Raw genomic sequence first — 57671 nt, 5'->3', positions numbered from 1 at the left:
CAGGGGCTGGGCGTAGTAGAGGTTGGCGACCGTCATGCCGGAGGCGGCGGCCAGGAGCACGACGAGCCACCCCGGCACGCCGAGCGTGGTCGTGCTGGTGGACCGGCCCGAGGCCTGGACGTCACGCGAGGTCTTGAGGACATTCATGCTTCCCTCAGCGCCCGGCGCGCTTCGGTGCTTCCCTCGCTGTGGCGATGGTTCGAGATGTTGGTCATCTCTGAAGGAGATGGCTCGGGGGAGCTGTGCGCGGTCCGGGTCCTGTCAGGTCATGTGGTGCAGCAGCGCGGCGACCGCGGGAGGCGCCTCGCCGCGGGGCCGTACCACCATGACCTTCCAGTTCGGCGCGTGGCGGTCGAAGCGGTGGGTGGTCAGGTCGGGGAACCGGTCGGCGATCGAGGTGGGCATCACGCAGACGCCCAGGTCGTTGCGGACGAGTTCGGAGGCCGCGACGATGTCGTTGACCTCGAAGGTCGGCTCGCGATCGACGGAGGCCGCCCGGAACGCCTTGTCCACGGCGAGCCGGATCGCCCAGCCCGGCGTGAAGTCCACCAGCGGCAAGCGGGCGACGTCGGCGAGCGAGACCTTCCCGTCCGTCACGGGCACCGTCCGCTCCGGAGCGCTCACCAGCACCATCTCCTCGCGGGACAGCAGCCGGGTGACCAGTCCCCGCTGCTGCTGGCGGTCGAGGGCGACCACGGCCAGATCCACTGTGCCCTCGCGCAGCGCCTGACGGATGTCGACCACGGCCGCCTGTCGCAGCCGTACCACCACGCCCGGATGCTCGGCCCGCAGGGCGGCCAGCGGACGGTGCAGGTCGGCCCAGACCCCCTGCATCGTGCCGACCGTGATCCGCCCCCGCAGTTGTCCCTGTACGACGTCGACGGCCGCCCGGGCCTGTTCCGCGGCGCGTAACGCCACGCGCGCGGCCGGTACGAACGCCTCGCCTGCCGGGGTCAGGGAGACCCGGTGCGTGGTGCGGTCGAACAGCGGGGTGCCCAGCTCGCGTTCGAGCGCGCGCACCGTGCTCGACACGGCGGACTGGACGACGTGCAACCGCTGCGCCGCCGCGGTGAAGCCGCCCTCCTCGGCCACCGCGATGACGACCTCCATCTGCCGCAGATCCACTTGCCTCTCCCGGGGCGCGGTCCATCTCCTTGAGAGATGGGTCTCTTCGCTGGCCATCACACCATGAGGCTTCCCTCGAAAGGGAGGCCGAGGGAAGAACGGCCACTGGCGCGCCTCTGCGCCCGCCGTACGGAACGGCGGGCGCAAAGGCGCGTGACAGGGGCGAGTGCCCGACGCCTACTGCTGGTCGGTCACGTCGGTGACCTTCCACAGCTGGTTGGAGCCGGAGTTGGGCGTCCACAGCGTGACAGCGGCTCCGTCCTGCGTGGCCTGGCCGCCGACCTCGAGGAGCCGTCCGGTGGCCGCGTTGACCAGGGTCCAGTTTCCGTTGCCGGTCGTCGACATGATCCACTGGGCGGCCTTGTCACGGGGACTGGTGTCGGCCTCAAGGACCGGGGCGCCGTCGCGGACGGCCAGGCGCTTGCCCTCCACCGGGTTGGTGAACACGTACCGCTGCCGGTTGCCGGTGTCACCGGAGATCTGCCGCAGCTTCCACTGCTGGCCCGCCGAGTCGGCCGCCGCGGTCTTGATGACCAGGCTCGTGCCGTTGTCGGCGACGGTGAGCGCCTTGCCGCTCTGGACGCCGGTCAGCTCGTAGGAGTGGCCCTTCCGCAGCTCGGCGGCGTCCTTCGCGACACCCGAGACGCCCTTGACGACGAAGGAGGTCACCGACTGCGCGGGCACCGTGAAGGTGGCCTTCCGGTCACTGACCCTGACGGCCTTGTGGCGCTCGAGCTTGCCGTCGGCGCTGGTCACGACGGGCGTGACCGTGGCGCTGCGGCTGACGTGGCCGAACTTCGACAGATCGACCGTCACCGTACGGGCGTCCGCGGTGCTGTTGACGTGGACGACGGTCGCCCCGTTGCCCTTCCTGGAGACTGCGGCAGCGCTGGAAGTGTCGTCCGTCTTGATCAGCCGGTCACCGGGCTTGATGTAGTGCGTGAAGTTGCGGGCCGTGTCGAACTTCGTGTTCGTGTAGATCGGGCAGGACTCGAGGGTGTCCTTCGACGTGCAGCTGAACGGGAGCTGGATGCTGCCCCAGTTGCCGCCCTTGGCGGACTCCCCGCCCGGCTTCATGTTGTCGTAGTCCTCGACGGGCTGCCAGAACACCCAGGCCTTGGGCTCCAGTTCACGCAGGTCGTCGACGATGCGCTGGGCGAGGCCCAGGCCCGGCCGCATGTCCGTGAAGCTCTGGCCGTCGCCCCAGTCGCCCTCGACCTCGCTCTGCCACAGCGGCTTGTCGGCCGCCTTGGCCAGGTCGCGCACGGTGGTGCGCTGGCCGGTGCCATAGGTGTGGACGTTCATCTGGTCGACGAGGTCCCGCACTTCCTGCGGGTAGGTGTTCCAGTTCTGCGAGAAGATGGACGGGTTGGTCTCGTCCATCGCGGAGATGTCCGCCTTGGTCTTCGCCTTCTTCAGCGCGGGGGCCAGGGCCTTGAGCACCTTCTGCTGGAGCTCGGGGCCGATGTGCGCCCCTTCCTGACGGCCGCCGACGGGCTCACCGTCGGCGCCCAGGCGGGTGCTCCAGTAGTCGGTGTTGGGCTCGTTGAAGGGGTCGACGGTGTCGACCTTGATGCCCTCGGCCTTCTCCAGCCGCTTGGTCGCGCCCGCCATGTAGGCGGCGAAGTCGTCGACGGACTCGGTCTTGAGCTGGTCGTCGGTGGCCTTGAACCCGCCGGAGACATAGCCGCTCTTCGTCATGAACCACGGCGGGGAGTTGCTGAAGGTCTCCCAGTGGTCGATGTCGTCCTTGATGCGGTCGACCCACCAGCGCTGGGTGGCGTCCGCGTCCTTGTTCCAGTCGGCCGGGTCGTCGGCACTCCACCAGTCGGTGTCCTCGCGCGTGGTGCCTGCCGGGGCCTTCCACCAGCCCTCGACGGCACCGCCGGCGCGCAGGTAGTCCTTGACGTCCGGGGCGTTGCCGCCGCCGATGTTGTAACGGGCGATGTTCAGCGCCAGGCCGTCGTCGCCGAACAGGAGCTTGGCGAGCTTCTCACGTATCGGCTTGGGGTAGTCGCCGGTGGCGTTCGCGAACCAGACCAGGCTGGTGCCCCAGCCCTCGAACTTCTCATGCTTGTACGAGGGGTCGGGCCGGACGGTGACGGAGGGGGTGTCCGCCGCCGAGACCTGCGCGGTGGACGACGGGGCGGAGACCAGGGCGGCCCCGGTGGCCAGTGCGGTGAGGCCGGCGGCTCCGAGGAGCCGTCTGTTGCGGGTGCGGCGTGCCATCTGTGCTCCCAACTGCGGTGGTGGTAGCTGCGGTTGACCTCCCGCCCGTCGGGCAGGAGGGATGGCCCTCGAACGAGTGCGGTGCCGTTCGAGGAGTCGGCGGTAGAGCGTGGCGCGAGGGGTCAGGTAGCGGGCTGGCGCAGTACGGCGACGTCCCTGGGCCCCAGGACGAGACCGCCTTCGGCGTCGGCGGTGCCGAGCAGGACCTCTCCCGCGAGGCCGGTCAGCGGCACGGTCTCGTCGGTCCGGTTGACCAGGAACAGGAAGCGGCCGCCGGGTCCGCGGCGGACGGTCTGCTCGACCGATCCCCGTGCGCCGTCGGGCAGTTCGCTGTGGACGCCGGCCGGGCCGAGCAGCCGCGGCAGCAGACCGGCCAGCCCGTCGGCGCCCAGCCGGGTGGAGACGTACGCGGCCGAACCCCCGCCCACCGCGCGCCGCGTGACGGCCGGGAGACCGGCGTACGCCCCGGTGCGGTAGCCGGCCAGGACCTCCACCGTGGGGTCGGTGACGGTGATCCGGTCGGTCCACAGGGTGCCCGTACCGCCGCCGTCCAGGTCGACGGAGTCACCGTCGAGCAGCGGACCGAACTCCTCGATACGGATGCCGAGGAGATCGCGCAGGGCCCCGGGGTGGCCGCCGAGCCAGACGTGGTCGTTCTCGTCGACGACACCGGAGAAGTACGTGGTGACCAGGTGCCCTCCGCTCTCGACGTACCGGGTGAGCTCCTTGGCCAGCGGCGCGGGGATCACATGCAGCACGGGCGCGATCAGCACGTCGTACCGGTCGAGGTCGGCCGTGGTGGTGACGACGTCGGCCCGGACGCCGAGGGAGAGGAGCGCGGAGTACCAGTCCAGCGCTTCCTGGCGGTAGTCGAGCAGGGCGGTCGGGTGGGAGTCCTGCTCGCTCGCCCACCACGACTCCCAGTCGTAGACGATGCCCACCCGGGCCGGCTCGCGCTCGGAGCCCGCGACCGGCGCCAGCGCCTGAAGGGACCGGCCGAGGCCGGCGACCGCGCGGAAGACCTCGCTGTCGGCACCGGCGTGCGGCACCATCGCGGAGTGGTACTTCTCGGCGCCGGCCGCCGACTGGCGCCACTGGAAGAAGCACACGGCGTCGGCGCCGTGGGCGACATGCAGCAGTGAGTCGCGGGCCAGGTCGCCCGGCCGCTTGGCCACGTTGACGGGCTGCCAGTTGACGGCGCTGGTGGAGTGCTCCATCAGGAACCACGGGCGGCCGTCGGCGATACCGCTGGTGAGGTTGGCGGAGAAGGACAGCTCGTCCCGGTCCTGCGGGCCCGGGTGGACGTAGTGGTCGTTGGAGACGAAGTCGATCTCGCCCGCCCAGTCGGGGTAGTTCATGCCCTTGGTGCCGCCCATCACCATGAAGTTGGTGGTGACCGGCACGTCCGGCGTGACCTCACGCAGGACGTCCCGCTCCGCGCGCAGGTACTCCTTCAGCGCGTCCGAGGAGAAGCGCTTGAAGTCCAGCTGCTGCGTCGGGTTCGGGTGGGAGGCGGTCAGCCGGGGCGGCAGGATCTGCTCCCAGTCGCTGTAGCGCTGGGACCAGAACGCCGTGCCCCAGGCGTGGTTGAGGGCGTCGAGCGTGGTGTAGCGGTCGCGCAGCCAGTCGCGGAAGGCGCGGGCCGCGTCGTCGGAGAAGTCGTAGATGTTGTGGCAGCCCAGCTCGTTGGAGACGTGCCAGGCCACCAGCGCGGGATGGTCCGCGTACCGCTCGGCCATCGTCCGCACCAGACGCAGTGCGTGGGTGCGGAAGACGGGTGAGGTGGGCCGCCAGTGCTGCCGCGCCCCCGGCCACACCGTCTCACCGGAGGCGGTCACCGGAAGGATCTCCGGATGTGCCGTGGTGAGCCAGGGCGGCGGGGACGCGGTGGCGGTGGCCAGGTCGACCCCGATGCCGCCCGCGTGCAGCAGGTCCATGACCTCGTCGAGCCAGCCGAAGTCCCACTCGTCCTGGGCCGGCTGGATGCGGGCCCAGGAGAAGATCCCCACGGAGACCAGGTTGACGCCGGCCTCACGCATCAGCCGTACGTCCTCCTCCCACACCTCACGAGGCCACTGCTCGGGGTTGTAGTCGGCGCCGTAAGCGAGGCGTGGGGTGGAGTCACCGTCCGGCCCGTTCAGCTGGGACAGGAGGGTGGAGATCATCGTGGTCCTTCCGGAGTGGTGCGCGGGGGCGGCGGCGGTGTGTGCGTCGATTACTCGACGGTGAAGCCCTGTTCCTTGCCGTACTTGATGGAGGCGTCCTGCCAGGACTTCAGGCCGGCGGAGAGCTTGGTGTTCGAGATGTACGCCTTGCCCACGGTGTCGTTGAAGATCGAGTTGGCGTACTGCTGGAAGGGCAGGTACGACCAGTCGGAGGCGACGTTGGCCGCGGACTCGGCGAAGATCTCGTTGGCCTTCTGGCCGCCGAAGTACTCGAACTCCTTGTTCAGGAACGCGTTGTCCTGGAGCTCCGCGGTGGTCGCCGGGAAGGCGCCCTCCTTGATGCGGGTCGCGACGCCGTCACCGGAGTTCGCGTACTCGACGAAGGCGTAGGCGAGTTCCTTGTTCTTGCCCAGCGCGGGCAGGGTCAGCGCGCTGCCGCCGTTCTCCGTGCTCGCCTTGTCGCCCTTGGTCCAGGCCGGCATCGGGGCCGCTCGCCAGTCACCGGAGGCGTTCTTCACGCCGGTCTCGAAGTTGGCCGGCATCCAGGCACCGCTGGGCAGCGTGGCGAGGGTGCCGTCGCCCAGGCCCTTGTACCAGTCGTCGGTCCAGCCGTTGATGGGGGCGACGAGCTTCTCGTCGATGAGCTTCTGCCAGGTGTCGGTGTACTTCTTGGCGTTCGCGTCAGCGAAGTCGATCTTCACCTTGGTGCCGTCGACCTTGTAGGGACGCGAACCGGCCTGCCACAGCAGGCTGGTGGTGAGACCCGCGTCGCCGGCGTCGGCGGCGATGAAGACCTTGGGGTCGGCCTTGTGCAGCTTGCGGGCCGCGTCGACGTACTCGTCCCAGGTGGTCGGGACCGCGACCTTGTACTTGTCGAAGACCTTCTTGTTGTAGAACAGCGCCATGGGGCCGGAGTCCATCGGCAGGCCGTAGACCGCCTTGTCCTCGCTCACGGCGTTCCACGGGCCCGGGGTGTACTTGGCCTTGAGCTTGTCCGCGCCGAAGGGGGCCACGTCGCTGAGGCCCTTGGTGAGGGCGTACTGGCTCATCGCGAAGTACTCGACCTGCGCGACGTCGGGGACGCCCTTCTCGGCCGAGATGGCGTTCGACAGCGCGGTGTAGTGCTTGTCACCGGACCGCTCGCCGACGAGGTTGATCTTGACCTTGGGGTACTTCTTCTGGAAGTCCGCGGCGACGGTCTTCAGGGTGGGCTCCCAGGCCCAGACCGTGACCGAGCCGCCCTTCTCCAGGGCCGCCTGGATGTCTCCGGCGGAGACATCCTTCTGGCCGGAACTGTCGTCGTCGGAGCCGCCGCAGGCGGTCGCCCCCATGGCGAGGGCGGAGAGGAGAGCGATGCCGCGCAGCAGGCGGCTTGTGGTTCTGCGCATGGAGGTGCTTCCACTTCTTCGTGGGTGGGACAGGGTGAGGGTGAAACGTGTGGGGCCGAGGGGGGTGGTGGCCTGAGGGCGGGTCATTCCTTGACGCTTCCGGCGGCGAGCCCGGACTGCCAGAACCTCTGGAGCAGCAGGAACGCGGCGATCAGCGGGATGATGGTGAGGAGCGAGCCGGTGATCACCAGGTTGAAGATCACGTCGCCGCCGATCGTCTGGGCCTGGTTGTTCCAGGCGTCCAGGCCCAGGGTCAGGGGGTACCAGTCCGGGTCCTTGAGCATGATCAGCGGCAGGAAGTAGTTGTTCCAGGTCGCGACCGTGGTGAACAGCAGCACGGTCACGGTGCCCGGGGCGAGCAGCGGCAGGGCGACCTGGAAGAAGGTGCGTATCTCGCCCGCTCCGTCGATACGGGCGGCCTCCATCAGCTCGGTGGGGATGGCCTCGGTGGCGAAGACCCACATCAGATACAGGCCGAAGGGCGACACGAGCGAGGGGATGATCACCGCCCACGGGGTGTCGGTCAGTCCCATCTTGCTGAACATCAGGAAGGTGGGCACCGCCAAGGCGGTGCCGGGGACGGCCACGGCACCGATGACCACGGCGAAGACGGCGCGCTTGCCGGGGAAGGTGAACTTCGCCAGCGCGTAGCCGCCGAGGATCGCGAGGAGGGTGGCGCCGCCGGCGCCGAGCACGACGTACAGCAGAGTGTTCAGCAGCCAGCGGACGAAGATGCCGTCGTTGTACGAGAACGTCTCGCTGATGTTGTCCCAGAGGGCGAAGTCGCTGCTGAACCACAGTCCGGACGAGTTGGCCAGCCCTTCCTGGGACTTGGTGGCGCTGATGACCAGCCACAACAAGGGCACGACGGTGTAGACCAGGATCAGCCCGGTGAGCACGGTCAGCAGCACGCTGCGCTTGGGGCGCCCGGGAACATGCGTCTTGCGGGGCGTGCGCAGTCGGGGCGCGCCCTTGGAACCGCCGGTGGCCTGAGCGGATGCGGACTGGGAGGCGGTGGTGACGGGACTGCTCGTGCTGCTCATCGGGTCACGCTCCCTTGCGCATGCCGCGGAGCTGCACGACATAGGCGATGACCATGGTGATCAGCCCCATGATGATGGCGACCGCCGCGGAGTAGTTGTGCTGCTGGCCGTTGAAGGACAGCGAGTACGTGTAGAAGTTCGGGGTGAAGTCGGTCGTGATGGCGTTGCGCGCCAGCGGCCGCAGGATGGCCGGCTCGTTGAAGAGCTGGAAGCTGCCGATGATCGAGAAGATCGTCGCGATGACGAGGGCGCCGCGGATGGCGGGGAGCTTGATGGCGGTGATGACGCGGAACTGCCCGGCGCCGTCGATCTCCGCGGCCTCGTAGAGCGAGTTCGGGATGACCCGCAGCGCGGAGTAGAAGATCAGCATGTTGTAGCCGATGAACTCCCAGGTGACGATGTTGCCGATCGACGCCAGGACCAGGTCGGACGAGAGCGGGTCGGGCAGGGTGACATCGAAGGCCGAGTTGATGTCACCCACCAGTCCGTACTTCGTGCCGTACATGAAGCCCCACATCAGGGTGGCCACCACGGCGGGCACGGCGTACGGCAGGAAGATCGCGATGCGGAAGAAGTCCTTGCCGTACAGGCGTCCGCTGTCCAGCGCGAGGGCGATCAGCAGGGCGATGCCGAGCATGATCGGCACCTGGATGGCCAGGAAGAGCGAGACCCGTGCGAGCGAGTCCCAGAACCGTTCGTCCTTGAGCGCCTGTGTGTAGTTGTCCAGCCCGACGAACGTGGTGCCGCCGATCAGCTGGTCCCGGAACAGGCTGAGGTAGATCGAGTACACGATCGGGGCCAGGAAGACAAGGGCGAACACGGCCACGAAGGGACCGATGAACCCCCACCCCGTCCAGGAGCGCCGGTCCCGTTTCGGTGGCCGGGCCGGGCGCCCTTCCACGGCCGCGGGGGCTTGTAGCGTCGTCATGTCGTTCCTCGCTCGTCCATCTCGGAACCGGTGTCACACGAATGTGAGACCGCGCGACCGGCGAATGTGTGACACACCCCGGTCGCCGATGTTTGCGTAAACATCACCGCCCCGGAGCGAGCCGTGGGCTGTTATGTTTACGTAAACATCTGATGGCGGCATGTCTACACTGCCCCGGTTACGGTGGTCAAGGGTCGCTTGGGGCAAACTGCGATTCAGGTAGCGAGGGAGACGGGTGGACACAACGGACAGCACCTCGGCCAGCAGGCCGCAGGCGCCGGAACGTACCAGGAAACGGGCCTCCCGCCGCGCGCAGAGCGCGTCCATGGCGGACGTGGCCCGACTCGCGGGCGTCTCCTCGCAGACCGTCTCGCGTGTCTCCAACGGTTACGCGGGCGTGAACGAAGAGACCCGGCAGCAGGTGCTGACGGCCATGCAGCAGTTGGGCTACCGGCCCAACAGTGCCGCCCGGGCCCTCAAACGCGGTGAGTTCCGCACCATCGGCGTCATCACCTTCGGTCTCTCCACCACGGGCAACGTCCGCACGCTGGAGGCGATCGCCACCTCCGCGGCGCACGAGGGCTACGCCGTCACGCTGCTGCCCGTCGCCGTCCCCACGCAGGACGAGGTGCGCGGTGCCTTCTCCCGGCTGGGGGAGCTGGCCGTCGACGCCGTCATCGTCATCCTGGAGGTCCATCTGCTCGACGCGGTGAACCTCTCCCTGCCGCCCCACATCCAGGTCGTCGTGGCCGATTCGGACGCCGGCGACCGCTACACCGTGGTCGACTCCGACCAGGCTGGCGGCAGCCGCGCCGCCGTGCGCTATCTGCTCGACCTCGGACACCGCACGGTCTGGCACCTGGCCGGTCCCGAGGAGTCCTTCGCGGCGCAGCGGCGCGCCGACGCCTGGCGCGCCGAACTCACCGAGGCGGGCCGCAGCACGCCGCCGCTGGTACGCGGCGACTGGTCGGCGGAGTCCGGCTACCGGGCCGGCCTGGAAATCGCCGAACAGCGGGACTGCACGGCGGTGTTCGTGGCCAACGACCAGATGGCGCTGGGCCTGCTGCGGGCGCTGCACGAGCGCGGCCGGTACGTGCCCGAAGACGTCAGTGTCGTCGGCTTCGACGACATCCCCGAGGCCGGATCCTTCCTGCCTCCCCTGACCACCGTCCACCAGGACTTCGCCGAGGTGGGACGACGCTGCGTCGAGGGCGTGCTGCGGCAGATGCGCCAGGACGCGTCGGAGCACGGGACCACGCTCGTGCCGACACGGCTGGTGGTGCGCGACAGCACGGCGGCGCCGCGGTCGCGCTGAGCGCTCCGCCGGAAGTGCGGTGCTTCGTCCCCGGGTCCGTCGTGGCTGGTGGCTCCCCCCACTCTCGGCTTCGCTCGAGCGGGGGCCCCATCGCGGCGGAGCCGCACATGTCACAGCCCCGCGCCCCTTCGGGTCGCTGCCGAACCGCACCGGCCTTCGCAGGACCCGCTCGGGGCATCCGGGCCCCGCGGGGCTGTGGGGTGGCCGTCGGTGCCCGGTGGCCGGGGGAGGTTTCCGGCAGCGGCTCACCGACCGCGTGTCGCGCAGCCGTGCGATCCGAGCGCGGGCTTTGTGGCACCCGCCGTGCGATCCGACCGGGCGCTTTGTGCCGCCCGGGCACGCGGCCTGCCCGCGAGCGAGTGCTTCCGGCGTGCGCCGCCACGGCAGGCACCGCGAGCGGGCGGGACGTCGTCGGCTCGGATCAGCCGTCCACCTGCTCCATGGCCTCCACGACCGCGTCCCAGAGCCGGGACCTGGCCTCCAGTGCGAGGGCCGCGGTCTCCGTGGCCTCTTGCCAGCGTGTGTCGTCGTCGCGGCAGAGGTCGGCCACCATGGCCATGGCCATGGGCGTGTGCTCCTCGCCGTCCACCTCGATGTGGCGGGCCAGGTAGTCGCAGAACATCGGGAACCGGTCGGCGCCCTCCTTCTTGATGACCTGGTCGAACATGTCCGGGATGAGGTCTTCCCGGGAGAAGGCGAAGGCCGCCGCCCGGCAGTGGAGCGGCTTGTCGTTGATGATCCCGAACGTGGTGGTGACGAACTCGGCCGCCGGACCGGGCACTTGGGCGACACGCAGCGCCGCCGGCACGCCATGGCCCTCGGTGAGCAGCGCCAGGAAAGTGTCCAGCCGTGAGGTGTCCGCCCCCGCCTCCGCCATGCCGGCCCGGTAGAGCTCGAAGTGGCTGGTGAAGCCGCCGTCCAGTTCGTCGCTCTCCTCCACCAGCACGATGTCGTTGATCAGCCGCCGGCTCACCTGCGAGCCACGGGGCACCCAGGGGACGTCCACACACGTCAGGTCGCGCTGGAGGGACTTCAGCAGCGACATGAAGTCCCATACGGCGAAGACATGGTGTTCCATGAACGTCGCCATGTGTTCCCGGGTGTTTATCCGCTGGTAAATCGGATGGGCGGTGACTTCTTTTCGGGCCGGTTCCATCTCGGCGCGCGCCCGGTCGATTCCCTCGTGGGTCATGCTCCAGTCGTACCTGGACATGGATCTCCTTCTTGCTCTTTCAGATCCGGCTGATCGTCCGGCTGATCGGACTCTTCACGTCGCCGGCGAACGGTGCCCCCGAGGCCGATGGTGCCGCTTTTTTCGAGGGCCCGGCAAGCGATTCCAGGAATTCGAGGACGTTACCCGAAGTACTGTGTGACAAAAGATGTCAAGGCGGGCAGAAGGGTGACAAAGAGCCGCTTTCCCGGCTGCACGCAAAAACTCCGTTGAGAGTTGAACAGCAGGCCTTCTCTTTCCGTATTCAGAGGCGTGACCAGGAATCCCGTTACCGTCACCGTCGCGTATCGAGTGGTACCGGGCCGCGAGGCCGAGTTCCACTCCTGGGGGTGGGGTGTGCTGCGTGCTACCGCGCAGCAGCCGGGCTTTCTCGGCGGTGGCGTGCTCGTCGACGGAGAGGCGGAGTGGCATGTGGTCTACCGCTTCAACAGCGAAGGCTCCGCCCTGGCCTGGGACGGCTCGGAGGAGCGGGCCGAGTGGCAGGCCCGTGGGGAGATGCTCGCCCGGGAGACGGGCCGACGGAGTGTGCAGGGTTCCCGGACCTGGTTCGATTCCCAGACCGAAACCGCGTCCGCGACCGCGGCGGCACCGCGTCCGCCACCGAAGTGGAAGTTATGGTTCGTGAATATGAGCGCGGTCTTCCCTCCGGTGCTCGTATTCAATTTGGCGATACTTCCTTATCTCGGCAGCCTCAACCCTCTCATCCGCACTCTGCTGCTGTGTCTGGCCGTTACGGCCATCGTCACATGGATCCTCATGCCGCGACTTCAGCGTTTCTTCAAGAAATGGCTGTACCCGCCGCTGCAGGCAATTCGCGGACGGCACAAACGACGGGCTGCGCAAGGCTGAGAACGACCAGAACAAGGGGGGTGGGCGGGTGAAGACCCTGCTCATCGACAATTATGACTCGTACACATACAACTTGTTTCAGCTGATTGCCGAGGTCAACGGCGTGGAGCCGCTGGTGATCCTCAACGACGCCTCGGCCGACGCCCTTCCGGATCTCCGGGAATTCGGCAATGTGGTGGTGTCGCCGGGGCCCGGGCACCCCGCCCGGGCGCGCGACTTCGGCATCAGCGCCACCGTGCTCGCCGACGCCGCCATCCCTGTCCTCGGCGTCTGCCTCGGACATCAGGGCATCGCGGCGGGCGAGCAGGCCCGGGTGACGGCCGCACCCCAGCCCCGGCACGGGCACCTCTCCAGAATCCGGCACAACGGCGAGGACCTGTTCCGCGGACTGCCCCAGGACTTCACCGCCGTCCGCTACCACTCGCTGTCCGTACGGGAACCGCTGCCGGCGAGCCTCAAGGGCACCGCCTGGGCCGAGGACGGCGTACTGATGGGGCTGCGGCACCGCACCCGGCCACTGTGGGGCGTGCAGTTCCACCCGGAGTCCGTCCTCACCGAATTCGGCCACCAGCTGTTCCTGAACTTCCGGAGCCTCACCGCGGCCCGGCCCCGCACGGTCCGTCTGACCAAGTCCCGTCCGCGGAAGCCCCGTACCGAGAACAGCGCCTCGGCGTTCGTGCCTCGCCCACGGCGCCCGGTGCCCGTCGGCCACCGGCTGCACACCCGGCGGATCGCGACCGCCGTGGACGCCGAGACGGCCTTCACCCGGATGTGCGCCGCCGCGCCCAGGGCGTTCTGGCTGGACAGCGCCCGGGTCGAGGAGGGGCAGTCCCGCTTCTCGTTCTTCGGCGACGGCACGGGCCCGCTGGCCGAGTTCGTACGCTACGACGTCGAGGCCGGTGTCTGTGAGATCGAGCGGGCCGGGCGGCCCCCGCGCAAGGTCCGCGCGAGTGTCTTCGACTACCTCAAACGGCAGTTGGCGACCCGTCATGTGGACGCCGCCGAGCTGCCCTTCGACTTCACCGGCGGCTATGTGGGCTACTTCGGCTACGAGTTGAAGGCCGACTGCGGCTCGCCGAACCGTCACCGGGCCGACACCCCGGACGCGAGCTGGCTCTTCGCCGACCGGCTGATCGCCGTGGACCACCGCGACGGATTCACCTATGCCGTCTGCCTGGCCGAGGACACCCCGCAGGGCACGCGCGAGGCGGCCGACTGGCTCGACAGCGCGGTGGCGCAGCTGAGCTTCATCTCGTCGGCCTCGCCTGCCACGACCCCGCCCTCTGCCTCCGAGCCCGGCCTCCGTGCCGCCGAACCGTGGCTCACCCGCGACCGTGCGACCTACCTCGCCGACATCGAGGCCTGCCGACGTGAGCTGAACGCCGGGACGAGCTACGAGATCTGCCTGACCAATGCCGCCAAGTTACCCGCGCCAACCGACCCGTTGGCCTACTACCGGGTGCTGCGGCGCATCAACCCGGCTCCCTACGCGGCCTTCCTGAAGTTCGGTGACACGGCGGTGGCCGGCGCGTCCCCCGAGCGGTTCCTGCGCATCACCCGGGACGGCGTCGCCCAGGCCAAGCCCATCAAGGGCACCGCACCCCGCGGCGACCGGCCGGAGGAGGACGCCAGGCTCAGGGACGCGCTCGCCGCGGACGCCAAGACCCGCGCCGAGAACCTGATGATCGTCGACCTGCTCCGCAACGACCTGGGCCGCGTCTGCGAGACCGGAACGGTCAAGGTCCCGCGCCTGATGGCCACCGAGACGTACGCCACCGTGCACCAGCTCGTCTCCACCGTCGAAGGCCGGCTCCGCGAAGGCACCGACGCGGTGGACTGCGTACGCGCCTGCTTCCCCGGCGGCTCGATGACCGGAGCGCCGAAACTGCGCACGATGGAGATCATCGACGCGCTGGAGACGGAGGCCCGCGGCGTGTACTCCGGCGCCGTCGGCTACCTCGGCTGCAGTGGCGGAGCCGATCTCAACATCGTCATCCGCACCGCCGTCTTCACCGACGGCCGGATGCACCTGGGCGCCGGCGGCGCCATCGTCCTCGGCTCCGACGCGGAAGCGGAGTACGACGAGATGCTGCTGAAGACCGCCGCTCAGCTGCGCGCCTACCGCGAGTCCACGGCCGCCGTGCCGGTGCCCGCAGTACAGGAGCCGGTCCGATGACGCCTCCACGTGCCACCCTCAGCCCCACCGGCACGGCCGGTACCACCCACACCGAGGCCGGGAACCTGGCATCCGTGCTCGCCGCCCTGGCCGAGCGGCAGGGCTGGACCGACCGGCCCGCCTTCCACCAGGGCCACCGGGCCTGGACCCACGGCGAGGTGCACGACCTCGCGGCCCGCGCCGCCAGCGTGCTGGCCGACCACGGCGTCTGCCCCGGCGACCGGGTCCTGCTCGCGATGCCCGACTCCCTCGCCTGGGTGACGGCCTTCCTCGCCACCGCCCGGCTCGGAGCGGTCGCGGTACTGGTCAATCCCGAACTGCCCGCGGCCGACCACGAGTTCATGGCCGAGGACGCCGAGGCCGCGCTGTGTGTGACCGGGCCGGGCCTGGAGGACCGGTTCGCCGGGCGGACCCGGCTGGGCGCCGACCAGCTGGTCGCGCTCACCCGCAGCTCGCCGCCGACCACCGGCGCCCACCCTGCCGGGCCGAGCACCCCCCTCTACATCCAGTACACCTCGGGCACGACCGGCACCCCCAAGGGAGTCGTGCACCGCCACGGCGACCCCGCCATGTACCACGAGCTCATCGGCGACCGGCTGCTGCGGATCACCCCGGACGACGTCACTCTCTCGGTGTCGAAGCTGTTCTTCGCCTACGGCTTCGGCAACGCCTTCGTCTTCCCGCTCTTCTCGGGATCCTCCGCCGTACTGGTGGACCGGCGCCCCTCGCCCGCCGCGGTGGACGAACTCGTCGCACGCCACCGGGTGTCCCTGCTCTACTCCGTTCCCTCCGCGTACGCCGCCCTGGTCGCCGACCGCGCCGACGGACACGCCGCCTGCTTCGCATCCGTACGGGCCGCGGTCTCGGCCGGCGAGGGCATGCCCGCCGGACTCGGCGAGCGCGTCTCCGAACTGCTCGGCGCGCCCGTACTGGAACAGATCGGTTCCACCGAGGCCGGGCACGCCTTCTGCGCCAACAGCCTCGACGACAACACCCCGGGCACCGTCGGCCATCCGGTCCCCGGCTTCGAACTGGAACTGCGGGACCGCGCTGGACACCCGGTGCCGGACGGCTCGGAGGGCGAACTCTGGGTCCGGGGCCCGACGTTGACGCCCGGCTATCTGAACCTGCCCGGAGAGACGAAACGCGTCCTCGTCGACGGCTGGCTGGCCACCCGGGACCGCGCGCGGCGCGAACCGGACGGCACCTACCGGCACTTGGGCCGCGCCGACGACATGGAGCTGGTCGGCGGCATCACCGTCTCCCCGCTGGAGGTGGAGGCCGTGCTGCGCAAGCACCCGGCGGTACGCGAAGTCGCCGTCGCGGCCGTCACCGACGAGCGCGGCGCGACCGCTCTGCGGGCCTACGTCGTCATCGGCGTGGCCGCCGAGACCGCCCCGACCTTCGCGGCAACCAGGTCCGGCCTGGAGGCCCAACTCATCGCGCTGGCCCGCGAGCACCTCTCCGCCTTCAAGGCCCCCAAGACCGTCCACGTCGTGCCGTCACTGCCCCGCACCCCGACCGGAAAGCTCCGCCGCCACCTCGTCCGCCAAGGCGCGTGGTGACCGTGGCCGTGACCGCGAACACCGCAGAAAGGAAAGGGCCCATGCGACAACCGCAGCCCCTGCTCTCCGATCGTGGGTTCTATCTGGGCCCGATGTTCCAGCAGGCCGCCGCCCGGCACGGAGCCGTCCCGGTCACCCTGGACCGGCCGCTGGACGTCAACCCCGACCTCGGGCTCGACCTCAGCTATCCGGTCCTTGCCGCCCTGGTCGACGAGTTGTCTGGGCGGCTGTGGGAGGCCGGGGTCCGGCCCTCCGAGCAGGTCGTCGTCCACAAGACGGACAACGTCGACATCGTCCTGCTGACCTGCGCCGTCTCCCGGATCGGCGCGGTCCCGGTGCTCCTCTCCCCGGGCCTCCAGGGCCCCGTCGTCGGTCGGCTCCTGAAGCGGCTGCACGAGCCCTGGCTGATCACCGACCGGGCGAAACTGACGGGACCGCTCCAGGACATCGGGGTCGCCGATCTCGTACGGCAGACGCTCAGCGTCGACGACGCGCCCGGAGCCGTTCCGCTGGACAAGTACGCCGGCGCCCCGTCCCACGGACCCGTGCGGCTCCACCCGCGTGAACCCGCGCTGATCACCCACAGTTCGGGCACGACGGGCGTCCCCAAGCTCGCCGTGCACTGCGCGAACACCATGTGGAACCGGCTCGTCCCGCAGAAGGCCATGGGCTGGCCGACCCGCGGCGAGACAGCGGCGCTGCACATGTCCTTCGTGCACTCACGCTTCTACCATCTGCTCGGCGTCCTGCTGCACTTCGGCAGCCCGCTGCTGTTCATCACCGACCCGGAGCCCGCCGCCGCGGGTCCGCTGCTCGCCCGGCACCGCCCCGGCATCGTCGAGACCCACCCCAACACCTTCGTACTCTGGGAGGAGTTGGCCGACGCCCCCGGCGCACCGCTGGCCCGCGTCCGCTCGTACGGCAGCACCTTCGACGCGATCCACCCGCGCACCGTGCAGCGGCTGCTCGGCGCGTCGAACCGGCGCTCGCCCTGGCTGATGCAGCTGTACGGGCAGAGCGAGACGGGTCCGGTCGCCTTCCAGTGGTACACGCGGCGCAGCGCTGCCCGCGCCGACGGCCGCCGTGTCGGCATCGGCATCCCCGGCTTCACCCGGGTCCGGATCGCCGACAGCGCGGGACGGCGTGTACAGCCCGGGACGCCGGGGCGGATCGAGGCGCGGACCAGGGGCCGGATCCTCACCTACCTGGGCGCCCAGAAGCAGTACGACCGTCAACTGGGCGACGGCTGGTGGCAGATGGGCGACATGGGCTACCGCAACCGGTGGGGAGCCCTCTATCTGATCGACCGTGAGATCGACCAGATCGACTCCGTGCACAGCAATCTGGAGATCGAGGACACGCTGATGTCCCGCCTCGACGAACTGCGCGAGGTCGTCATCGTGCCCGGCGTCGACCGCGAGCCGGTACCGGTGGTGTGCGTCCGAGGGGAACAGCCTCTCGACCTGCGGCGCTGGCGGGAGGCCACCGCCGATCTGCCCGCGATGGCCGACCCTCGGCAGTGGCGCTTCGACGAGCTGCCGATGACCTCCACCTGGAAGGTCAAGCGGGTCGAGATCACCCGCATGCTCAGCGAGAGCGCGGCCGTGACCGCCGAACAGCCCGGCGGCGCCTGACGTGATCCCTGTCATCGTCGTCGGCGCCGGACCCGTGGGCATGGCGGCCGCACTCGGCCTGCGCGCCCACGGACTCCGGGTCACCCTCCTCGAAGCGGACCCGCAAGGACGCACGCGGCCCGGCAGCCGCGCCCTGTTCGTGCACAAGGAAACGCTGCAACTGCTCGAAGAGATGCGCCCGGGACTAGCCGCCCACATCACGGCCTACGGACGAACCTGGCAGACCAAACGCACCCTGTACCGGGGCCGCGAGGTGTACGCCCGGACGTTCCCGCCGCCCTCGTTCCCACCCCCCTTCACCAGTCTGCGTCAGGTGGACACCGAGCGGTTCCTGCTCGCCGCCTGCGGGGCGGCCGGGGTGGAGTTCGCCTGGGACGCACGGGTGACGGGCCTCAAGGTCACTGACGCCGGAGTCGAGCTGAGCAGCGAGGACGGACGCGGTTGGACCGGCACCCATGTCATCGCCGCCGACGGTGCCCGCTCGGCGGTCCGGCGGGAGCTGGACATCCCGATGGAGGGCACCAGCTCGGAGGGATTCCATGTGGTGGTGGACGTGGCCGACATCCCGGGTGCCGACCTGCCGCTGGAGCGGGTCTTCCACTACGAGCATCCGGGCGTCGGCGGCCGCAGCGTCATGCGCGTGCCCTTCACCGGGGGCTTCCAGGTCGACCTGCAGTGCCGGGACGACGACCCGCAGGAGTCCTACGGGACCAAAAAGGCGGTACGCCAATGGCTGCCCGCGGTCGTGGGGGAGGGGTACGCCGATCGGATCCTGTGGGTGTCGACCTACCGCTTCCTCCGCAAGGTCGCGGCGACCTTCACCGACCCCGAGCACCGCGTGCTGCTCGTCGGCGAGGCGGCCCACCTCTTCCCGCCGTTCGGCGCCCGCGGCATGAACAGCGGCATCGCGGACGCGGCGGCGGCCGCGGCCGCCGTGGCCACCGGCACCACCGAGGCGGTCGCGGAGTTCGCAGCGGCCCGGCGCACGGCTGCCCTGTTCAACAGCGCTGCGGCCGGCGAGGCCCTGGACCATCTGCGGCCGCGCCGCCGGAGCGTACGAGCGAAACAGCGCGCGGCGGCAGCCCTCGCACCCGTACTGCCGTGGTGCGGGGCCTGGCTGGAACACGCCCCCTACGGCCCACGGCACGGCTCAACGGCGAGCGCCGGCCGGAAGTACTGACCGGACGTACCGGATGTACCGACCGGAAGTACCGGACGTACTGGATGTACTGACGGGCGTACTGAGAGGAGTGAGTTTCTTTGATGACACAACCGGCAACCGCTGAGGGGCTGTTGGCGTGGATGCCCGGCCGTGGCCTGATCGCCGGCCTGGCGGCCGACACCCAGCTACTGGTCGCCGACTCCTGGCTGGTCCGGGACGGACACGTACGCGGTCTCGACCGGCACCGCGAGCGGTTCCTGCGGGCCTGCGGCGACTGCGGCGGGCCGACCCCCGAGCAACTCGCCGAGTTCTGGCGGGACATGACGGCCGCCCTGCCCCGTACGGGGGCGTGGTTTCCGCGCGTCGAGCTCGTGGCCGGATCCCTTCAGCTGCGGCTGCTGCTTCGGTACGCCCCGCCGCTCGCACCCGAGGTGCGGGTATGGGCGGCGGGCCAGCCCGACCCGCGCACCGTGCCGCGCCGCAAGGGACCCGACCTGGACGTCCTGGCCCGGGTGCGGCAGCGGGCGGCGGGACAGGGCGCGGAGGAGGCGGTGCTGATCGCCCCGTCAGGCCTGGTGCTGGAGGGGGCGACCTCCAGCGTGCTGTGGTGGGAGGACGACGTCCTGTGCCTGCCCTCGCAGCAACTGCCGATCCTGGCCGGCGTCACCACGGGCCTCATCCAGGAGCGGGCCCTGCGCACCGGGATCCGGCTGGCCCACCGTGAGCGAACCCTGGAGCAGCTGGCCGGGCGGGAGGTGTGGCTGGTGAACGCGCTGCACGGAATTCGGCCGGTGGTCGGCTGGGAGGGACGGCCGATGGACGCGGGACCCGCCCTGCGGGCCAAGGAATGGCAGGAATGGCTGGAGGGCATTATGGAGCCCCTGCCAGCGGGCTGATCCTCGGAATGCTTCGGTAAAAGCGCCGGACCGATGGCAAAGACTCGCGCCGGACCGATTGAATTCGGCCCGGCGCGATTCGGCATATCCATATTCGGTAATTCTTCAGGACCGCTTCATCTGGTCATCTGGATCGCTCAGGCCTTCTTCTGGGCCGGCTGATAAGCACCCGGCGCCATACGTGTGGCGATCGCGATGCGGTTGTACGCGTTGATGACGGTGGCCGCCCAGATCAGTGCCGCGATCTGTGCCTCGTCGAAGACCTCCGCGGCCTGAGCGTAGACCGCGTCCGGGACGTGCCCGTCGTGCACCAGCGTCACCGCCTCGGTCAACGCGAGCGCGGCGCGCTCCCGTTCGGTGAAGAAGGGGGTCTCCCGCCAGGCGTTCAGCGCGTACACACGTTGCTCGCTCTCGCCCTGGGCGCGGGCGTCCTTCGTATGCATGTCGATGCAGAACGCGCAGCCGTTGATCTGCGAGGCGCGAATCCGGATCAGCTCCAGCAGCTCCGGCTCGACCTTGGCATCCTGCGCCGCGGAAACGGCGGCACCGTGCAGCGCACCCATGGCTCCGGACACGTCCGGGGTTATTTTCTTGAGGGCCACGCGGGGTGTGGATTCAATGTGGGGCATGGGGCGACTCTATCCGCCCAATGAGGCCCATGAAACGGAAACGGTGTGAATAGTCGTGTGACGATTTGCGGGGCGGCCGCTATCGTGCAGTTATGACCGGATCCGCGGAGCGACCGCTGCTCTTCCTCGATGTCGACGGACCGCTCATACCTTTCGGAGCGGTACCGCAGCAGTACCCGGGCGGGTATCCGGCGCATGGGATGGATCCTGACCCGCTGGTGTCCGGCACGAATCCGCTGCTGGCCAGGATCAACCCCGGGCACGGCCCTCGACTGATGGCTCTGCACTGCGAGCTGGTCTGGGCGACGACGTGGATGGACGAGGCGCACGAAACCATCGCCCCGCGACTCGGTCTGCCCGAGTTGCCCGTCGTGAGCTGGCCCCAAGCCTTCGCCGAGGAGGAAGAACGGGACGCGCGGAACGGACTGCACTGGAAGACCCGCGCCCTGGTCGCCTGGGCGGCCGGCCGCCCGTTCATCTGGGTCGACGACGAGATCACCGACACCGACCGCGCCTGGGTCTCCGCACACCACCGAGGACAGGCCCTGCTGCACCGCGTCGACCCCCGCCGGGGCCTCACCGACGCGGACTTCGCCGCCCTCGACGCGTGGCTGTCCGGGGAATCCGTGAGCCGCAGCTGATCCTGACGACCGCGCGCGGCCGCTCCCCGGCGGGCGTCACTCCCGTGCTGTCCGAGGAAGCCAGCCGTTCACACGACGGTCGGCCCACTGGACGAGTCCGACCGCGCCGAGCGCCACCAGGACGACGGCGAGGAGTACGGCGAGGACGCTCTCGCTGTCGAAGCGGCCGCCGGCCTGGGTGAGGACGCGGCCGAGGCCGACGACGGCGATGAACATCTCACCGTTGATCATTCCGGTGACCGCGCGGCCGACGCCCAGCCGGATGCCGGCCATGGCCAGCGGCAGGGCGGCGGGGACGACGACCTTCAGCAGGAGTTGCCGCTCGCCCGCCCCGTACAGGCGGGCCATCTCGGTCAGGTGCTCAGGGACAGCCCGTACCGCAGAGGCGGTACTGATCACGATGATGAACAGCGAGTACATCACCACGACGGCCACGATCGAGGCTCTGCCCGGGCCGAAGAGTGAGAAGAAGACCGGCGCGAAGACGAGCGAGGGTGCCGTCAGCAGGGCGTACATGTAGACCCCGAGCGCGGCGTCCACCGGGCGGTAACGCCCCATCAGCACACCGAGCGTCAGCCCCAGGACGAGGGAGATCGAGAACCCGACGAGGAGGTTGGTGAGGCTGGAGGCGAGGCTGCCGAGGATCTGCCCGTCCAGGGTCATCTCCCACAGCCGGGCGACGACGGCGCTCGCGGGCGGCAAGAAGGCGGCGTCGGCGGATCGAGCGACGATCTCCCAGAGGACCGCCCCGGCCAGCAGCCCGATCAGCGGGGGAGGCACCACATCGCGTCGGATCCTCTTCGTGACGGTACGGGCCGCCGGGACCGTGGCGGTCATCCGGCCACCTCCTGGGCGGACCCGGCCACGGCACGGGCCGACGCCCGGTGGTCGGGGTGCATGGCGCGCAGGCTCTTCCAGAGCCGCGAGGTGATCGCGGTGAACTCGGGCGACTGCTCGAGACCCCCGACGTCGGCCGAGCGGGGGCGCGGGATGTCCACGGGGACGATCTCGGCGATCCGTCCGGGACGTGGGCTCATGAGGACCACCCGGTCCCCGAGCAGTACGGCCTCCTCCATGCTGTGCGTGATGAAGACGACCGTCAGCCGGCGGCGTTCCCAGATGGACAGCAGCTCCTCCTGGAGGATCCGCCGGGTCTGCTCGTCGAGTGCGCCGAACGGCTCGTCCATCAGCAGGACGTCCGGCTCGACGGCCAGCGCCCTGGCCAGGCCGACCCGCTGTTGCATGCCGCCGGACAGCTCGCCGGGAAGCCGCGACTCGAAGCCGCCGAGACCCACCAGTTCGATCAACTCACGTGCCTTGGCGTGTCGTTCCGCGCGGCTCTCGCCGCGGAGTTCGAGGCCGAAGGCGACGTTGTCGAGCACGGTGGCCCAGGGCAGCAGCGCGAAGTTCTGGAAGACCATGGCCCGGTCGGGCCCCGGCCGCCGCACCGGATTTCCGTCGACGACGATGTCGCCCTCGTCGAAGCCGATGAGTCCGGCGATGGCCCGCAGCAGGGTGGTCTTGCCGCATCCGCTCGGCCCGAGCACGGTGAGGAACTCGTTGTCCGCGACGGTGAGGTCGACGTCCTTGAGGGCGTGGACCTCGCTGCCCTCGCGTCCGGTGAACTTCTTGGTGACGCCTCGGATCTCAATCACGTGTGCTCCTTGCGGAAGTCCTGGGGGCCGCCCACGGCGTGGCTTTGCGCTCGACCCAGTGGGCGGCGGCGATCAGCGCGAGGGCCTCGGCGAGAATGATGACGATGGTCGCGTACAACTTGGGCGCCTCGAAGAGGCCGCGGTACTCCAGAATGAGACCGCCGAACCCGACCGACACCATGAGCAGTTCCACGATGACCATGCCGGTGACGGCACGGCCGAGCGCGAGCCGGACGCCGGTCATGATGGCGGGCAGGGCACCGGGAATCAGGATGCGCCGCCAGATCTGGGCTTCCGACGCCCCGTAGGTGCGGCTCATCTCGATGAGCGAGGAGTCGATCTGCCGTATTCCGGCGCGGGCGTTGACGATCACCATGACGATCGAGAAGAGCGTCACCAGGATCACTCGCGACAACAGCCCGAACCCGACCGACATGACCAGCAGCGGAATGACAGCGGCCATCGGTGTCACCAGCAGGATGCTGAGGTAGATGTCGGTGTAGCGCTCGACGGTGCGGAAGCGCCCCAGCAGCAGCCCGGCCGGTACGCCCAGCACAACGGCCGCGAGGAAACCGAGGACCAGCGCCTGGTTGCTCAGCCAGAGCGCCTTCCACAACTCGGCCTCGCCGAGCAGCCGGCCGGTCGCCACCGCCGTGTCGGAGAACGGCGGGAGCAGGATGCCGCCCCAGTAGCGCCCGTACACCTCCCAGGCGGCCGCGAACACGGCGAAGGTGAGCAGCTGGTAGAGGAGGGTGCCGTGAACTGCCTTCTGCAGCAGGCTGGTTGCGGGGCGGCGTGTCGTGGCGGAGACACCGGAAGGGGTCATGAGCCTTCTCCCCGTTCCTGCGCGGCCGGTTCCTGCGCGGCCGGTTCCTGCTCGGCCGCCGCGCGGTCGACGAAGCTGAGATCCGCCACGTCCTCGACCGGCATGCGCTTGACGATTCCCGCGTCCGCGAAGAAGTCGACCGTCCGCTGGACGCTCCGCGGAGTCAGCCCCGCGGCATCGAACAGCCCGGCCTCCACGTACCGCCGGCTGGTGACCTTCGCCGTCTCCTCGTCGTAGGCGTCCGGCAGGTACTTCTTCAGCAGGGACACGAGATAGCCGGGGTCCGCGTTGATCTTCCGGTGCTCCTCGACGATCGCGTCGATGAACGCCTGGCTGGGCTTGCGGTGTTCGCCGAGATAGTCCTCGTTCGCGTACACGGTCTGGGGATGCAGCCCGGGAAAGACCTCCTTGAAGTCCGCCAGCCGGTGCAGTCCCTTGCCTCCGCCGGCCCGTTCCAGGGTGACGGCGTCGGTCACTTCGAGGGCGGTCGCGTCGATCTGGCCGGACAGCAGGGCCTGTGCGCGAGCGTCTGAGCCGCCGATGGTCAGGTATTCCGGTTCGGAGCCGTCGCGGCAGTCCTTGCTGACCCACTGGCGGACCATCGCCGTCGCGACGGAGCCCTCGCTGAAGATCCCGAAGGGACGGCCGTTCAACTGGTCGCAGCTGTCACGGTTCTTGGCGCCGTAGACCGCCCATTGGTTGCCGACGGCATCGGCGACGATCCGGATCGGCGCACCCTTGGACATCGCGATCAGCGCCGGGCTCGTCGCCTCCGCCGAGAACTGGTAGTCGCCGCGGACGAGGCCCTCGATGGCGAGTTCCGGCTCGGCGGCCTCCTCCACCTTGACGTCGAATCCCTGCTCACGGACTGCGTCGGCGGCCGCGAGCAGGGGAACCGCTGCGATGTCCGGCTCGATCAGCGCCACGGTGAAGGAGTTGTCGCTGCCGCCACCGGAACATCCGGCCAGCAGCAGGGTGGCGGACACGACGGCGCCAAGCACTCTCCGTCGCTTTGGGCTGAGCAGGGAAGCAGGCGTCCTCACTGAGCGACTCGACAAGGGGTCGCTCCTCTCTGCGAAAAGCCGCCGAGGCCTTGTGTCTTCGCCGGGACGGCGTGCGATACTGGGCATGCAATCGATTGCGCTTACGTATGCACAATCATGTGCGGGCCAGAACGAGCCCGTCAACCCGGCAGCGCAAGGAAAGTTCGCCCGCCGACGACGAGAGAGGCAGCACCCGTGACCGCATCAGGGGGCAGGGCATCCGGCCCTGCACGAGGCGCCAGACGCCGCCCGACCATGGCCGATGTGGCGCGCGAGGCGGGCGTGAACGCCTCGACGGTTTCACGCGCCATGGACGAGCGGCATCCCTTCTCGCGAAGCGCCACGGCCGCCCGGATCAAGGAGGTCGCGCAGCGTATCGGGTACTCGCCCAATCCCGCGGCGGCCAGCCTGCGCCGGCAGAGCACGCGCACCATCGGCGTGGTCGTCTCGAGGCTCTCGGACACGGTGATGGCGATTCTGTACGAGGAGATCGCCGAAGCCTGCCGGGACCACGGGCTGCATGCCCTCGTCGCGATCACCCACGACGAACCGGCTGCCGAAGCCGTTCAGGGAAGGCTGCTGCTGGACCGGATGGTCGACGGGCTGGTGCTCGCCACGGCCCGGCTGGACTCGGAGAGCGACCTCGTGCGCGAACTGGCCGCGCGGGAGATCCCGTACGCCCTCGCGCTGCGGACCGACGGCCGCGGCCCGGCCGCCGTCGGCGACGACAAGCTGGGCGGATATCTGGCCGCTCGTCACCTGATCGACCTGGGACACCGCCGGATCGCCCTGATCGCCGGCCCGCCGTACGCCTCCAACCCCGTTGGCAGGATGGAGGGTTACCGCACTGCCCTGCGGGAGGCGGGGATCACGGTGGACGAACGCCTCGTCCGGCCCTCGGAGTTCTCCATGGAGAGCGGTGAGCGGGTCGCGGCCGAGCTGCTGTCAGGCGTGCCCGCCGATGAACGTCCGACAGCCGTCATGACCGTCAACGACAACACCGCGGTCGGTGTGCTGGCGGCCGCCAGACGAATCGGGATCAGCATTCCCGGCGAGCTCTCGGTCGTCGGCTACAACGACACCCCGCTGGCCGCACGTCTGCCGATTCCGCTGACCAGCGTCCGCGTCCCGCTGCGTGAGATCGGGCGCGGCGCGGTCGACATCCTGCTGCGCGCCATCGAGGGCAGGCCGACCGCCTCCACCGTGTACGCGCCCACCCTCATCCCGCGCGAGTCGTCGACCTCCGTGTCCTGAACACGGAGGCGCCATCCACCACTTGGAGAGGACAAGCGTGCCCCAGATGACCCAGACGATCTCTGAGCTCGAGAAGATCGACGCCTTCTGCCATGTGCTTCCCCGCGACTACGCCGACCGCCTGTTCGCGCTCGACGGCATCCCCGCCGTCGCCAACCTGCGCAAACGGATCATGAACATTCCCGCGCTCGTCGACCTGGACGTGCGGTTCCGGCAGATGGACGAGTTCGCCAGCTACCGCCAGATCATCAACCTGGCCGCACCGCCCGTGGAGGACTTCGGCAGCCCGGCGCTGTCCGCCGAGTACGCCCGTATCGGCAACGACGGCCTGGCCGGCCTCGTCGCCAAGCATCCCGACCGCTTCGTCGGCTTCTGCGCGGCGGTGGCGCTCAACGACGTCGACGCGGCCGTCGCGGAACTCGACCGCGCCGTCGGCGAGTTGGGCGCGATCGGCGTCCAGATCTACACCCACGTCAACGGCCACCCCCTGGACGAGCAGCGCTTCGAACCCTTCTGGGAGCGCGCCGCCGCACTCGACCTCCTCGTCCAGGTCCACCCCTGCCGCAACTCTTCATGGCCGGACTACCCGGCCGAGGAACGCTCCCGGTACGAGATCTGGTGGACCTTCGGCTGGGAGTACGACCTGTCCGCCTTCATGGCCCGCATCGTCTTCGGCGGCGTACTCGAACGCCACCCCGGCCTGAAGCTGCTCATCCACCACGGCGGCAGCATGATCCCGCACTTCTCCGGCCGCGTCGGCCCGGGCTGGGACCAACTCGGCTCCCGCACACCGGACCATCAGCGCGAGGACGTCACCGGCTATCCGCTCACCAAGCGCCCGCTGGACTACTTCAAGATGTTCTACGCCGACACCGCTCTCTTCGGCGCTCCCCACGCACTGCGCTGCGCCCTGGACTTCTTCGGCCCGGACCGTGTGCTGTTCGGCTCGGATTCGCCGTACGACCCCGAGAAGGGTCCCGGGTACATCCGATCGGGGATCACCGACCTGGCCGCCATGGACCTCACCGACGAGGAGCGCGCCGCCGTGTTCTCGGGCAACGTACGGAGACTGACCGGCTTCCGGCCGACCGGCGCGACGGGCCTCCACGCGACGTGGTGATCCCAACGTCGTCCGGTGCGGCGTCACCGTCTGGGGCTCTTCAGCCGCCACGCCACGCCTCGGCTCAGGGGGCGATGCCCACACCGTCGATCCGGCTCCAGGATTTCTCCTGGGCGGCGGTCATGGCCGGCCAACGCAGCCCGCCAGGACGGGGGTTGACCCGTGAAGCGTAGGAACCGGGGGAGAAGGCCGGGTCGTAGAAGCAGCCGCCGCCGTACGTGCGGTCGAACGCCGCGCAGGATGCCGCGACCGACCTCGGCGTCGGCTTCTTCCCGGTGCGAACCCAAGTGGCCAGGGCAGAGATCGAGTTGGCGTACTCGGCATTGCTCAGCCCGCTGTGTTCGCTCTCGCGGGTGAAGGTCTGCACGAGATGCCTGTCCCGGTGGGCGCCCCGGAGGCTGTCGCGGTACGCCGCCTCGTGCTCGACGAACGCCGTCGGATCGTCGATCGCGTGGAGAGTGAGCACGGGGATGGCGACCCTGCCCGTGATGTCGCTGTCGTACGAGAGGTCGCGCACGGCGGTGGCATCGGCGGAGAACCGTTCAACACCCGCGTTGAGCGCCTCGTCGTCATGGGACCCGGAATACCGCACGCCCTGGTTGCTGAACGGATTACGCCCGCCGAGCCGGCCGTGCACGATGTCGCGGAACGTGAACGTAGCGAACCGCAGATGCGACTCCAGTGTTCGCTCCGGTACTCCGGTGACGGCGAGGATGTCGTCCAGATTCCGTTGCTGTGGGGCGGTCCGCTCCTGCGGTGCGGAGGCGAATCCCGTGCATTCCTGCAAGCGGGCGCGCAACCCTGCGGCCGTCATGGTCGAAGTCGCGCGCAGCCCTTCCCACAGCGGGTACTGAGGCTCTGTGGGACGAGGGTGGTTCTGGCAGTAGTACTGGTAGACCACGCGCAGGTCCACCCGGTAGTCGTAGCCGCGCGAGCCGCCGCCGAGGACACCGTTGGTGAGCAGGGCCCCGTCGTACGGACCATGCTTGCGTGCGCCGTACGTCTCCACGACCTTCGCGGCGACGTTGCCGCCCCAGGACTGGCCGTGCACATACGTCCGCTTCGGCGTGCCGAACTCCCCGACGAACAGGCGGCGCAGGTTCTCCGTATCGGCGGCGGCCATCCGGGTCCCGTAACCACCCCGCCGATACGACGAACCGGCCCAGGCATAGCCTTCGTCGACCATCACCGACCAGCGTTCCAGATCGCCGATACTGCGCTCAGGGTCGGAGCCCGCTCCGAGGTCGGGCCCTCCGTGCGCGTGCACGACGAGCGAACCGTTCCACTCCTTCGGGATGGCGATCGCGTAGTAGGCGCCATTGGCATCCTGGCCGGTGTAACAAGTGGCCTTTCCGGTCAGGTTCGTCGGGCATGCGGCGGATACCGGTTCGTCCGCACTCGCGGAGGCGGAGGCGGAGGCGGAAGCCGGTCCGGCGAGCGTGCCGACGAGAATCCCCGCGATGCACGCGGCGGCTGCTTTACGGCGACCCCGGAGAGTCTGAGACCAAGTGCGGAAACCCGATGTGATGGGCCTCGGCCTGTCCATGGGTGTTCTCCTCGTCCTCATCGGCGCACCGTTGCGCGGCGCGGCCGATGCTAAGGAGGGGGCAGGTGAAATCCCATGCCTTGATCATTGCGTTCATATTGTTCGCCCGGTGTGGCCGGCCCTGCAGGGACCGTGCGGCCATGGCTCAGCTCAGGTGTCGGTCGAAGAAGGCCATCGTCCTGTCCATAGAGGCCGGCCACTGAGGAGCGAACGTGTGGCCCTCGCCCTCGTACTTCACGAGTTCGACGTCCTTGCCCGCCTTCTCGAACGCGGCGGCGGTCCGCTCCGACCAGGCGAGAGGGCAGGTGTCGTCGGCGGTGCCGTGATGGATCAGCAGCGGCTCGGTCACCCGGTCCACGTAGGTGAGGGGGGAGGCTTCCCTCCAGAACTTCGGGTTCTCCTCGGGGGTGCCGTGCTCGGTTTCGATCTCGGCGACGATCGGGTCGCCGTTGGGGCGCTGGAACTGGTCGATGTTCTCCTCCGGACGCGAACTCACCGGAGCGAACACCACGGCGGCGTCGACCAGACCGGGCTCCACCACCAGCGTGTTGTACACGACCCCGCCGCCCATCGACCGTCCCAGCAGACCGATCCGGTCGCCGTCGATCTCCGGGCGCCCCGACGAGCGCAGCGCCAGCACGGCGCCGATGGTGTCCGCGGTGTAGCCGAGGCGCAGGTTGACGTCGTTGTCGGGGTCGTCGTCGGAGCCCGCGTGGTTGCGGTAGTCGGTGTGCAGGACCACGTAGCCGTTGCGCGCCAGCAGGTCCTGTTCCCGGGCCAGCCCGCGGCCACTGGTGTAGACGGCCGGGTCGATGTACCCGTGCGCCAACACCAGCGCAGGGAAGGGCCCCTTGCCCCTGGGGACGTTCATGATGCCCGAGATCGTCAGCCCATTGGCCTCGTACGTGACCGCGTACTGGGTGTAGGCGCCGGTCCGGGCCAGCACGGTCCCGAGCCGGAGGTCGGAGCCCCGGTACTCACGCTGGATCAGGCCCGGGATCGACACGGGGTTGGCCGGGGTCGGGGTCGGGGTGGGCGTCGCGCTGGGGGTCTCGCTCGTGGCTCGGGCCGACGTCGGAGGGCCCGTGGGCTCGCTGTCGCCGTCCCCGGTACACCCGACCGCGACCATCAGCACCAGCCCGGCGGCGCCACAGGCCAAGCTCCGAAACCGCATGCGGCCCAGTATCCCGCGATCCCGCGCGGTGGGTGGCCGCCACGGCAATGCTTGTGATGGCTGCATTTGTGCAGTTAGATTTGGCTGCATGAGCGTAGTCACCGTACGGATCCCCGATACCATGGACGATGCGCTGCGCGACGCCGCGGCCGATGCCCCCTCTCTCAACGCCTACATCGTGCAGGCGGTGCGCCGTCAGATGACGCTCGACGCCGCCCGCAAGCTCGCCGCCATGGAGCCTCTCGAGCTCGACGGCGAAGGCGACGCCCTGTGACGATCCGCAAAGGTGACGTGTGGGATGTCGACACGGGCAAGGGCACCCGTACGGTGCTGATCGTCAGCCTCGACGGACTCGCCGACGCGTACGGCGCTGTCGTCGCCCTCGTCCTGCACGCCCCGGCCGTGCACCCCGACACAGCCATGAGCGTGCGACTGTCCGCCCCGGTCGACGCCTCGGTCGTCGCCGTCAATCTCGTCCAGCTCGCCACCTCCCGTTTCGACACCGCCACGCGGCACGGCTCCATCGGGCCGAAGCAGCAGGAACTCGTCGACAACGCACTCCGTGCGGTCCTGGACCTGTAACACAGGTGAATCGACGGCCGGTGGCTCTACGTTGTATCCCACGGCCAACAACGGTTCCCACCAAGGAGGTTGCCGGTGACGCAGGACTCGTCCGCCCGGAACACCGCGGCATCAGCGAAGATCGACTCGAAAGTGCCGCACTCGGCCCGGATCTGGAACTACTGGCTCGGCGGCAAGGACAACTACCCCGTCGACCATCAGGCGGGCGACGCCTTCCGTGAGGTCTTCCCCGGCATCACCGATCTCGCCCGCGACTCGCGGGCCTTCCTCGGCCGCGCCGTGCGCCACCTGGCCGGTGAGGCCGGCATCCGTCAGTTCCTCGACATCGGCACCGGTCTGCCGACGGCGGACAACACCCATGAGACAGCCCAGCGAGTGGCCCCCGAGGCCCGCATCGTCTACGTGGACAACGACCCCCTGGTCCTGGCCCACGCCCGGGTGCTGCTGACCAGCACGTCCGAGGGAGCCACGGACTACATCGACGCCGATCTGCACGACCCCGACGCCGTTCTGCGGGAAGCGGCCAGGACGCTGGACTTCGCGCAGCCGGTCGCGCTCACGCTGATGCAGGTCAGCGGGCACATCGCCGACTACGACGAAGCCCTGGCCATCGTCGGCACGCTGATGGGGACGCTGCCGTCCGGCAGCTATTTCGCGTTCAACGACAGCGTGGACACCAACAAGGCCAACGCCGAAGCCACCCGCCGCTACAACGAGAGCGGGGCGGCCCCCTACCACCTGCGCAGCCCGGAGCAGCTCGCCGGCTTCTTCGACGGCCTCGAACTGCTGGACCCCGGTGTCGTCCCCATCACCGACTGGCGGCCCGACCCCGGGGCGGTCCACGCTTCCGGCGAAGTGATCGCCTTGGGCGGCGTCGCACGCAAGCCGTGAAGCAGCCGGGCGACCGCCCGGCCTCACGTTGAGCAGGGCACCGAGATGGTGCGGGCCGCAAACTCCGTGACCGTGACGGGCGGCCCGCTCTTCTCCCGTGTGCAGCCGGCGCCGGTAGCGACACCGGTCCTGCCCGACCGCAAGCGTCCCCCCTGCTCCTACTCCGTGCGCAGCGCCGTCGCCGTACGGGCCCGGGCCGCCCAGCCCGCCGGGAGCAGCGCACCCAGCAGCGCGATCGTGATCCCGGCCAGCCCCAGCAGCGCCAGCTGCCAAGGCGCGTACACATCGAGGACCGACGGCGGCAGATTGGTGCCCCCGGCGTGCCCCATCACCGGCAGTACGAAGCCGTGCAGCGCGAACCCGGCCGGCACGCCGACCAGACCGCCGAGCACGCCGATGCCGGCCACCGAGGCGAGTACGAGGCTCACGGTCTGCCGCGGCGACATGCCGAGCGCCTTGCAGACGCCGAGGTCGTGGACACGTTCCCGGGTGTCCAGGACGACAGAGTTGAGCACGCCGAGGCCCGCCACGGAGACCAGCATGAGGGTGAGCAGCACCGCCATCGCGTTCAGGATGAGGATCATGTTCTCCTGTTCCGAGGGGGAGTTGGCCATGACGTCGCCGCCCAGTGGCCGCACCACCGCGGCGAGCTTCCCGGCGTAATCGGCGGGAGAGACGCCCGGCTTCACCTCGATGTGGAAGACCTGGGGCTCGGCCCCGGGGAAGCTGCCGAGGTCCGCGTGGATCGCCAGGCCGTCGTTCGAGGTGTCGAAGGCCTCGCCGACGATTCGCAGGGTCCGCGTGTCCTTCTCGAGGGTCACCCGCACCGTGTCGCCGATCTTGGTGCCGGTTCGTTCCAGGAAGCGTGTGGGCACGACGACCTGCCCCGCGCCGGTGATCCAGTGCCCGGAGATCATCTCGTAGCTGCCTGGACGTGAATCGCCTTGGTAGAAGCTGGCGTCGACCGGGCCGGAGATCCCGGCCACGGTGACGTCGGTCCGGGACATGCCGTAGTACGAAGCGGTGCCCGGCTGCGCCTTGATGGCGGCGCGGACCTTCGCCGGGTCGGCGGACGGGGGCTCCTGGTCGCCCCGGGGGACAGGTCCGCGGCCCGCTCCGCCCGGTACGCCGCTGACGGCGGTGACCGCGGCGCGGTCCTCGGGATCCGACGCACTGCCGACCGCGTTCAGAGACGAGGTCAGCCCCACCGCGAAGGTCGCCGCGAGTGTGCCGAAGGCCACCGCGAGCAGCATCGCGGTCGTACGGACCGGGTGGGCGAAGGGGCTGGCGAGCCCGTAGGTCACCGCCCGCGGCAGCGGCAGCCGCCCCGCCGCCCGGTGCGCCCACTGCCCGCGCCCCGTGCGTGGCGCCCGGCCGACCGCGATGGCCTCCACCGTGCGCAGTCGCCCGGCCCGCAGCGCGGGCACCAGCGCCGCGATCCCGACGACGAGCAGCGCGACGGCCGGCACCAGAACGTCCACCCACCAGGCCACCGTCAGCGAGGCACTGCCATAGACCTGCTCGGTGTCCTCCAGCAGTGGCATGGCCAGCAGATTGCCCAGCACGACCCCCAGCGCGATGCCGGCGCCGGCCGGGATCAGTGCCTGGGCCACGTAGGCCCGCACGACCTCGCGAGGGGTGAAGCCGATGGCCTTGAGGATGCCGATGCGGCGCAGGCCGGCGCCGACCGCGCCGCTGATCACACTGCTGACGATGATCACCGACATCACGATGCCGAGCACACCGAAGGCCACCAGGAAAGGGATGGTCGGGGCCGCGCCCTGATCGGCGGCGCGCTTGGTGTCCAGGTAGGACTGGGTACCCACCAGCGCACCGGACGGCACCGCGGCGGCGAGGGCCTTGCGGTCGGCGGCGATCTGCCCGTTCGTTCCCGCGGAGTCGAAGCGGTAGAGCATCTGGCTGGTCACCGGGGTGTCCTTCGACCCCAGCGCGCTGACCTGCCCGGGGGTCGCCCAGGCGTCGGCGGTCTCGCTGACCGACGTCGCGAAGCCGACGACCGTCAGGGTCGGGCTGTCTGCGGCGTCCGAAGCCTTGAGGGTCGAGCCGACGCCGAGCATGGGTCCGGTGAACGACGCGGACAGCACGATCTCGCCGGGCTTCGCCGCCCACCGGCCGGACTTCAGGTCAAGCTTGTCCACGTCGCCGTCCGGACTGGACCGCCCGACGAGGGTCAGCCCCGGAAGGTGCCCGCCGTTCGAATCCACCGGGTGGATGGTCGTGGACGGGTACGGTCCTGCGCTCGCGGTGACGCCGTCCACCTGCCCGGTGTCCTTCAGCTGCGACGCGTTCGCCTTGGCCGGATCGAACTGCGCGGTGATATGCGCACCCTGCTGCTTGGCGAAGGCGTGGTCGAAGGGGGCGTTCGAGGCAACGATGAGCGACCCCGCGACCACTGCCGCGGCGACGGCCATCATGGTGGCCAGGGCGATCACCACGGTCTGCACGCGGCGCCGCCCCACCCCGGAACGCACCACCCGGCCGAATGCGCCGGTGCCGAAGAGGCTCATCGGACGGCCTCCGCACGCGAGTCGAGGGCGAGGTGGCCGTCGACCAGATGGATCGTGCGGCTCGCGCACGCCTCGGCCAGCGCCAGGTCGTGCGTGACCAGCACGATGGTCTGCCCGCCGCGGTGCAGGTCCACCAGCAGGTCCCGTACGTCCTGGCCCGAGGCGGTGTCGAGGGCGCCGGTCGGCTCGTCGGCGAGCAGCAGCGCGGGCCGGTTGACCAGCGCCCGGGCCACCGCGACCCGCTGACGTTCGCCGCCGGACAGCCGGCCCGGGTAGGCGCGGGCGTGCTTCTGGATGCCCAGCACCTCCATGAGCTCCATGGCGCGGTCCGCCGCTTTGCGCCGAGCGGTCCCGGTCAGCTGGGCCGGGAGCTGGATGTTGTCCGCGACGGTGAGATCGTCGAGCAGATTGAAGAACTGGAACACCATGCCGATCTGCTCGCGGCGGAACCGGGCCAGAGCGTGCTCGGATCGCTGGTCGATCCGCTGCCCGGCCACGGTCACGGCGCCTTCGGTCGGCTTGTCCAGGCCCGCGACGAGGTTCAGCAGTGTGGACTTGCCGCTGCCGGAGGGACCCGTCACGGCAAGGGCCTCACCCTTCTCGACGGAGAGCGTGAGCGGTCCGAGCGCGGGCGTGCCGACGGTGTCGTAGCGCTTGGCCACGCCGTCCAGTTGGATCACCTGGGACATGGGAGTCCGTCCTTTACGGTCGAGAGGGCTCTGCTGGTCGCCGGCTGCAGCGAACGTAGGGGCGGCCGTCCACCGGGCGCGTCGGCCGCGGCACCGACATCCGGCCCTCCCCGCGGATGACCCGGCCCCGGGGTCCTCCCTGCGACGTACTCCTGACGGACACGGCCCTGGTCGCGCAGGCTGATGCGGGCCCGAGGGGGCGGGTCGCACAATGAGCCGGTGGACACGGACCACCGGCGCGGCCGGCGTCAACAACTGCGCGGCGCGCTACGCCCGGAGGCGAGGGCTGCCCCGGTGTCGCGCAGGGCGCTGCGCGCAGATGTGGTGCTGGCGGTCGCGTTGACCGTCATCGCACTGATCTGGGTTGCGCGTTATCCCGACAGCGGACCGGTCCGGGTCGATCAGGACGTTCCGATTCCGCCCGTGCCCCCGCCCCCGGGCATCCGGGTGCACGAGGAGTCTTCATCGGGACTCTGGCCGCTCGTCGTGCTGTCGGCGCTGCCGCTGGCGGCCAGGCGTCTGTATCCGCTGGCCGCGTTCGCCGTGGTGATGTGCGCGACGCTGGCCATGGTCGACGACGCCTCCTGGATGAACGTGGTGACCTTCGTCATCGGCGCCTACAGCGCCGTCGTCTACAGCCGCCACCGGATCCGGGCGATGGCCGGACTGGTCGTCGCCGCGGTGCTGGCCGGCCTCGCGTTCCGGGAGACCGAACCCATCCTGCCGGGCTGGTCGAGCCCGGCGGTCGTGTTGCTGATCGCCGGCGTGCTGGCCAGCCTGGTCCGGTTCTGGCAACGGCAGCTGGCGGCGAGCCGGGACCGGTACGCGCAGCTGCAACAGGCCCAGGACGAGGCCACGCGCCGGGCCGTCGAGGAGGAACGCGCCCGCATAGCCGCCGAGTTGCACGACGTCGTGACCCACAATGTCAGCGTGATGGTGATCCAGGCGGGCGCGGCCCGCAAGGTGATGGACGCGACGCCGGAACGGTCGAAGGAAGCACTGCTGGCGGTCGAGGCCGGCGGCCGGGCCGCCATGGCCGAACTCCGGCATGTGATGGGCCTGTTGGCCGGTCCGGACACTGGCCGCACCGACACCCCCGCCGGCCGCACCGACACCCCCGCCGACGGCCTCGAACCGCAGCCCGGCCTCGGACAGCTGCACGCCCTCACCGAACGGGTCCGCGCCGCCGGGACCCCGGTCGGCGTCGCGGTGTCCCTGCCGCCGGACCCCCTGCCGCCCGGCGTGGAACTGACGGCGTACCGCGTGGTGCAGGAGGCACTGACCAACACGATCAAACACGCGGCCGGCGCCGAAGCCTCCGTCACGATCGGCTACACGGACGACTGTCTCGAGATCGAAGTCATCGACACCGGCGGCGCCCACGACGCCCCGCCGGTGGACGGCAACGGCCGCGGGCTGATCGGGCTGCGCGAACGGCTGGCCGTCTACGGCGGCGAACTCACGGCCGGGCCGACCCTCACCGGCGGATACCGGATCAAGGCCCGAGTGCCGTGGCGGACCGCGTGAACCGGCCGCCGCTGCGCGCCGTCATCGCCGACGACCAGGCCCTGGTCCGTACGGGCTTCGGGATGATCCTCGCCGCCGACGGCATCGACGTGACGGCCGAGGCGGCCGACGGGGCCGAGGCGGTCGCCGCCGTCCGCCGTACCCGGCCCGACGTCGTGCTCATGGACATCCGGATGCCGGAGATGGACGGCATCGAAGCCACCCGGCGGATCCTCGGCGGTGACGGACCGGGCGACACCCGGGTCATCATCCTCACCACGTACGACCTCGACCACTACGTCTACGCGGCACTCACCGCCGGCGCCAGCGGCTTCCTGCTCAAGGACGTCACGCCCGAGCATCTGGTGGCCGCCGTACGCCTGGTGCAGTCGGGTGACGCCCTGCTCGCGCCCACCATCACCCGCCGGCTGATCGAACGCTTCGCCCAGCGCGAAGAGGCTCCGCAGGCCACCCTCCACCGCGACCTGTCCGGCCTGACCCCGCGCGAGCTCGAGGTGCTCCGCCTGCTCGCGACGGGCCTCAGCAACGCCGAGCTCGCGGACCGCCTGTTCCTGAGCCCGACCACGGTCAAGACACACATCGGCCGCATCCTGTCGAAGCTGGACCTCCGCGACCGGGTCCAGGCCGTCGTCCTCGCCTACGAGACCGGCCTGATCTCCCCGGGAGGCCCGACCGGCACCGGCTGACGGGGAGACAGGGACACGTCTCGCTATTCGTCCTTGGCCTTCGCGTACTCCTGCGCCATGGCTCCGGCGAAGTCGTGCACCACGACGGGTTCGTCCCCCACCACCCAGGCATCGTGGCCGGGCGGTACGACGAAGACGTCGCCGGGGCCCACCTCGCCCTCGCCGCCGTCGTCCATGCGGATCCGCATACGGCCCTGGACGACATAACCGTTGTGATGGACCTGGCAGCTCTCGGTGCCCGCGATCGGAGCCACGGACTCGGACCACCGCCAGCCCGGCTCGAACGTACCCACGGCGAAGTCGAGCCCGGTGAGGTGGACGGCTTCGAGGTGACCACGAGGGAAATCGCGCCGCTCATCCGGCTTTTCGACCGTCTTGACCTCCATCATGACGGTTCCCTCCAATCTGACTTTGCCCAGCACTCTCCGGGGCCGGTCGTTGCCCCGCGACGTCCGCGGCCTGCGTCGGCCGAACCCCTCCAGTCCATCGTCTGCCTGTCCACCCGGCTCCGCCATTCGAGGGCCTGGCCCTACAGGGGGATGGTCACCTCGTCCTCGACGGGCGGATCGAGTTCCTGCCGGCGATTGCCCGTCGCCGAGAAGCAGCGCAACCGGACCGAGTCCGGGGTGACGTCCAGGCGCAGGAAGCACTTGAAGAACGGCGGGCTGTAGGTCGCCGAGCCCGGCGAGAAGAGCTGCGTGTAGACCTTGCGTACGGGGAGACGGAAGCGCGACGCGCGGTCGGGACGGCCGCCGACGCCGAGCAGACTCGCCACCAGGCGGGTGCGCAGGGTGACGCGAGCGGGCGAGCTCTGGCTGCGGGTCGGACGGATGCCGAGGCGCTCGGCGATGACGGCGGTCGCCTGACCTTCGGTGAGGGTGAAGAAACGCCGCATACGCAGTCGGCGTCCGTAGAGCCTGCTGTAGAAGGCCAGCGAGTCGCCGCGCAGTGGGTAGCAGCGGAAGTCGTCCTCGGGGACGCCGCCGACGGAGACGCGCGGGATGGTGTGGGTGGCGTGCATGAAGGCTCCGCCGCCACCGGCGACCACGTACTGGATCGTGCGGTCGTCCACCCGCACCGGGTAGCGCTGGTAGTTGTGGATGTCGCCGCCGATCGCGGCCACGTAGTGATGGTCCGCATCGCGCACGATGTCGTCGACGGTTCCGCCGCCTTCGATCGGGCACGGCTGGTGCTCGGCGTCCACGTACAAGGGGGAGCCGGTGATGAGGATCTTGGGGATGTCTCCCTTGGACACCTCACGAAGCCAGCGGCCCTGCTCGGCGTCGACGGTTCCCAGCAGACCTGTGTCGATGCCTACGATGCGCACCGGCCCGGCGTCGACGGCCCAGTACGGGCCCGGCTGGACGGCTTGTTGGGCAGGAGCGGAGCGCAACTTCCGTGCCTCGGCCAGGCGTTGTTCGTCGACCGTACGCGGCTTGTGCCACAGCAGCGACCGCAGCCAGGCGGGCGTCAGCGGACGGGGTGCGGCCGGCGGCGCGAGGGCCGGGGCCTCGCAGAAGACGCGCATGAAGCCGTGCAGGTCCTCGTACCAGTCGTGGTTTCCGGGTATCGCGTAGATGGGTGCCTGGTAGTCCTTGTACGGGCGGAAGAACTTCGTGCCGTAGTCGTCGGTCGTACCGACCGGATAGACCACATCACTGGCGAGGACGGCGAATTCCGTGCCCTGACTGACCTTCAGAAAGCCCGGGACGACGGCGTACTGCGGGTCGTCGCCCTCTCCGGTGTCCCCGATGACCATGAAGGAGAAGTGGTCCGGATCGTCACGCCGGACCACCTTGTCGGCGGGAGCTCCGGCGGCTGTCCGCTGCTCCACCCATCGGCCGCGCATCCGGCCTGTGGGGTCGCCGAACCAGGAGGCCAGTACGCCGTTGCGGGCGGGCCACAGTGTCCTCGGGTCGAGCCATGAGAGTTTCTCGACCCGACGCGGCATCAGCCGCTTGTAGTCGCCGCGTTCCGCGGTGCCCCAGCCGGCGCCCTCCGCGGTGTCGCGTGAAGAGTCAGACATCGGTGAACGGTAACAACGATCTCGTACCCAGACCCAGGCAAGTACGGTGAAGGTCATGGACATCAGCGTGGTCGCCGCGGCGCGAGAGGACGACAGCCCCATCGACGAGCCGTTGCGGGTCGCCGCGCTCGCCGACCGGCTCGGGTACCGCGAAGTGTGGGCGGGGGAGGGACCCACATGGGACGCGTTCGTCCTCGCCACGGCGATCGGACTCGCCACCGAGCGGGCCACCCTGACAGCCGGGCCCGTACCCGTCTCCGTACGCGACCCGCTGACCATCGCCAGAGGCGCCGCGTCGGCCGCCGCCGTGATCGGCCGCCCCGTCGGGGTGGCGCTCGGGACCTCCAGCAAGAGAGTCGTCGAAGGCGTGCACGGCCGGCCCCGCACCCGGCCTGCGGCCGCACTGGCGCACTCCGCCGAGGCGGTCCGCGGCCTCATGCACGGCGAACCGGGCGAGGAGATCGTGCCCGAAAGTACCTTCCGCCGCCGGCACCGGCCGCCCGGCGGCCCGCTCACCGTGGCGGCCTTCGGCGACCGAGCGATCGCCGCGGCCGCCGAGCACGCCGATCGCATGCTGCTCGATGTCGTCTCCCCGGAGCAGGTCCGCGTGCTGCGCGCCAAGCTGACCGCGGCCTCGGAGGGTACGGGCCGGACGCCGCCGCGGCTGGCCGCCTGGCTGCCCGCGGCCGTCGACCCGGAGCCGGAGTCCCTCACGCAGGTCCTGCGGAGCATCGTCGGCTACCTGACGGTCCCGGGATACAGCGATGTGTTCGCCGAGGCCGGCTTCGGTGAGGCGGTGGAGCTGGCGCGTTCCGGCGCCGACCCGGAGACGCTGCTCGCGGCGTTTCCGCCCGAGGCCGCGCACACAGTCGCCCTCGTGGGCGACGCCGCCACCGTCCGCGCCCGCATCGACGCCTACGCCGCGGCCGGCCTGGACGAGATCGCCCTCGTCCCCGCCACCGCCGCCGACCCGGCCGGCGAACGCACCCTGACGGCCCTGGCGGACCAGGTGTCCTGACCGACAGCCTGCCCCACCAGGTCTCGTCGGCGGCAGGACACCCCGGGCGACCGGAGCGGACCGGAGCTCACCGCTCCGGTGGTTTGATGAATTCGGTGACCGGGCGTTCCAGGCGCTCTCCGTCGACGGTGATGTCGACGGCCTCGTTGTAGAAAGCCACCCGGTCCTTGATGGCGTGCACGGCCCGCAGGGGATCGGGATAGCTCCAGGCGATGTTGGGCGGCACATCGGCGCCCGTCCACGACCAGTACTCGGTGGCCAGGCCCTTGTAGGGGCAGCGGGTCCGATGGTCGGTGGGGGTGAACAGATCGAGGCGTACGTCCTCGCGGGGGATGTAGTACCGGATGGGCAGATGCGTCTCGAAGAGGAGCACCGGTGCGCGGGTGTCCGCGACGACCGCGCCGTCGATCTCGACCTGGACATGCCGGGAACTGGGCAGCGCGTCCACCCGCTTATGGGGGTCGCGCGGATGCACGAAGATCTCCTCGTCCTCCTCGTACCAGTGGTCGAGCACGTCCCGCCCGAACCACTCGAAGGAGATGTACGCGCCCAACTCCTCGCCGGGGTAGGTCCACGCCGCGCCGGGAATGGTCTCACCGCCGACAACGAGGTCGTAGAAGAGCGTCGTACCGGCGTGGGGCCGGCCGGCGTCCTTGTCGGTCTGCCTCAGCAGGTCCGTACGGACGTCCTCGCGCGGGAAGGCATACAGCGGTACCGGACGACCGGGCTCCCAGACCAGGATCGGCCGATGGCTGTCGACGACCGTGACGTCGCCCTTGGTGCCGCGCACCCAGCGCTCGCTCGGCTCCCACAGGACGGTGTCGGCGGGGGCAGGCGGGCGGCGCAGGACCGGGACGGTTCGCGGACTGTCGCCGGGTGAGTTCATGAGTGCCTCCTCGTTGAACGCAGGGGCTCCAGGCCGAGCCCCGGCCCTGACCCCGGCACGTCTCCGGTAAGGACAAGTCTGGGGCAGTCGCGATTCCCCTCGCACGCGGCGCGGGTAGGGTCCGCCCGCATGGCCTTGAACTACAACGATCACTACCACCCCCTGCTGCTGAAGCAAGTGCCGCACGGGGCACGGACGGCGCTGGACGTCGGATGCGGGACGGGGCGGTTCGCCCGGCTGCTCGCGGAGAGGGAACTGGACGTCGAGGGGGTGGACACCAACGCGGACGTCATCGAGGCGGCGCGAGCGGCAGGAGGCGGCCCTCGATACCGCCAGGTCGACGTCCAAGCAGAGCAACTGCCCGATTCCCGCTACGACTTCATCTCGTGTATCGCCAGCCTCCACCACATGCCGTTCGACACGCTGCTCACGTTACGGAAGGCGCTCGCCCCAGGCGGTGTCCTGGCGGTGCTGGGGCTCTATCCGGTCAGGTCGGCGACCGACTTCGTGTGGGCTCTGCCGGCGCTGTCCCTCCTCAAGGCGGACCGACTCCTGAGCAAGCGCCACCCCGTCTCGTCCTTGCAGATCCCGATGGTGTGGCCGCCACCGATGACGTACGCCGAAACGCGCGCCGAATCCGCCCGGCTGCTGCCTGGTTCAACCCTGCGCCGCCTGCCGCTCTGGCGGTACCTGCTGGTGTACCGGGCCTGACGCAGGCAGACCGCGTGATCACGGTGAGACGGTGTGCTCCGATATCCTGGGGGCAGGCCGTGACAGGCCGGTGGAGACCGGCGGTCTTGCGTACATTCGCGCTCACGCCCCCGTATCGGCAGGATGGGGCAATGACCGAGATCCGCACCCCCCGTCTTGTGCTGCGCCGCTGGCGCGATGACGACCTTGTACCCCTGTCCGAGATCCATGCCGATCCGACCGTGATGCGCTGGATCGGCGACGGCGAGCCGCGCTCCCTGGAGCAGACGGCCGAGGACATCGAGGCGTGGGAGGAGGAGTGGGACGAGGAGGGCTTCGGGCTCTTCGCCGTCGAACTCCTCGGATCCGGGGAACTGGCCGGAGCCGTCGGTCTGTACGTTCCGGATTCCCCGCCGGAGGTCGCGGACCAGGTGGCGATCGGCTGGCGGCTCGGGCGGGTGTACTGGGGGCAGGGGTATGCGTCCGAGGCGGCCCACGCCGCACTGGAATTCGCCCTGCAGGACCGCGGCATCGACCGGGTCGTCGCCGTGTGCCGGACGGCCGACACCGCATCCGCGAACGTACTGGACAAGCTCGGCATGCACTCGGAGGGTGCGACACAGGACCCGGTTCACGGGCTTGACCTGCGTATTTACGGGATCGACCTGACGGAGTTCCAGGGCTGACGACCTCGCCGGAGCCGGGGCAACGGCCGCCTGCCGGCCGATCGCGACCACTCGCCGAACGACCGGCTTGCCGCCCATGATCGGACCTCACGGAGGCCGTGATGCAGATCGATTCGTTGCCGTATCTCGATGAGCACGCCACGGTCATCGCGGCGGAAGCCGATGACGTATGGCGCAGTCTGGGCGACACCCTGGACCGGTCCTTCTCGCGTCCGGGCGGGGCCGGCTACGCGCGAGTGGTGGGATGCGCCGACCACACGGCGTCCGGGCCACGGCCCCTGGCCGAGGGCTCGACGTTTCCCGGCTTCCGGGTGGTCGCCGTGGTCCCGGGACAGGAGCTGGTCCTCGAAGGGCGCCATCGCTTCTCGGCCTACGCCCGGTTCTTTCGCCTCGAACCCGTCAGCCCCGGCCGGTCACGGCTGCGAGCCGAAACCCGAGCCACGTTTCCCGGCCTGAAAGGCGGCCTCTACCGGCGGCTCGTCATAGCGACGGGAGGGCACGCGATGATCATGCGCCGCCTCCTCGCGGCAGTCCGCCACCGAGCCGAGTGAGAGACGGGCGCGAGCCGCGTCCACAGAAGCGGCGGCGCCGCAGGTCGCGCGTGGCGGCACGCCCCTTCGGCTCCTCGTCCCCTACGCGTCAGGCGACGGGCGGACGGAAGAGGTGGCGCAGGGCGGCCCTCAGCGGGTGCTGTGTCTGGCGTCGAGGCTTGGAAGAGGCGCTGGGGAATGGCCGGAGTTCGCTCTGGCTGCTCCCGGCAGGGGCACGTACGCTGCGACCGCTCCCGGTCTTCACAGCTCCTTCACAGGGCTGGGGCTCATGTGCGTGTGCAGTTGGCATGTGCATGACTGCAACTGCAACCGCTCGATGCCTGATCCAACGCACCTGGTCTGCGACGGCTCTTCGCGTACGCGGAGGCCGCACCCCCCATTTCACGGCGGGACACATCCCCCGCCGCCGGAACACCGACGCAACGGATTGGAGCACCATGGCTGGTGGGCTGCTGCTGAGCGGCGCGATCACCGCTCTGTTCGCCACCGCACTCCCCGCGCACGACCCGTCCTCCGGGATCGTCGACCCGCCCCCGGACAAGATCGTCATCAAGGTCGCCACGGTGAACGGCTCAGGCTGCCCCCAGGGGACCGCCGCTGTCGCGGTGTCCCCGGACAACACGGCCTTCACGGTGACCTACAGCGACTACCTCGCTCAGGTCGGCGGCAACTCGGACCCCACCGCGTTCCGGAAGAACTGTCAGCTCAATCTGATCGTTCATGTGCCGCAGGGCTTCACGTACGCCATCGCCAGCGCGGACTACCGCGGCTTCGCCTCGCTCCAGGCGGGCGCGAGCAGCACCGAGAAGGCCTCGTACTACTTCCAGGGTTCGTCGAACACGGCCTCCATCACCCACCCCTTCCGAGGCCCCTACAACGACAACTGGCAGGCCACGGACACGACGGAATGGGCGCAACTGGTCTGGGCGCCCTGCGGTGTGCAACGGAACTTCAACATCAACACCGAACTCCGCGTCAGCGCGGGCACGTCCGCTCCCGGCAGCACCAGCTTCATGACCATGGACTCGACGGACGGTGACATCAGCACCATCTACCACCTGGCCTGGAAGGAGTGCCCCAGCACCTGACCTGCCTCCTCCTTGGCCGACTCCACCGCACCGGAGCCGGCCAAGGAGCACCGCCTGCCGTCACGATGTGCCCGGTCCGCCTTCCTCGTCGACGAAGAAGCTGTCGTGGCGCACGAGGAAATCGGTGAACTCCTGTCCTCCGCGCTGCGCCATCTCGGCGACCTTCTCGAAGTACTCCTCGCGCGGGGCGCCGGGAGCGAAGAGCAGGAGCATGGACGTCGGGTCGTCTGAGTCGTTCCTGAAGGCGTGCAGGCCGCCGACGGGTACGTACAGGAAGTCGCCCTGACGTCCGGTGATCCACCGCTCGCCGTTGTAGAGGCCGACTTCGCCGGAGAGGACGAAGAAGGACTCGGAGATCGACCGGTGGAAGTGGGTGCGAGGGCCGGGTGACTTGGGCCCCATGTCCACGCGATACAGCCCGAACTCCCCGCCGGTCGACGCGTGCGTGGCCAGGTAGTGGGTGCGGTTGCCGGACGGGGAGGTCAGTTCGGGTTCGGTGTCCGACGGCCTGAACACCGCGTTGATCTCGCCGTGCTCACCGAGATAGCGGGGTTCCGGATATGACATGCCTGCTCTCCCTCACGTTGACGTACTCGAAGTCTCCCTCCGCCGGGGCTTGATGGTCATGGGGCCGGAGCCGAACGGGTCGACGCTGCGGACACTCACGTCAGGGCGTGATGGAGCGTTCGAGGGCGTCGGTCAGCCACAGGTGGGACGCGCCGTGCGCGACGGGGGCGCCACCGGCCTCGGTCACGAGCCGCCAGTAGCGGCGCATCCGTGGGTCACGGTCGGCGGCCACGTTGCCCAGCAACCGTCGTCGGAACTCCGGGGTGTCGCCGCTGCCGCGTACAGAGGCGTGCGCCGCCACGTACTGGTCGAGCTCGGGGCCGACGCGGGGCGGCTCGCCGGCCCGCACCATGGGTTCGGCCAGCATGCACGCCTCGGCGATGCCGCTCAGCAGCGCGTCCTCGTCGGCGATGAGCTCGGCGTTGGCCCGAGACCTGGCCAGCAGGCCGCGCCTCAGTGATCGGTCGCGGGCCAGGGCGACCAACTCGGCGTACGCGACCACCTGCGGCGGCGTCGGGTCGGTGGGCGGTTCGGGTACGGCCATGGTCACGAACGCGGCGAGCATCGCCTCGGACACAGGGGCGACCATCGTGCGTTTCCAGAAGTCGATCAGCGCGTCGCGGGCGGCGCACCCGCCGTTCACGGCGGCCAGTAGCTCCAGCCGGGCGGCCCGGTCGGCCGGTCCGGCCTCCTCGATGGCGCGCAGCGAGGCCCGCCGCCAGGCCAGGTCCGCGAGCTGCACGTCGAGTGCGGCCCGCTCGGCCGCGACGACCTCGGCCACGGAGCGCTCCCCGGCGAGCACATGCCTGATGGAGGGCAGGCCGAGCCCCAGCCCGCGCAGCCGTCTGACCAGGCCCAGCCGCTCCACGGCCGCCTCGTCGAACCTGCGGTGCCCACCGGTGCTGCGCACCGAGTCGATGATGCCCTCGTCGCAGTAGAAGCGAATGGTCCGCACCGGCACACCGGTCAGCCGCGCCAGGTCGCCGATCCCGAACGTCTCGTCGAGCAAAGGCACTTGAACCTCCACCGGGCTGGAGTTTCTACCGTACCGGCGTACCCGTGAAAGGAGATTTCGTGATGACGTCGACGCTGGACACCGCACGACTGGTGGAGGGCCTGCGGGAGCAGACCGAAGGGTTCGCCCGTGCGGTCTCCGGAAGGGATCCGGACACCCGGGTGCCCACCTGCCCGGACTGGCCGCTGCGCACCCTCGTCGGCCACATCGGCCAGGAACACCGTTGGGCGGCCGAGCTCTTGCGCAAGGGTGAACAGCTGCCCAGCCCCGATCCGTGGCAGGCCGAACCCGGCACGCCGGACGGGTGGGCGCCGTGGCTGCGGGAAGGAGCCGAGGAGCTGATCCGCACGGTCCGGGAAACCGGCCCTGACACCGAGACGGGAACGTTCCTGGGACCGCGGCCGGGGTCCTTCTGGCTGCGCAGGATGCTGAGCGACACGTGCGTCCACCACTACGACGCGGCGGTGGCGACGGACACCGCGTTCGAGATCGCCGACGACCTCGCGGCCGACGTGATCAGCGAGGCCATGGACCTGATGTCGGCGCCGGGCGTGGCAGCGATCAGGCCGGGCTGGGCCGAACTGCGCGGCCACGGCGAACGGCTCGGGTTCCGGCCGAGGTCCCTGGCGGGCTGGGTGGTCATCAGGACGTCCGAAGGGTTGCGGTGGGAGCGTGGGCCGGTCGAGGCCGACGTGGTGGTGTCGGGCACGGTGACGGACCTGATGCTGGTGATCTCCCGCCGCGTTCCGCCGGACGACGATCGGGTCACGGTGACGGGCGACCGCGCGTTGCTGGACCACTGGCTGGCCCACACGGCGTTCTAAGCGGTCTCGGGGAGGTGGGGGCGTGCCTCACCTCCCCGAGACCGCTTAGCTTCGCGTGACCCTGAAGGCGTGCCCGGCATCGAGTTGGCCCGCCTGTCGGTCCGGCGCCGGACCGACAGGCGGGACACATCTTCTGGTCGGATGAAAACATGGCCCCGAACGAGGGGCGTGGGCTCGCTCGATCCGGTGTCCTGGCGGGTGAGGGCGTGCCACTGGCGCACAAGCCCCGTTGCACGGACATGGACAGCACATTCGCCACAACGGGGCCCTTCCTGGGGCGCGCGGGCCGGCACCAGCCGTCCGTCGAACGTACCGGCGCCCACTGGATGCGACCCGACCCGCCGATCTATGCCGCGCTGGTCGCCGACTGGCAGGCTCGCGGACGCATCGTCCCCGGGCTGCGCGAGGCAGTGCGACCCGTCCTCACCACCGTTCGTCCTCCGGTGCCGCGACGGTGCCGGATGGACGGTGATCCGGGCGCGAGTGGGTCGTAACGCATTTGCCTGGGCGTCGGCTGATGCCGATTCCGCTTCCGTGCGTTGACGGTGCTCCGGCGTGGGACGACCGCGCTCGCACCCGCCCGAGACGCTGACTCAGCGGAGACCACCGCGGCCTGGGCCCGACCCGGGAGGCGTCGCGTTGCCACCGGAGCGCGCGTGCTCTCCGTTCACCAGGTCGGAGAGCATCTCCATGGCCTGATGGAGCGCCAGTTCCAAGGCGGTCGGCAGATGCAGGGCGCCGCGCCCGTCGGGCGGAATCAGCCAGCGCGGCGTGCCGGTCGTGCGGCGCGGCGAGGGCACGGCGATCCAGGCTCCCTTCCCGGAGTAGCGGATGTCCTGGCCGACCCAGTAGCTCTCCGGGTCCGGTGGAAGGAAGAACCCGATGCGGTGGGCGCCGAAGTCGGCGAGCGTGGGGCCGGGCATCGGCAGCGGGAGGCGCAGGAGGGCGTCGAGTGCGAGAAGGCCGATCTCCTCCGGCACGCTGAGGACGTCCCAGAAGCGCCCGGCCGGGAGTAGCACGGTGCCGCTCGCACTGTGTTCCCATTCCCGCTTGCAGGCCCGAGGATCCACGGCCGCGGCCGCGAGCCACTCGACGGCTTGCTGGTGGGGGGTGCTTCTCATGTCTCTCCTCTTCGACCGGTATCCCGTGCGAGCGGACAGCGACGACCTCCCTTTGCGGGCGCGGATATGCGCGAATTCCCGAGGCGATGCAATTCCCGAGGCCATGCCCAGAGTCATATTCGTAGATATATCTATCCGGCGGAAGGGGCGGCGCACCGTGGCGCTTGTCCGCCGAACACCCGCATTTCATGCGGATGTTCGAACCGTATGTGCAGAGAGGAGCATCGTTGCGATGGCCGCAGTCACATCACTGGCCCTGCGTGCCCGGCTTTGCCGCCGCAAGATTCTTCGACTCCTGCGGTTCCCTCACGGAGATCCCTTGGCGTCACTGGTGAAGACCGCGCGGAGTCTGAACTACGGCGCCGGCGGATTCCCGGGCCCGGACGAGGAGGATGTGGCGCCGACAGGCGCGAAGCGGCGGCGGTGCTCAAGATGAACAACCTTGCATGGGGCGGATCTTGCTAGGGTGCGCCGGTGAACAGCTCAAACGACGGTTCGAACGGTGAAGCGACGCTCCTCGACGTACTGCTGCGGGCAGCCGAGGAGACACCCGGACAGACCATCGTGCACGTCCGTGGGGACGGCAGCGAGCGCACCGTCACCTTCGCCGAACTGCGGGACGAGGCACTGCGCGTGGCCGGCGGGCTCATCACCGCTGGCGTGGAACGCGGCACCCCGGTACCACTGGTCGCCGACTTGGGGGAGGACTTCCAACCGATGTTCTGGGGCGCGCTGGCGGCGGGACTCATACCCGTGCCGCTCGCCCCGGACGCGCGCCGGGTGGAGCCGGTGTGGGAACTCCTCGGCAGGCCGCCCGTCGTCGTGGACGAGTCCACCGCACCGCTGGTCGCCGAAATCCACGGCGAGGTACGCGCACTGAAGCTGGACGCACTACGGGCAGGCCGCCCGCCCCGGCGGCTGCCGCGACCCGCTCCGCAGGACGTGGCGTTCCTGCAGTTCTCCTCCGGAAGCACCGGATCCCCCAAGGGCGTGGAACTGACGCACGCCGGCGTCCTCGCCAACCTCCGCCAGATCCGGGTCGCGACGGCGCTGACCGCCGACGACGTGGTCGCGGCCTGGATGCCGTACTTCCACGACATGGGTCTGATCGGCACGCATCTGGTCCCCATGGCGGCGCGTCTGAAGCAGGTGAGACTGGAGCCGCTGTCCTTCGCCAAGCGTCCCGCTCTGTGGTTCGAGGCCGTGGCACGGCACCGCGCGACCGTACTGTCCGCCGCCAACTTCGCACTCGCCCTCGTGGTGCGGCGTGTGCCGCACAGCGCCCTCGCCGGGCTCGACCTGAGCTGCGTACGGCTGATGCTCGTCGGCGCCGAGCCGATCGCCCCGCGGGTGTGGCGGGAGTTCACGGCACGAACGACGCCTGCGGGGCTGGACGGGCGGGCCCCGCTCCCGGTGTACGGACTGGCGGAGGCCACACTTGCCGTGACCGTCCCGCCGCTGGGCGAGATCGCCACACCGCTCGTGCTGGACCGGACCGCGCTCAGCCGGGGACGGGCCGAGGCAGCCGAACCCGGCCCGCACGCCGTGGAGTTGATGGACCTCGGCCGTCCCGTCGAGGGCTGCGAGGTACGCGTCACCGACGACTCCAGAAGGCCGCTCCGCGACCGGCGTGTCGGCCATGTCGAGGTGCGAGGCCCGCAGTTGGGCCGCGGCTACCACCGGGCTCCCGAGTCGACCGCCGCCACCTTCGTGGACGGCTGGCTGCGCACCGGAGACCTCGGCTTCCTCAGCGACGGGCGGTTGTGCGTGACCGGCCGCCACAAGGACGTGCTCTTCGTCAACGGCCGTACGTTCCACGCGCCGGACCTGGAGGAGACCGTCGCCACCACTGAGGGGCTGCCCCCGGGCACCGTGGCGGTCATCGGGTCGACCGACCCCGACACCGGCGGCGAACGGGTCGTCGCGTTCGTGCAGTGGGCGCGGCCGCCGGTGGCGACCGCGGCCCCGTTGCTCCGAACCGCGGCGGCCCGTGTACGGGAAGCACTCGGCTACGACGACGTGCGGGTGCTGCCCCTGGCGCCCGGGGCGTTTCCCCGCACCACCAGCGGCAAGCTGCGCCGCGGAGTCCTGCGTACCCGCTTCGAATCAGGTGCCTACGCCGCCGTCGAGGCCCGCCTGACGTCCACCACCACGGCGACGGCCGACACTGGCGTGCCTGTCGGCGGGGGTGCCACGGCGGAGGGCGTACGATCGGTGCACGGCGGGCCCTTGCCGGCACCCCGGTCGCCACGGGACGTGGAGCGGTCGGTCCTGAGCATCTGGGCGCGTGTCCTGGATCGTCCTGAGGCCGAAATCGGCTCGCAGGAGCGGTTCTTCGACCTCGGCGGCTCCTCGCTCAAGGCGATGACCATGCTCGCCCAACTGGAGGACACCTTCTCCCTCACCGTGGAACCCCGCCTGCTGCGGGACCACGACACCGTGGCAGCGCTGACCGGGCAGATACTCGCCCTGCTCGCGGACGGGGGAGAGGCTCCCGGCGACGAGGACTCGGGACGGAGGTCGCTCCGCCGCAGCGAGGAGCACACCTCCCAGGCGCCCGGCGGCGCCGGAGAGTCCGCGCCGCGCGAGGGTATGGAGCCTGGATCGGGCGCAGCCACCGAGGCCGGACCTTGCGAAGCGGTCGCGGTTCTCGCGACGGCCTGCCGCTTTCCCGGAGCCGAGACACCCGAAGCCTTCTGGGAGCTCCTCGCCGCCGGAGGTGACACGGTCGGCGGCATACCCGAAGACCGATGGGGGAGCGCACCGGGCGTGCGCGCCCGCTTCGGATCCTTCCTCACCGACCCGGCCGCCTTCGACGCCGACTTCTTCGGCATGGACGACGAGGAGGCGCGCGCGACCGACCCGCAGGCGCGGATCTTCCTCGAACTTGCCCACGAGGCGCTGGAACGTGCCGGATACGCGGGACCCCGGCGGGTGGGCCGCAGAATCGGGGTGTTCGCGGCCGTCGGCGACAGCGGATACCGCGAGGTCCTGGCCGGGGCCGTGGACGGGGACCTCGCACGCCACCCGGCCGCGCTCACCGGAAACCTGCCCAACCTGATCGCCGCCCGCGTCTCCCAGGCCCTGGACCTGAACGGTCCGGCCCTCGCGGTCGACACCGCGTGCTCCTCGGCGCTGGTCGCCCTGCACCTGGCCCGGCGCAGCCTGCTGTCAGGCGAGTGCGACCTCGCCGTGGTCGGCGGCGTCAACCTCGGCCTGACCCCGACCGGCCACCGGCTGCTGGAGACAACGGGCGCGCTCTCCCCGACCGGCACGTGCCGCGCCTTCGGCGCAGAAGCCGACGGGTTCGTGCCCGGCGAAGGCGGCGCGGCCCTCGTCCTCGCACGCCTCGACGACGCCCTGGGCGCCGACGATCCAGTGCTCGCGCTGGTGCGCGGCACGGCGGTGAACAACGACGGGCGCTCCCTGAGCCTGCTCGCCCCCAACCCCCGCGGCCAGCGCGAGGTCATCACCCGGGCCTACCGTGAGTGCGGTGTCGATCCCGCAACCGTGTCCTACGTCGAGGCGCACGGCACCGGCACACCGGTAGGCGACCCCGTCGAGGCGCAGTCACTCGGGTACGCCTTCCCGCCCCGTGCCGACGGGATTCCGCGGCGGCTCGGCTCGGTCAAGGCCAACCTGGGCCACCTGCTCAATGCGGCCGGCATGCCCGGCCTGGTCAAGGTCGTCCTCGCGCTCGGGCACCGGCAGTTGCCGCCCTCCCCGCACAGCAACCCGCCCGCGCCCTACCTGGAACGCGTAGCACCCGGGTTCCAACTCGTCACCGAGCACCAGGAATGGCGTGCCGAGGGCCCGTTGGTCGCGGGCGTGAACGCCTTCGGGTTCGGCGGTACCAACGCACACGCCGTCCTGGAGGAGGCTCCCGGACGCGACCGGCTCGTGGCTGCGACACCCGCGCCGGCGGACCCCGGCACACACCTCCCATCTCCTTCGCCTGCCAAGTCCCGTGCACCTGGCACGACTTCCGTACCCGCCACGACTTCCGTACCCGCCACGACTTCCGTACCCGGTACGACTTCCGTACCCGCCACGACTTCCGTACCCGGTACGACTTCCGCGCCCGGCGCGCCGCTCGCCGCGTCCGGCCCGGCCGGGACGCCCCCGAAGGAACACCGCACGCCCTCCCACACCAAGGAACGCGGCCCCTCGGACACCACCGACGTCCCGCACCTGCTGACGCTGTCGGCCTGTACCGGAGACGCGCTGCACGCTGCTGCCTCCGAACTGGCCGCGCATCTGCGAGCCCGCCCCGAACTGGACGAGGGCGATGTCTGCGCCACCGTCAACACCTCCCGCGACGACGGTCCGTACCGCCTCGCCGTGGTCGCCGACGGAGATCTCGCGGACCGCCTCGAAGCCGCCGGAGACCAGCACGGTCGGCACGAGGTCGCACGGCCCCGGCCGCGTACGGTCTTCCTGCTGCCGGGCCAGGGGGCCCAACGCCCTGGGCAGGGCCGTGCTCTGTACCGTTCGGCGCCCGTGTTCCGCGACGTCCTGGACGAGGCCTCCTCGCTCACCGGACCGGTCCTCGGGCGCACCCTGGCGGCGTGGTGCCTGGACGAGGGCGCCGACCCCGAGGCACTGGCGAGGACGGAGGTGGCCCAGCCGCTGCTGGTCGCGTTCGGCGTGGCGCTGGCCGGCCAACTGGCCGCCTGGGGCGTGAAGGCCGACGCGGTCATGGGCCACAGCGTCGGCGAGATCACCGCCGCATGCCTCGCCGGCACGCTGACGCTGGCCGAGGCGGTGGGTTTCGCCGCCGAACGAGGGCGTCTGGTGGGCGGGCTCGCCGCACCGGGAGCCATGGCGGCCGTCCGGGGTGACGAGGAGACCGTCGCCGATCTGGTCGCCGCGGTCGGCGGGACGCTGTGCGTGGCCGCCGTCAACGGACCCGCGCAGGTGGTGCTGGCGGGCGAGGAGGATGCCGTCGACCTGGCGGTGGCGGAACTGACGGCCCGTGGCATGGCCGCGCGTCGGCTCCGCGTCTCGCACGCCTTCCACTCGGCGATGCTGGAACCGGTCCTCGATCCGCTGCGGGACGCCGCGAAGGCGCTGACGGTCCATCCGGCCGGTCTGCCGATGCTGAGCACCGTGACCGGGCAGTGGGCGCCTGGCCTGACCCCCGAGTACTGGCGCCAACACGCGGTTCGGCCGGTGCAGTTCGGCGCCGCCGTGGCCCGGCTGCTCGACGATGGTTTCGACACGTTCGTCGAACTCGGCCCAGGTGACACACTCTCCGGACCGGTCCGCGCGGTAGCTGCCGCCCACACCCTGACCCGCTCCGAGGTGGCTGTCCTGCCGGCCCTGGGCGCCCCGGCCTCGGACGGCGGCCAGGACCTCGGTGCGAGGGCGCTGCTCGAGACGGCGGGCCGGCTGTGGATGCGCGGGACGGCGCTGTCCCCGACGGCTCCCGCCCGGGGCGCGGGCCGACGTCGTGTCCCCGTGCCCACTTACCCGTTCCAGCGCAGCCGCCACTGGCCGCACCGGTCCGGCGCGGCACCGGCGTACGACGCAGCACCGGCGTCCGGCGCGGCTCCGGCGTCTGGCGAGACACCCGCGCACAGCGCGACACCTGCGCCCGAGAGGGCATCTGCACCCGGCGCGACCCCCGTCCCGAGGCGCCTCGTCTGGTGCGACGCCCCGCTCACAGCCGCCCCCGGCCCCCGTGTCGTACGGCTGGCCGGTGTCGACACGGCGCTCGGGCGGGCTCTCGCCGACCGGCTCACCGGGCGCGGGGTGACAGTGCTGAAGCAGCACGACACCTCCGGGACATCCGCCCCGGACACCGTGGTGTGGTTCGCCGGAGACAGCGACAGCGGGGCACCACATGAAACCGGACATGCCGGCAGGCAAGCCGCGGGGGCCATCATCACGGCCAGTGAGGAGCCGCGGGATCCACGATGCCCGGACACCGCGACGCGCTCGGCCGTCTCCTCGCTGCGCGACGTGCTGGCCCTGCTCGGCACGGGCGGCTGCGCCCGGCTGCTGGTCGTCACCGAAGACGTGCACACCACCGGCGTATCGTCCGAACGAGCCCGCCCCGCGCAAGCGTTGCTGCACGGCTTCGCACTCGCGCTGCCCGAGGAACACCCCGGACTGTCCTCCCGGAGCATCGACCTGTCCTCGCGGGACGTGCTCGCCTTGCAACTCGACGCGCTCGAACGCGAGTTGTACGCCAAGGACGCACCCGGCGCGAGCGGCGGCGTCGCGTGGCGGGCGGGACGCCGGCTGACCCGTACACCCGTCGCCGTGAGCGCTGACACCACGGCCGTGCGGACGTTGCCCCCGGACGGCACGTACCTGATCACCGGAGGCGCCGGTGGGCTCGGGTCCGCGCTCGCCCGCGATCTCGCGGACCGCGGCAGGCCGGAACTCATCCTCGTGGGACGCACCGCCACGCCGCCCCGGGACCTGCTCGCCGATCTGCGTGCCCTGGGCGCCCGGGCCCAGTACCACGCGGCCGACGTCTCCGACGAGGCCGCCCTCGACGCGCTCGTCGCCGGCCTGCCGCCCCTGGACGGGGTCTTCCACGCCGCGGGTACGGCCCACCCGGGCAGCCTGCGCGGCAAGACGGACGGGGAGATCGAGGAAGTTCTCGCCGCGAAGGTGCGGGGCACCGTACTGCTCGCCGAGGCGCTGCGGCGGCACAGCCATCAACCTGCCGTATGCGTCGCCTTCTCCTCGGTCTCCTCCGTGCTGCCGGGCCTGGCCGGCGCACTCGGCGACTACGCGGCCGCCAATTCCTTCCTCGACGCCTTCGCCGCCGCCGAGCGAGCCGCCGGCCGGCCGTGGCAGGCGATCGGTTTCGGGCCCGTCGCCGACACGGGACTGGCGAGCGGGACGCGCGCACAGGCCCGGCTCCGGGCGCAGGGACTCGCGCCCATGACCGCGCGGGCCGCCCTGGCGGGCCTGCACACGGCCGTCGGCCTGGACGCGGCCCACCTGCTGGTTACGGGCCTGGCAGACCGCGACCCTGCGGCCGGACCCGCGGCGGATCAGCCCCCGGCTGCCGGTCGGCGCGATGACAGGGACAGACTGCCCGCCGATACCGCGGCCCCGGCCGCCGTTCACCGGCGCGACCGACGCGACCGAGACATGCCGCCCGCGCCCGCCCATGCCCTCCTCAGGGCCGACGAAAGCACCGCGACCGACCCGCCCCACGACCCGTCCCACATCGCCGATGTCGTACGCGGACTGCTGGCCGAGGCACTGCACCGCGCACCGGAGGACCTCGGCGACGACGAGCAGTTCCTCACCCTCGGGCTGGACTCGCTCACCGCCGTCGACCTCGCGCGCCGCCTGGAGAGAGAACTCTGCCTGCCCCTGCCTGCCACCCTGCTCTTCGAGTACCGGACCATCGGCGAACTCGCCGCCCACCTGGCCACCCAGACGCCCCGCACCCCCCTTGCGTCCCCACCCGAGCCGACTACCGTGGCCGCCCCGCGAGACAGCGGCGCGGACGGGCGCACCAGCCCCCTCACTCCGGTGCAACTGGCCTTCCACACCACCGAGACGCTCCACGAAGGCGTCACCGCCTACGGTTACGTACGCCAGGCCATCAGCGGGCCCCTCGACACCGCTCTCCTCGGCCGGGCACTCGCCCACCTCGCCGCCCGCCACCGCATGCTGCGTATGCGGATCACCCAGGACGACGCACGGCCGCGCCAGTACGCCGTACCCGCCGCGCCCGTCGACACAGCCCCACGCTGGTACGAGATACGGGAGCAGGAGGGCGGCGCACCGCCGGCCCTGGACCGCCTGGAACAGGACCTGTGCAATCGCCCGTTCGACCTGACCGCGCAGGACCCCGTGCGTGCCGTCCTCGTACGCGAGGACACGCATCTCGCCCACCTGCTGCTGGTCGTCCACCACTCGGCCGCGGACGGCTTCAGCCTCAAGGTGCTCTGTGAAGAGCTCTGGACGCTCTACACCGCGCTGGCCCGGGGTGACAGCACCCCAGAACTCCCGCCGCTGCGGGCCGAGTTCACCGACTACGCGGCCGCTGACACTGAGCAGCGGCAGTCCGCGGCGTACCCGCGGGACCAGGCGTACTGGCGCGCGCGAATCGCCGAGCACAGCGCCGCCGGCAGCGCACGCGCCCTGCCGTACGACGGCGAGCCCGAGGCATCGCCCGCCCCACCGCTCGTCCACCACCGGACCGGCATCGACGCGGCCCTGACGGCTGCCCTGCGTGAACTCGCCGCCCGGCACGGCGTCTCCCTCTTCCACCTGCTGCTGGCGGTCTACGGCCGTTGCCTGGCGCGGTGGAGCGGACAGCGGGCCGTCGCCGTCAACGTGGCGCGCGCCCGCCGCGAGATGCCGCTCGCCAGCATCGACCGTCTCGTGGGGCCGCTGGCCGACACCTTGCCGGTGTTCGCGACCGTCGACCTCGACGAATCCGTGACCGTACTGGCCGAACGGCTGCGGCTGATCTGGCGGGAGGCCGAGGCGCACGCGACCCTGAGCAGCCCCGACTTGACCCGGTTGCTGCCCGCCGGGGGCCACTCGCCGCATACGGCCGGCCCCTCGCCGCGTACGGCCGCCGAAGCGGGATTCAGCTTCGCCCGCTTGCCCGTGGTCCATGGCCCCGACTGGCCGGTCTCCGTGACGCCGACGGCGGCGGCCACCGCCTCCGCCGCCACCCGACTCGGCCTGCTGTGCTGGGAGGCCGACGCGAGCCTGCGCCTGTCGTGGAACCACCCGGCCCGCTTGTTCCGTCCCGAGACCGTGCGAGGCTTCGCCGACGCGTACCTCGCCGAACTGCGCGCCGCCGTCGCGGAACCCCTGGCAGAACCCTCGTCGGGGGCAACCGTTTCGGTGCACCACCCGCAACGTGACGCGCACGCCACGACAACCACGGCGGCGCACGCCGCCGCGACGGACAGCGGAGTCGTGGACCGGCTGTGCGCACAGCTGCGTGCCACGCCCGACGCCGTCGCGGTCGACACCGGACGGACCACGCTCACCTACGCGGCCCTCGACGACGCCTCCGCCGCCCTCGCGTCCCGCCTGCGCGCACACGGCGTACGGCCAGGGGACCTTGTCGGGCTGCTCACCGAACCGGGCGCCGAGACCGTCACCGGCGTGGTCGGCATCCTGAGATCGGGGGCGGGGTGGGTGCCCATGGACGCCACCCACCCCGCCGCCCGGCATCAGGACCAGTTGAGCCGCACCGGAGTCCGCGTGCTGGTCTGCGACGCGGCGACCCGGGATGCCGCCGCCGCGCTGGGGTCAGTCACGTTGGTGGCTGCCGACGACCCCTCGCCGGTCCCGCCGCCGGACCGGCTGCCTCCCACCGCCGCGGCCCCCGACGCGACCGCCTATGTGATCTTCACGTCGGGTTCGACGGGCCGCCCCAAGGCCGTCCCGATCACTCACCGGTCCATGACCAACTACCTCGACTGGGCGCTGTCCGCCTTCGGTTACGGTCCGGGCGACCGGCTGGTGCAGACCGCGTCGGTCTGTTTCGACGCCTCCGTACGTCAGTTGCTGGCTCCGCTGCTGGTCGGCGCCACGGTGCACACCCTCACCCGTGACCTGCTGCGCGACCCCGAAGCGCTCCTGGACCGCGTCGTGGAAGACCGGATCACAGTGTGGAGTTCGGTGCCGACGCTGTGGGAGCGGCTGCTGACCGCTGCCGAGGACCGCGCCCGGCAGAGCGGGGTGGCCCCGGACCTGTCGACGCTGCGCTGGGTCCACGTAGGCGGTGAGGCGCTGCCCGCCGCGCATGTGCGCCGTTGGTTCGACCTGCTCGACACCGGGCCGTCCGGCGGTGGCGGCCCCGGTCACCGGATCTCCAATCTGTACGGCCCCACCGAAGCCACCATCAACGCCACCTGCCACATCATCGACACCCGCCCGGCCGACGACGTACGGCACCTGCCCATCGGCCGACCGGTGGCCGGAACCGAACTGGCCGTCGTCGACGAGGACGGGAGGCTGTGCGGGCCCGGTGAAGCCGGTGAACTGCTCATCGCCGGCCGCGGACTGACCTCCGGCTACCTGGGCGATCCCGAGCTCACGACGGCGGCCTTCACCGAGCGGGACGGCCGCCGCTGGTACCGCAGCGGCGACCGCGTCCGCCAAGTGGCCGACGGTGTACTGGAGTTCCTCGGCCGGCTGGACGACCAGGTCAAGGTACGCGGCCACCGGGTGGAGCTCGGCGAGCTCGAGGCCGCCCTGCTCGCCCACCCGGGCGTGGCCCGCGCCGCCGCTCTGCTGCGCGACGGGCGTCTCGTGGCGTACGTCGAGCCACGGCCGGGCGCCGGCGAGCCCGACATCCGCGAGACGCGGGCCTTCCTGTCCCGCGTCCTGCCGCCGTACATGCTGCCCGCACGGATCCACTCGCTCGCGGCACTTCCGCTGACCGGCACCGGAAAGATCGACCGCAACCGGCTCGCGCGGCGGGACGAAGGCACGCCGAGCGGAGGTGTGACGGGCGGCCAGGCTGCGGTGAACGCCGCACCCGGGCACGGGACTTCGCCCGCCACCGCCACCGAACTCGTCGTGGCGCGCGTGTGGTCGGAGCTGCTGGACGTGCCGGAGGCCTGCCGGGAGGACGACTTCTTCGCGCTCGGCGGCGACTCCATCATGGTGCTGGAACTCTTCGCCCGACTGCGCGCCGAACTGCCCGCGCTGCCACGGCCGACCGCCCTGTACACACACCGCACACTGAGCGCCCTGG

At 70.6% G+C, this 57671-nt stretch carries 45 protein-coding genes (2 of these 45 running past the window's edge); 22 read left to right on the top strand and 23 right to left on the bottom strand.

Features of this window, described 5'->3' with window-relative positions; translation table 11 throughout:
* The 7 genes from GAS53_RS05075 to GAS53_RS05045 all read right to left on the bottom strand — a co-directional run.
* Positions 1-78, bottom strand: partial view of an MFS transporter gene (locus GAS53_RS05075; RefSeq protein WP_404829175.1) — the 5' end (the start) only. Its footprint begins 1086 nt before the window's first position; only the first 78 of its 1164 coding nucleotides appear in the window; the start codon lies at positions 76-78; the stop codon falls past the left edge of the window.
* A 183-nt stretch (positions 79-261) separates the two neighbouring features.
* Positions 262-1125 carry a LysR family transcriptional regulator gene (locus tag GAS53_RS05070; RefSeq protein ID WP_151476191.1) on the bottom strand — a complete coding sequence of 288 codons (864 nt, stop codon included), beginning with the start codon at positions 1123-1125 and terminating at the stop codon, positions 262-264.
* Between the two features lie 177 nt (positions 1126-1302).
* A complete protein-coding gene (locus GAS53_RS05065) occupies positions 1303-3354 on the bottom strand; it encodes a glycoside hydrolase (protein WP_151476190.1) in 2052 nt (683 codons plus the stop codon).
* A 122-nt stretch (positions 3355-3476) separates the two neighbouring features.
* A complete protein-coding gene (locus tag GAS53_RS05060; RefSeq protein WP_151476189.1) occupies positions 3477-5519 on the bottom strand; it encodes a beta-galactosidase in 2043 nt (680 codons plus the stop codon).
* Positions 5520-5569: 50 nt separating this feature from the next.
* Entirely contained in the window at positions 5570-6907 is a 1338-nt protein-coding gene (locus GAS53_RS05055) for an ABC transporter substrate-binding protein (RefSeq protein ID WP_151476188.1), read from the bottom strand.
* Positions 6908-6990: 83 nt separating this feature from the next.
* Positions 6991-7950: a carbohydrate ABC transporter permease gene (locus GAS53_RS05050; RefSeq protein WP_151476187.1), complete on the bottom strand. Its 960-nt coding sequence runs from the start codon at positions 7948-7950 to the stop codon at positions 6991-6993.
* A 4-nt stretch (positions 7951-7954) separates the two neighbouring features.
* Positions 7955-8878 carry a carbohydrate ABC transporter permease gene (locus GAS53_RS05045; protein WP_151476186.1) on the bottom strand — a complete coding sequence of 308 codons (924 nt, stop codon included), beginning with the start codon at positions 8876-8878 and terminating at the stop codon, positions 7955-7957.
* Between the two features lie 325 nt (positions 8879-9203).
* On the opposite strand from GAS53_RS05045, the gene GAS53_RS05040 reads away from it, so the two are divergent.
* A complete protein-coding gene (locus GAS53_RS05040; RefSeq protein WP_151476185.1) occupies positions 9204-10193 on the top strand; it encodes a LacI family DNA-binding transcriptional regulator in 990 nt (329 codons plus the stop codon).
* 421 nt (positions 10194-10614) lie between these two features.
* Here the strand turns inward: GAS53_RS05040 and GAS53_RS05035 are convergent, their stop codons facing one another.
* Complete coding sequence (locus GAS53_RS05035; RefSeq protein WP_192582955.1) at positions 10615-11406, bottom strand: DUF3050 domain-containing protein; 792 nt, start codon at positions 11404-11406, stop codon at positions 10615-10617.
* Between the two features lie 234 nt (positions 11407-11640).
* Between GAS53_RS05035 and GAS53_RS05030 the strand changes: the two genes are divergently transcribed.
* From GAS53_RS05030 to GAS53_RS05005, 6 genes are all read left to right on the top strand, one after another.
* Positions 11641-12273: an antibiotic biosynthesis monooxygenase gene (locus tag GAS53_RS05030; protein WP_151476184.1), complete on the top strand. Its 633-nt coding sequence runs from the start codon at positions 11641-11643 to the stop codon at positions 12271-12273.
* A 28-nt stretch (positions 12274-12301) separates the two neighbouring features.
* Entirely contained in the window at positions 12302-14449 is a 2148-nt protein-coding gene (pabB, locus tag GAS53_RS05025) for an aminodeoxychorismate synthase component I (protein WP_151476183.1), read from the top strand.
* The gene (locus GAS53_RS05020) at positions 14446-16014 is read left to right on the top strand and encodes an AMP-binding protein (RefSeq protein ID WP_151476182.1); all 1569 of its coding nucleotides are present in this window, start codon (positions 14446-14448) and stop codon (positions 16012-16014) included. Before pabB ends, GAS53_RS05020 begins: the two co-directional genes overlap by 4 nt.
* Positions 16015-16055: 41 nt before the next feature.
* A complete protein-coding gene (locus GAS53_RS05015) occupies positions 16056-17648 on the top strand; it encodes a class I adenylate-forming enzyme family protein (RefSeq protein WP_151476181.1) in 1593 nt (530 codons plus the stop codon).
* 1 nt (position 17649) lies between these two features.
* Positions 17650-18828: an FAD-dependent monooxygenase gene (locus GAS53_RS05010; RefSeq protein ID WP_151476180.1), complete on the top strand. Its 1179-nt coding sequence runs from the start codon at positions 17650-17652 to the stop codon at positions 18826-18828.
* A gap of 83 nt (positions 18829-18911) precedes the next feature.
* Positions 18912-19706 (top strand): aminotransferase class IV, encoded by a 795-nt coding sequence (locus tag GAS53_RS05005; RefSeq protein ID WP_151476179.1) that lies wholly within the window; start codon positions 18912-18914, stop codon positions 19704-19706.
* Between the two features lie 137 nt (positions 19707-19843).
* Here the strand turns inward: GAS53_RS05005 and GAS53_RS05000 are convergent, their stop codons facing one another.
* Complete coding sequence (locus tag GAS53_RS05000; RefSeq protein WP_151476178.1) at positions 19844-20335, bottom strand: carboxymuconolactone decarboxylase family protein; 492 nt, start codon at positions 20333-20335, stop codon at positions 19844-19846.
* Positions 20336-20427: 92 nt separating this feature from the next.
* On the opposite strand from GAS53_RS05000, the gene GAS53_RS04995 reads away from it, so the two are divergent.
* Positions 20428-20976, top strand: a complete 549-nt coding sequence (locus tag GAS53_RS04995; RefSeq protein ID WP_151476177.1) for an HAD domain-containing protein — start codon at positions 20428-20430, stop codon at positions 20974-20976.
* Positions 20977-21012: 36 nt separating this feature from the next.
* Here GAS53_RS04995 and GAS53_RS04990 read toward each other — a convergent pair whose 3' ends face one another.
* Genes GAS53_RS04990 through GAS53_RS04975 form a run of 4 tightly spaced genes read right to left on the bottom strand, consistent with a single transcriptional unit; the run spans position 21013 to position 24443 of the window.
* Positions 21013-21813: an ABC transporter permease gene (locus GAS53_RS04990; RefSeq protein ID WP_151476176.1), complete on the bottom strand. Its 801-nt coding sequence runs from the start codon at positions 21811-21813 to the stop codon at positions 21013-21015.
* Positions 21810-22631: an ABC transporter ATP-binding protein gene (locus tag GAS53_RS04985; RefSeq protein ID WP_151476175.1), complete on the bottom strand. Its 822-nt coding sequence runs from the start codon at positions 22629-22631 to the stop codon at positions 21810-21812. Before GAS53_RS04985 ends, GAS53_RS04990 begins: the two co-directional genes overlap by 4 nt.
* Positions 22624-23457 carry an ABC transporter permease gene (locus GAS53_RS04980; protein WP_151476174.1) on the bottom strand — a complete coding sequence of 278 codons (834 nt, stop codon included), beginning with the start codon at positions 23455-23457 and terminating at the stop codon, positions 22624-22626. Before GAS53_RS04980 ends, GAS53_RS04985 begins: the two co-directional genes overlap by 8 nt.
* Positions 23454-24443 (bottom strand): ABC transporter substrate-binding protein, encoded by a 990-nt coding sequence (locus GAS53_RS04975; RefSeq protein ID WP_225858742.1) that lies wholly within the window; start codon positions 24441-24443, stop codon positions 23454-23456. The genes GAS53_RS04980 and GAS53_RS04975 overlap by 4 nt, the downstream gene beginning before the upstream one ends.
* A 312-nt stretch (positions 24444-24755) precedes the next feature.
* Between GAS53_RS04975 and GAS53_RS04970 the strand changes: the two genes are divergently transcribed.
* Together GAS53_RS04970 and GAS53_RS04965 are read left to right on the top strand one after the other, a co-directional pair.
* The gene (locus GAS53_RS04970; protein WP_225858741.1) at positions 24756-25754 is read left to right on the top strand and encodes a LacI family DNA-binding transcriptional regulator; all 999 of its coding nucleotides are present in this window, start codon (positions 24756-24758) and stop codon (positions 25752-25754) included.
* 46 nt (positions 25755-25800) lie between these two features.
* Positions 25801-26874 (top strand): amidohydrolase family protein, encoded by a 1074-nt coding sequence (locus tag GAS53_RS04965; RefSeq protein WP_151476171.1) that lies wholly within the window; start codon positions 25801-25803, stop codon positions 26872-26874.
* Positions 26875-26938: 64 nt separating this feature from the next.
* Here GAS53_RS04965 and GAS53_RS04960 read toward each other — a convergent pair whose 3' ends face one another.
* Together GAS53_RS04960 and GAS53_RS04955 are read right to left on the bottom strand one after the other, a co-directional pair.
* Positions 26939-28420, bottom strand: a complete 1482-nt coding sequence (locus GAS53_RS04960; RefSeq protein ID WP_225858740.1) for a hypothetical protein — start codon at positions 28418-28420, stop codon at positions 26939-26941.
* A gap of 145 nt (positions 28421-28565) precedes the next feature.
* Positions 28566-29594 (bottom strand): alpha/beta hydrolase family protein, encoded by a 1029-nt coding sequence (locus tag GAS53_RS04955; RefSeq protein WP_225858738.1) that lies wholly within the window; start codon positions 29592-29594, stop codon positions 28566-28568.
* A gap of 88 nt (positions 29595-29682) precedes the next feature.
* On the opposite strand from GAS53_RS04955, the gene GAS53_RS04950 reads away from it, so the two are divergent.
* The 3 genes from GAS53_RS04950 to GAS53_RS04940 all read left to right on the top strand — a co-directional run bounded on the left by GAS53_RS04950 (position 29683) and on the right by GAS53_RS04940 (position 31067).
* Positions 29683-29868, top strand: a complete 186-nt coding sequence (locus tag GAS53_RS04950) for a hypothetical protein (RefSeq protein ID WP_151476170.1) — start codon at positions 29683-29685, stop codon at positions 29866-29868.
* Positions 29865-30176: a hypothetical protein gene (locus GAS53_RS04945; protein WP_151476169.1), complete on the top strand. Its 312-nt coding sequence runs from the start codon at positions 29865-29867 to the stop codon at positions 30174-30176. The genes GAS53_RS04950 and GAS53_RS04945 overlap by 4 nt, the downstream gene beginning before the upstream one ends.
* A gap of 75 nt (positions 30177-30251) precedes the next feature.
* A complete protein-coding gene (locus GAS53_RS04940) occupies positions 30252-31067 on the top strand; it encodes an SAM-dependent methyltransferase (protein ID WP_151476168.1) in 816 nt (271 codons plus the stop codon).
* 158 nt (positions 31068-31225) lie between these two features.
* Here the strand turns inward: GAS53_RS04940 and GAS53_RS04935 are convergent, their stop codons facing one another.
* Entirely contained in the window at positions 31226-33595 is a 2370-nt protein-coding gene (locus GAS53_RS04935; protein WP_151476167.1) for an ABC transporter permease, read from the bottom strand.
* On the bottom strand, positions 33592-34284 hold the full coding sequence (locus GAS53_RS04930) for an ABC transporter ATP-binding protein (protein WP_151476166.1): 693 nt from the start codon (positions 34282-34284) through the stop codon (positions 33592-33594). The genes GAS53_RS04935 and GAS53_RS04930 overlap by 4 nt, the downstream gene beginning before the upstream one ends.
* A gap of 183 nt (positions 34285-34467) precedes the next feature.
* Between GAS53_RS04930 and GAS53_RS04925 the strand changes: the two genes are divergently transcribed.
* Both GAS53_RS04925 and GAS53_RS04920 read left to right on the top strand, forming a co-directional pair.
* Positions 34468-35811: a sensor histidine kinase gene (locus GAS53_RS04925; RefSeq protein WP_151476165.1), complete on the top strand. Its 1344-nt coding sequence runs from the start codon at positions 34468-34470 to the stop codon at positions 35809-35811.
* On the top strand, positions 35796-36497 hold the full coding sequence (locus tag GAS53_RS04920; RefSeq protein WP_151476164.1) for a response regulator: 702 nt from the start codon (positions 35796-35798) through the stop codon (positions 36495-36497). Before GAS53_RS04925 ends, GAS53_RS04920 begins: the two co-directional genes overlap by 16 nt.
* A 23-nt stretch (positions 36498-36520) precedes the next feature.
* Here the strand turns inward: GAS53_RS04920 and GAS53_RS04915 are convergent, their stop codons facing one another.
* Together GAS53_RS04915 and GAS53_RS04910 are read right to left on the bottom strand one after the other, a co-directional pair.
* Complete coding sequence (locus GAS53_RS04915; protein ID WP_151476163.1) at positions 36521-36886, bottom strand: cupin domain-containing protein; 366 nt, start codon at positions 36884-36886, stop codon at positions 36521-36523.
* 140 nt (positions 36887-37026) lie between these two features.
* The gene (locus GAS53_RS04910; protein ID WP_151476162.1) at positions 37027-38523 is read right to left on the bottom strand and encodes a metallophosphoesterase family protein; all 1497 of its coding nucleotides are present in this window, start codon (positions 38521-38523) and stop codon (positions 37027-37029) included.
* Positions 38524-38578: 55 nt separating this feature from the next.
* Here GAS53_RS04910 and GAS53_RS04905 point away from each other — a divergent pair, with 55 nt between their 5' ends.
* Positions 38579-39541, top strand: coding sequence for an LLM class F420-dependent oxidoreductase (locus GAS53_RS04905; protein ID WP_151476161.1), 963 nt, complete (start codon positions 38579-38581; stop codon positions 39539-39541).
* A 67-nt stretch (positions 39542-39608) separates the two neighbouring features.
* On the opposite strand, the gene GAS53_RS04900 is transcribed toward GAS53_RS04905, so the two are convergent.
* Positions 39609-40427, bottom strand: coding sequence for a DUF427 domain-containing protein (locus GAS53_RS04900; protein ID WP_151476160.1), 819 nt, complete (start codon positions 40425-40427; stop codon positions 39609-39611).
* 129 nt (positions 40428-40556) lie between these two features.
* Between GAS53_RS04900 and GAS53_RS04895 the strand changes: the two genes are divergently transcribed.
* The 4 genes from GAS53_RS04895 (at position 40557) to GAS53_RS04880 (ending at position 43442) form a co-directional block, all read left to right on the top strand.
* Complete coding sequence (locus GAS53_RS04895) at positions 40557-41138, top strand: class I SAM-dependent methyltransferase (protein WP_151476159.1); 582 nt, start codon at positions 40557-40559, stop codon at positions 41136-41138.
* 131 nt (positions 41139-41269) lie between these two features.
* Positions 41270-41803 carry a GNAT family N-acetyltransferase gene (locus GAS53_RS04890; protein WP_151476158.1) on the top strand — a complete coding sequence of 178 codons (534 nt, stop codon included), beginning with the start codon at positions 41270-41272 and terminating at the stop codon, positions 41801-41803.
* A gap of 101 nt (positions 41804-41904) precedes the next feature.
* Positions 41905-42354: an SRPBCC family protein gene (locus tag GAS53_RS04885; protein WP_151476157.1), complete on the top strand. Its 450-nt coding sequence runs from the start codon at positions 41905-41907 to the stop codon at positions 42352-42354.
* A gap of 437 nt (positions 42355-42791) precedes the next feature.
* Positions 42792-43442, top strand: a complete 651-nt coding sequence (locus GAS53_RS04880) for a DUF4360 domain-containing protein (protein ID WP_151476156.1) — start codon at positions 42792-42794, stop codon at positions 43440-43442.
* A gap of 60 nt (positions 43443-43502) precedes the next feature.
* Here GAS53_RS04880 and GAS53_RS04875 read toward each other — a convergent pair whose 3' ends face one another.
* The gene (locus GAS53_RS04875; protein ID WP_151476155.1) at positions 43503-44009 is read right to left on the bottom strand and encodes a cupin domain-containing protein; all 507 of its coding nucleotides are present in this window, start codon (positions 44007-44009) and stop codon (positions 43503-43505) included.
* A 100-nt stretch (positions 44010-44109) separates the two neighbouring features.
* On the bottom strand, positions 44110-45024 hold the full coding sequence (locus tag GAS53_RS04870; RefSeq protein ID WP_225858735.1) for a MerR family transcriptional regulator: 915 nt from the start codon (positions 45022-45024) through the stop codon (positions 44110-44112).
* A 62-nt stretch (positions 45025-45086) separates the two neighbouring features.
* On the opposite strand from GAS53_RS04870, the gene GAS53_RS04865 reads away from it, so the two are divergent.
* A complete protein-coding gene (locus tag GAS53_RS04865; RefSeq protein WP_225858733.1) occupies positions 45087-45848 on the top strand; it encodes a maleylpyruvate isomerase family mycothiol-dependent enzyme in 762 nt (253 codons plus the stop codon).
* A gap of 593 nt (positions 45849-46441) precedes the next feature.
* Here the strand turns inward: GAS53_RS04865 and GAS53_RS04860 are convergent.
* Positions 46442-46969 carry a hypothetical protein gene (locus GAS53_RS04860; protein WP_151476154.1) on the bottom strand — a complete coding sequence of 176 codons (528 nt, stop codon included), beginning with the start codon at positions 46967-46969 and terminating at the stop codon, positions 46442-46444.
* A 474-nt stretch (positions 46970-47443) separates the two neighbouring features.
* Here GAS53_RS04860 and GAS53_RS04850 point away from each other — a divergent pair, with 474 nt between their 5' ends.
* On the top strand, positions 47444-57671 hold the 5' portion of the coding sequence (locus tag GAS53_RS04850; protein WP_225858732.1) for a non-ribosomal peptide synthetase/type I polyketide synthase. The gene runs 2771 nt beyond the window's last position; 10228 of the gene's 12999 nt are visible here — the first part of the coding sequence; it begins with the start codon at positions 47444-47446; the stop codon falls past the right edge of the window.

Source organism: Streptomyces albicerus, from assembly GCF_008905045.1.
Taxonomy (GTDB): domain Bacteria; phylum Actinomycetota; class Actinomycetes; order Streptomycetales; family Streptomycetaceae; genus Streptomyces; species Streptomyces albicerus.
This window is presented reverse-complemented; position numbering and strand designations above follow the sequence as displayed.

Bases quoted from the DNA above. Each gene is read 5' to 3' on its own strand.
- GAS53_RS05065 (WP_151476190.1), bottom strand. From the start codon at position 3,354: ATGGCACGCCGCACCCGCAACAGACGGCTCCTCGGAGCCGCCGGCCTC.
- GAS53_RS05060 (WP_151476189.1), bottom strand. From the start codon at position 5,519: ATGATCTCCACCCTCCTGTCCCAGCTGAACGGGCCGGACGGTGACTCC.
- GAS53_RS05055 (WP_151476188.1), bottom strand. From the start codon at position 6,907: ATGCGCAGAACCACAAGCCGCCTGCTGCGCGGCATCGCTCTCCTCTCC.
- GAS53_RS05050 (WP_151476187.1), bottom strand. From the start codon at position 7,950: ATGAGCAGCACGAGCAGTCCCGTCACCACCGCCTCCCAGTCCGCATCC.
- GAS53_RS05045 (WP_151476186.1), bottom strand. From the start codon at position 8,878: ATGACGACGCTACAAGCCCCCGCGGCCGTGGAAGGGCGCCCGGCCCGG.
- GAS53_RS05040 (WP_151476185.1), top strand. From the start codon at position 9,204: ATGGCGGACGTGGCCCGACTCGCGGGCGTCTCCTCGCAGACCGTCTCG.
- GAS53_RS05035 (WP_192582955.1), bottom strand. From the start codon at position 11,406: ATGTCCAGGTACGACTGGAGCATGACCCACGAGGGAATCGACCGGGCG.
- GAS53_RS05020 (WP_151476182.1), top strand. From the start codon at position 14,446: ATGACGCCTCCACGTGCCACCCTCAGCCCCACCGGCACGGCCGGTACC.
- GAS53_RS05015 (WP_151476181.1), top strand. From the start codon at position 16,056: ATGCGACAACCGCAGCCCCTGCTCTCCGATCGTGGGTTCTATCTGGGC.
- GAS53_RS05005 (WP_151476179.1), top strand. From the start codon at position 18,912: ATGACACAACCGGCAACCGCTGAGGGGCTGTTGGCGTGGATGCCCGGC.
- GAS53_RS05000 (WP_151476178.1), bottom strand. From the start codon at position 20,335: ATGCCCCACATTGAATCCACACCCCGCGTGGCCCTCAAGAAAATAACC.
- GAS53_RS04995 (WP_151476177.1), top strand. From the start codon at position 20,428: ATGACCGGATCCGCGGAGCGACCGCTGCTCTTCCTCGATGTCGACGGA.
- GAS53_RS04990 (WP_151476176.1), bottom strand. From the start codon at position 21,813: ATGACCGCCACGGTCCCGGCGGCCCGTACCGTCACGAAGAGGATCCGA.
- GAS53_RS04980 (WP_151476174.1), bottom strand. From the start codon at position 23,457: ATGACCCCTTCCGGTGTCTCCGCCACGACACGCCGCCCCGCAACCAGC.
- GAS53_RS04970 (WP_225858741.1), top strand. From the start codon at position 24,756: ATGGCCGATGTGGCGCGCGAGGCGGGCGTGAACGCCTCGACGGTTTCA.
- GAS53_RS04965 (WP_151476171.1), top strand. From the start codon at position 25,801: ATGACCCAGACGATCTCTGAGCTCGAGAAGATCGACGCCTTCTGCCAT.
- GAS53_RS04960 (WP_225858740.1), bottom strand. From the start codon at position 28,420: ATGGACAGGCCGAGGCCCATCACATCGGGTTTCCGCACTTGGTCTCAG.
- GAS53_RS04955 (WP_225858738.1), bottom strand. From the start codon at position 29,594: ATGCGGTTTCGGAGCTTGGCCTGTGGCGCCGCCGGGCTGGTGCTGATG.
- GAS53_RS04950 (WP_151476170.1), top strand. From the start codon at position 29,683: ATGAGCGTAGTCACCGTACGGATCCCCGATACCATGGACGATGCGCTG.
- GAS53_RS04935 (WP_151476167.1), bottom strand. From the start codon at position 33,595: ATGAGCCTCTTCGGCACCGGCGCATTCGGCCGGGTGGTGCGTTCCGGG.
- GAS53_RS04930 (WP_151476166.1), bottom strand. From the start codon at position 34,284: ATGTCCCAGGTGATCCAACTGGACGGCGTGGCCAAGCGCTACGACACC.
- GAS53_RS04925 (WP_151476165.1), top strand. From the start codon at position 34,468: ATGCGGGCCCGAGGGGGCGGGTCGCACAATGAGCCGGTGGACACGGAC.
- GAS53_RS04915 (WP_151476163.1), bottom strand. From the start codon at position 36,886: ATGATGGAGGTCAAGACGGTCGAAAAGCCGGATGAGCGGCGCGATTTC.
- GAS53_RS04910 (WP_151476162.1), bottom strand. From the start codon at position 38,523: ATGTCTGACTCTTCACGCGACACCGCGGAGGGCGCCGGCTGGGGCACC.
- GAS53_RS04905 (WP_151476161.1), top strand. From the start codon at position 38,579: ATGGACATCAGCGTGGTCGCCGCGGCGCGAGAGGACGACAGCCCCATC.
- GAS53_RS04900 (WP_151476160.1), bottom strand. From the start codon at position 40,427: ATGAACTCACCCGGCGACAGTCCGCGAACCGTCCCGGTCCTGCGCCGC.
- GAS53_RS04895 (WP_151476159.1), top strand. From the start codon at position 40,557: ATGGCCTTGAACTACAACGATCACTACCACCCCCTGCTGCTGAAGCAA.
- GAS53_RS04890 (WP_151476158.1), top strand. From the start codon at position 41,270: ATGACCGAGATCCGCACCCCCCGTCTTGTGCTGCGCCGCTGGCGCGAT.
- GAS53_RS04885 (WP_151476157.1), top strand. From the start codon at position 41,905: ATGCAGATCGATTCGTTGCCGTATCTCGATGAGCACGCCACGGTCATC.
- GAS53_RS04880 (WP_151476156.1), top strand. From the start codon at position 42,792: ATGGCTGGTGGGCTGCTGCTGAGCGGCGCGATCACCGCTCTGTTCGCC.
- GAS53_RS04875 (WP_151476155.1), bottom strand. From the start codon at position 44,009: ATGTCATATCCGGAACCCCGCTATCTCGGTGAGCACGGCGAGATCAAC.
- GAS53_RS04865 (WP_225858733.1), top strand. From the start codon at position 45,087: ATGACGTCGACGCTGGACACCGCACGACTGGTGGAGGGCCTGCGGGAG.
- GAS53_RS04860 (WP_151476154.1), bottom strand. From the start codon at position 46,969: ATGAGAAGCACCCCCCACCAGCAAGCCGTCGAGTGGCTCGCGGCCGCG.